47 protein-coding genes are annotated in these 52,858 nt (G+C 30.6%); 11 read left to right on the forward strand and 36 right to left on the reverse strand.

Features of this window, described 5'->3' with window-relative positions; translation table 11 throughout:
* The first annotated feature begins 14 nt into the window (after positions 1–14).
* Positions 15–698, forward strand: coding sequence for a LiaF transmembrane domain-containing protein (locus tag RWN11_RS01345; protein ID WP_314160000.1), 684 nt, complete (start codon positions 15–17; stop codon positions 696–698).
* A gap of 18 nt (positions 699–716) precedes the next feature.
* On the opposite strand, the gene RWN11_RS01350 is transcribed toward RWN11_RS01345, so the two are convergent.
* The 15 genes from RWN11_RS01350 to RWN11_RS01420 form a co-directional block, all read right to left on the reverse strand.
* A complete protein-coding gene (locus tag RWN11_RS01350; RefSeq protein ID WP_314160001.1) occupies positions 717–1,316 on the reverse strand; it encodes a TVP38/TMEM64 family protein in 600 nt (199 codons plus the stop codon).
* Positions 1,317–1,326: 10 nt separating this feature from the next.
* Positions 1,327–2,817, reverse strand: coding sequence for a TIGR04282 family arsenosugar biosynthesis glycosyltransferase (locus RWN11_RS01355; RefSeq protein WP_314160002.1), 1,491 nt, complete (start codon positions 2,815–2,817; stop codon positions 1,327–1,329).
* 359 nt (positions 2,818–3,176) lie between these two features.
* Positions 3,177–3,932, reverse strand: a complete 756-nt coding sequence (locus tag RWN11_RS01360) for a rhodanese-like domain-containing protein (RefSeq protein ID WP_314160003.1) — start codon at positions 3,930–3,932, stop codon at positions 3,177–3,179.
* A 221-nt stretch (positions 3,933–4,153) separates the two neighbouring features.
* Positions 4,154–4,885, reverse strand: a complete 732-nt coding sequence (locus RWN11_RS01365; protein WP_314160004.1) for a rhodanese-like domain-containing protein — start codon at positions 4,883–4,885, stop codon at positions 4,154–4,156.
* Positions 4,886–5,107: 222 nt separating this feature from the next.
* Positions 5,108–5,821 carry an HAD family hydrolase gene (locus RWN11_RS01370; RefSeq protein ID WP_314160005.1) on the reverse strand — a complete coding sequence of 238 codons (714 nt, stop codon included), beginning with the start codon at positions 5,819–5,821 and terminating at the stop codon, positions 5,108–5,110.
* 376 nt (positions 5,822–6,197) lie between these two features.
* A complete protein-coding gene (cysE, locus tag RWN11_RS01375) occupies positions 6,198–6,737 on the reverse strand; it encodes a serine O-acetyltransferase (protein WP_314160006.1) in 540 nt (179 codons plus the stop codon).
* The gene (locus RWN11_RS01380; RefSeq protein ID WP_314160007.1) at positions 6,737–7,645 is read right to left on the reverse strand and encodes a cysteine synthase family protein; all 909 of its coding nucleotides are present in this window, start codon (positions 7,643–7,645) and stop codon (positions 6,737–6,739) included. Before RWN11_RS01380 ends, cysE begins: the two co-directional genes overlap by 1 nt.
* A gap of 684 nt (positions 7,646–8,329) precedes the next feature.
* Positions 8,330–9,793, reverse strand: coding sequence for an IMP dehydrogenase (gene guaB, locus RWN11_RS01385; RefSeq protein ID WP_314160008.1), 1,464 nt, complete (start codon positions 9,791–9,793; stop codon positions 8,330–8,332).
* 17 nt (positions 9,794–9,810) lie between these two features.
* Positions 9,811–10,401, reverse strand: a complete 591-nt coding sequence (locus tag RWN11_RS01390) for a xanthine phosphoribosyltransferase (protein ID WP_314160009.1) — start codon at positions 10,399–10,401, stop codon at positions 9,811–9,813.
* Between the two features lie 108 nt (positions 10,402–10,509).
* A complete protein-coding gene (hslO, locus tag RWN11_RS01395; RefSeq protein ID WP_314160010.1) occupies positions 10,510–11,385 on the reverse strand; it encodes an Hsp33 family molecular chaperone HslO in 876 nt (291 codons plus the stop codon).
* A gap of 201 nt (positions 11,386–11,586) precedes the next feature.
* The gene (locus tag RWN11_RS01400) at positions 11,587–12,132 is read right to left on the reverse strand and encodes a TIGR00730 family Rossman fold protein (protein ID WP_314160011.1); all 546 of its coding nucleotides are present in this window, start codon (positions 12,130–12,132) and stop codon (positions 11,587–11,589) included.
* A gap of 115 nt (positions 12,133–12,247) precedes the next feature.
* Positions 12,248–13,021, reverse strand: coding sequence for a type III pantothenate kinase (locus RWN11_RS01405; RefSeq protein WP_314160012.1), 774 nt, complete (start codon positions 13,019–13,021; stop codon positions 12,248–12,250).
* Positions 13,022–13,186: 165 nt separating this feature from the next.
* The gene (locus RWN11_RS01410) at positions 13,187–14,365 is read right to left on the reverse strand and encodes an AraC family transcriptional regulator (RefSeq protein ID WP_314160013.1); all 1,179 of its coding nucleotides are present in this window, start codon (positions 14,363–14,365) and stop codon (positions 13,187–13,189) included.
* A 28-nt stretch (positions 14,366–14,393) separates the two neighbouring features.
* Entirely contained in the window at positions 14,394–15,215 is an 822-nt protein-coding gene (locus RWN11_RS01415) for an ABC transporter permease subunit (RefSeq protein WP_314160014.1), read from the reverse strand.
* Entirely contained in the window at positions 15,215–16,432 is a 1,218-nt protein-coding gene (locus RWN11_RS01420) for an ABC transporter ATP-binding protein (protein WP_314160015.1), read from the reverse strand. Before RWN11_RS01420 ends, RWN11_RS01415 begins: the two co-directional genes overlap by 1 nt.
* A gap of 496 nt (positions 16,433–16,928) precedes the next feature.
* On the opposite strand from RWN11_RS01420, the gene RWN11_RS01425 reads away from it, so the two are divergent.
* Together RWN11_RS01425 and RWN11_RS01430 are read left to right on the forward strand one after the other, a co-directional pair.
* Complete coding sequence (locus RWN11_RS01425; protein ID WP_314160016.1) at positions 16,929–17,495, forward strand: 5-formyltetrahydrofolate cyclo-ligase; 567 nt, start codon at positions 16,929–16,931, stop codon at positions 17,493–17,495.
* Positions 17,470–18,246 (forward strand): class I SAM-dependent methyltransferase, encoded by a 777-nt coding sequence (locus tag RWN11_RS01430; RefSeq protein ID WP_314160017.1) that lies wholly within the window; start codon positions 17,470–17,472, stop codon positions 18,244–18,246. Before RWN11_RS01425 ends, RWN11_RS01430 begins: the two co-directional genes overlap by 26 nt.
* On the opposite strand, the gene RWN11_RS01435 is transcribed toward RWN11_RS01430, so the two are convergent.
* The 3 genes from RWN11_RS01435 to RWN11_RS01445 form a co-directional block, all read right to left on the reverse strand.
* Positions 18,243–18,509, reverse strand: a complete 267-nt coding sequence (locus RWN11_RS01435) for a UPF0223 family protein (RefSeq protein WP_314160018.1) — start codon at positions 18,507–18,509, stop codon at positions 18,243–18,245. The genes RWN11_RS01430 and RWN11_RS01435 overlap by 4 nt on opposite strands.
* A gap of 7 nt (positions 18,510–18,516) precedes the next feature.
* The gene (locus tag RWN11_RS01440; protein WP_314160019.1) at positions 18,517–19,191 is read right to left on the reverse strand and encodes a response regulator transcription factor; all 675 of its coding nucleotides are present in this window, start codon (positions 19,189–19,191) and stop codon (positions 18,517–18,519) included.
* Positions 19,192–19,288: 97 nt separating this feature from the next.
* A complete protein-coding gene (locus RWN11_RS01445) occupies positions 19,289–19,633 on the reverse strand; it encodes a VanZ family protein (protein ID WP_314160020.1) in 345 nt (114 codons plus the stop codon).
* On the opposite strand from RWN11_RS01445, the gene RWN11_RS01450 reads away from it, so the two are divergent.
* The gene (locus RWN11_RS01450) at positions 19,569–19,706 is read left to right on the forward strand and encodes a hypothetical protein (RefSeq protein WP_314160046.1); all 138 of its coding nucleotides are present in this window, start codon (positions 19,569–19,571) and stop codon (positions 19,704–19,706) included. The genes RWN11_RS01445 and RWN11_RS01450 overlap by 65 nt on opposite strands.
* A gap of 408 nt (positions 19,707–20,114) precedes the next feature.
* Here RWN11_RS01450 and RWN11_RS01455 read toward each other — a convergent pair whose 3' ends face one another.
* Positions 20,115–25,913, reverse strand: a complete 5,799-nt coding sequence (locus RWN11_RS01455; protein WP_314160021.1) for a putative Ig domain-containing protein — start codon at positions 25,911–25,913, stop codon at positions 20,115–20,117.
* A 727-nt stretch (positions 25,914–26,640) separates the two neighbouring features.
* On the opposite strand from RWN11_RS01455, the gene RWN11_RS01460 reads away from it, so the two are divergent.
* Positions 26,641–26,958, forward strand: coding sequence for a DUF1904 family protein (locus RWN11_RS01460; protein ID WP_048803358.1), 318 nt, complete (start codon positions 26,641–26,643; stop codon positions 26,956–26,958).
* 69 nt (positions 26,959–27,027) lie between these two features.
* Here RWN11_RS01460 and RWN11_RS01465 read toward each other — a convergent pair whose 3' ends face one another.
* The 3 genes from RWN11_RS01465 to RWN11_RS01475 form a co-directional block, all read right to left on the reverse strand.
* Positions 27,028–28,761 (reverse strand): ABC transporter ATP-binding protein, encoded by a 1,734-nt coding sequence (locus tag RWN11_RS01465; RefSeq protein WP_314160022.1) that lies wholly within the window; start codon positions 28,759–28,761, stop codon positions 27,028–27,030.
* A complete protein-coding gene (locus tag RWN11_RS01470) occupies positions 28,748–30,511 on the reverse strand; it encodes an ABC transporter ATP-binding protein (protein WP_314160023.1) in 1,764 nt (587 codons plus the stop codon). The genes RWN11_RS01465 and RWN11_RS01470 overlap by 14 nt, the downstream gene beginning before the upstream one ends.
* 390 nt (positions 30,512–30,901) lie before the next feature.
* Positions 30,902–31,510 carry a ribonuclease H family protein gene (locus RWN11_RS01475; RefSeq protein WP_314160024.1) on the reverse strand — a complete coding sequence of 203 codons (609 nt, stop codon included), beginning with the start codon at positions 31,508–31,510 and terminating at the stop codon, positions 30,902–30,904.
* A gap of 347 nt (positions 31,511–31,857) precedes the next feature.
* Here RWN11_RS01475 and murC point away from each other — a divergent pair, with 347 nt between their 5' ends.
* On the forward strand, positions 31,858–33,162 hold the full coding sequence (gene murC, locus RWN11_RS01480; RefSeq protein WP_314160025.1) for a UDP-N-acetylmuramate--L-alanine ligase: 1,305 nt from the start codon (positions 31,858–31,860) through the stop codon (positions 33,160–33,162).
* A gap of 66 nt (positions 33,163–33,228) precedes the next feature.
* On the forward strand, positions 33,229–33,747 hold the full coding sequence (locus tag RWN11_RS01485) for a DUF948 domain-containing protein (protein WP_314160026.1): 519 nt from the start codon (positions 33,229–33,231) through the stop codon (positions 33,745–33,747).
* A 159-nt stretch (positions 33,748–33,906) separates the two neighbouring features.
* On the opposite strand, the gene RWN11_RS01490 is transcribed toward RWN11_RS01485, so the two are convergent.
* Both RWN11_RS01490 and RWN11_RS01495 read right to left on the reverse strand, forming a co-directional pair.
* Complete coding sequence (locus RWN11_RS01490) at positions 33,907–34,350, reverse strand: DUF3021 family protein (RefSeq protein ID WP_314160027.1); 444 nt, start codon at positions 34,348–34,350, stop codon at positions 33,907–33,909.
* An 11-nt stretch (positions 34,351–34,361) separates the two neighbouring features.
* The gene (locus RWN11_RS01495) at positions 34,362–34,796 is read right to left on the reverse strand and encodes a LytTR family DNA-binding domain-containing protein (RefSeq protein WP_314160028.1); all 435 of its coding nucleotides are present in this window, start codon (positions 34,794–34,796) and stop codon (positions 34,362–34,364) included.
* 470 nt (positions 34,797–35,266) lie between these two features.
* On the opposite strand from RWN11_RS01495, the gene mscL reads away from it, so the two are divergent.
* Positions 35,267–35,635, forward strand: a complete 369-nt coding sequence (mscL, locus tag RWN11_RS01500; protein WP_314160029.1) for a large conductance mechanosensitive channel protein MscL — start codon at positions 35,267–35,269, stop codon at positions 35,633–35,635.
* 270 nt (positions 35,636–35,905) lie between these two features.
* On the opposite strand, the gene RWN11_RS01505 is transcribed toward mscL, so the two are convergent.
* The 3 genes from RWN11_RS01505 to RWN11_RS01515 form a co-directional block, all read right to left on the reverse strand.
* On the reverse strand, positions 35,906–36,904 hold the full coding sequence (locus RWN11_RS01505) for a D-2-hydroxyacid dehydrogenase (RefSeq protein WP_314160030.1): 999 nt from the start codon (positions 36,902–36,904) through the stop codon (positions 35,906–35,908).
* A gap of 111 nt (positions 36,905–37,015) precedes the next feature.
* Positions 37,016–37,735: an HAD-IA family hydrolase gene (locus tag RWN11_RS01510; RefSeq protein WP_314160031.1), complete on the reverse strand. Its 720-nt coding sequence runs from the start codon at positions 37,733–37,735 to the stop codon at positions 37,016–37,018.
* Positions 37,725–38,420, reverse strand: a complete 696-nt coding sequence (locus RWN11_RS01515) for an HAD family phosphatase (RefSeq protein WP_314160032.1) — start codon at positions 38,418–38,420, stop codon at positions 37,725–37,727. The genes RWN11_RS01510 and RWN11_RS01515 overlap by 11 nt, the downstream gene beginning before the upstream one ends.
* Positions 38,421–38,737: 317 nt before the next feature.
* On the opposite strand from RWN11_RS01515, the gene RWN11_RS01520 reads away from it, so the two are divergent.
* A complete protein-coding gene (locus RWN11_RS01520; RefSeq protein ID WP_314160033.1) occupies positions 38,738–39,574 on the forward strand; it encodes a DegV family protein in 837 nt (278 codons plus the stop codon).
* Between the two features lie 195 nt (positions 39,575–39,769).
* On the opposite strand, the gene RWN11_RS01525 is transcribed toward RWN11_RS01520, so the two are convergent.
* The 9 genes from RWN11_RS01525 to RWN11_RS01565 all read right to left on the reverse strand — a co-directional run bounded on the left by RWN11_RS01525 (position 39,770) and on the right by RWN11_RS01565 (position 50,643).
* Complete coding sequence (locus tag RWN11_RS01525; protein ID WP_314160034.1) at positions 39,770–39,964, reverse strand: heavy metal-associated domain-containing protein; 195 nt, start codon at positions 39,962–39,964, stop codon at positions 39,770–39,772.
* A gap of 31 nt (positions 39,965–39,995) precedes the next feature.
* A complete protein-coding gene (locus RWN11_RS01530) occupies positions 39,996–42,449 on the reverse strand; it encodes a heavy metal translocating P-type ATPase (RefSeq protein WP_314160035.1) in 2,454 nt (817 codons plus the stop codon).
* A 381-nt stretch (positions 42,450–42,830) separates the two neighbouring features.
* Positions 42,831–43,478, reverse strand: a complete 648-nt coding sequence (locus RWN11_RS01535) for an RDD family protein (RefSeq protein WP_314160036.1) — start codon at positions 43,476–43,478, stop codon at positions 42,831–42,833.
* Positions 43,479–43,491: 13 nt separating this feature from the next.
* A complete protein-coding gene (gene sppA / locus RWN11_RS01540) occupies positions 43,492–44,469 on the reverse strand; it encodes a signal peptide peptidase SppA (RefSeq protein ID WP_314160037.1) in 978 nt (325 codons plus the stop codon).
* Positions 44,470–44,556: 87 nt separating this feature from the next.
* On the reverse strand, positions 44,557–45,828 hold the full coding sequence (locus RWN11_RS01545) for a DUF4767 domain-containing protein (protein WP_314160039.1): 1,272 nt from the start codon (positions 45,826–45,828) through the stop codon (positions 44,557–44,559).
* Positions 45,829–45,839: 11 nt separating this feature from the next.
* Positions 45,840–47,201, reverse strand: coding sequence for a replicative DNA helicase (gene dnaB / locus RWN11_RS01550; RefSeq protein ID WP_314160040.1), 1,362 nt, complete (start codon positions 47,199–47,201; stop codon positions 45,840–45,842).
* Positions 47,202–47,223: 22 nt separating this feature from the next.
* Positions 47,224–47,667 carry a 50S ribosomal protein L9 gene (gene rplI / locus RWN11_RS01555; RefSeq protein WP_314160041.1) on the reverse strand — a complete coding sequence of 148 codons (444 nt, stop codon included), beginning with the start codon at positions 47,665–47,667 and terminating at the stop codon, positions 47,224–47,226.
* A gap of 31 nt (positions 47,668–47,698) precedes the next feature.
* Positions 47,699–49,645 carry a DHH family phosphoesterase gene (locus RWN11_RS01560; RefSeq protein ID WP_314160042.1) on the reverse strand — a complete coding sequence of 649 codons (1,947 nt, stop codon included), beginning with the start codon at positions 49,643–49,645 and terminating at the stop codon, positions 47,699–47,701.
* A 2-nt stretch (positions 49,646–49,647) separates the two neighbouring features.
* Positions 49,648–50,643 carry a DUF2232 domain-containing protein gene (locus tag RWN11_RS01565; RefSeq protein WP_314160043.1) on the reverse strand — a complete coding sequence of 332 codons (996 nt, stop codon included), beginning with the start codon at positions 50,641–50,643 and terminating at the stop codon, positions 49,648–49,650.
* A 319-nt stretch (positions 50,644–50,962) separates the two neighbouring features.
* Here RWN11_RS01565 and RWN11_RS01570 point away from each other — a divergent pair, with 319 nt between their 5' ends.
* Both RWN11_RS01570 and RWN11_RS01575 read left to right on the forward strand, forming a co-directional pair.
* Positions 50,963–51,727 carry a D-alanyl-D-alanine carboxypeptidase family protein gene (locus RWN11_RS01570; RefSeq protein WP_314160044.1) on the forward strand — a complete coding sequence of 255 codons (765 nt, stop codon included), beginning with the start codon at positions 50,963–50,965 and terminating at the stop codon, positions 51,725–51,727.
* Positions 51,728–51,753: 26 nt separating this feature from the next.
* Positions 51,754–52,689, forward strand: a complete 936-nt coding sequence (locus tag RWN11_RS01575) for a hypothetical protein (RefSeq protein ID WP_314160045.1) — start codon at positions 51,754–51,756, stop codon at positions 52,687–52,689.
* Positions 52,690–52,858 lie beyond the last annotated feature (169 nt).

Below are 52,858 nucleotides of genomic sequence, written 5' to 3' on the forward strand. Positions count from 1 at the left end.
TGAGGTAAAAATAAATGAGAAGAAGTTTTATTGGATTATTTTTTATAATCCTTGCAGTAACTACTCTACTTGATGGATTTAATATTTTCCCAACCGGATCAATCTTTCTGGCTATATGTACTGTTGTACTAGGATTTTTCGCTATTCGAGGTTTAATAGATTTTGATTCATTTGGAACTATCTTTCCTCTAGCATTATTATTCTATGTGTACAATAAAAATTATCACTTTGCTGATATATCAGGTGGAAAAATATTCTTTATCGCTGTTTTCCTTAGCTTAGGTATTTCTATGTTTGTCCCTAGAAAATATAAATATAGAGAATTTAAAAGTTTTTACAAAGGAAAAAAACATCAAAAGATAAAAAATGGTGATGATTTTTCTGATGTAACATTCGGAGAAAATGTTCAGTATATAGACATAACTAAATCTGATTCATTCTCTGCTTCTACAACATTCGGAACTACTACTATCTACTTTGAGAAATTAGATACTTATCCTATTAAAAACTTTGACCTTAATGTTTCGATTTCTTTCGGAAATCTAAAAGTGTATGTTCCAAAAGAATGGGCAATCGAAAACAATACAAATAACTTCTTAGGAAAAGTTCAAAAAAACTCTCATAGCATCGGTAAAGATGTTAAAATTATCCTAAATGGTTCGGTAACATTTGGAGAAGTTGAAATAATTCATATATAAAAAATAACTCTCAAGACATTAAAGCTCTTGAGAGTTTTCTTTATTATTTTCTTCTTTCTTTTGCTGTTCTCTTTTTTCTACTAACTTAGATAAATAGATTGAACCTACAGTTAATAAAATTACTAATAATGATGCGATTAAAAATTCTTTACTGAAGATATTTGTACTAGTAGCTCCGAAGTTTAAGAATACTACTGTTCCAGGGATAATACCAAGTACACTCGCTATCATATATTTTGATAAACTGATATTAGTTAGACCATATCCGTAGTTTATCATATTATACGGTACTAAAGGTATTAGTCTCAGTATTACTAAACTCATCATTAGTTTTTCATCACTAACATTAAAAATTCTATCGTGTTGCTTAGGTGTCATTTTTTTCTTAAGGTAGTTTTTCACCCATTCACGACCGAAACGACGTGATATTACAAACATAATATAGCAATTCAATGAAGCTCCAACGAAGGTTAGTAAACTTCCTTCTACAAAACCAAATGCTACTCCTCCAGCAACAGCAAGTATCGGAACCGGAAAGAAAAATACCGGTAAGAACATAAACATTAATACATAAATTATCGGTGCTAAGACACCAAAACTTTGAATAAACTCAGTCATTACTCTCCTCCTATTTAAAGTATGCTGATACTTTCTCTAAAAACTCTAATTCGGTATATGAAGCGATTTTCTTAAATGTAGTATCATCCATCAGCATTTTATCATTTTCACTATACTGTCTAAATGCCATACTACACCAAGTAACTCCTCTTAGACAATTAAATATTAAATACCTCTCAAATCTCTTTCTATCAAAATTTCTATAATTACCATATTCTTCTAAAAACTCATTAATTTCATTTTCTGATAAAATAATATCAGTTTTCCAAAATGTCGTTGTCGGTGCTAGAAAATGGGCTAAATCTTGTTCACATTCACCTATTAATGCCTTCTCCCAATCAATAACATAGCTGTCTTCTTTTCCTTCACCTATTAAGAAATTTCCTGAATTTAGTTCAGTATTTATAATACATGGATTAGCAATACTATACTTTTCAGGTATAAGTGTCAGACACTTTTCTAAGAATCTATTAATATAAGAACTAACTTTCTCATCAGCTTTATCCCAAGCTAAATACTCACCTGCCATCTGTTTACATTCATCAAACATAAGTTGGAATGGGTTGGCTGCATTGATTAATTTATTGTCTCCATATGGTGTATTATGAACCTTACTTAATAAATAAGCTGCAATATACATATCTGTTTTGTAATTAAGTGGTCTTCCTTTTAAGAATTCCATTGTTAAATATTTATACGGTAATAAATTCGTCTCTGTTACTAAATCATAAGGTTTTGGTGTAACTCTACTGTCTTTCAACAATTGCAGCGTTTCGTATTCATATTCTATTTGATTTTCAAGATTCATCTGGCTCTTCATATTTATTCTGAGAACCTTTTTCAAATCTCCTTCCTCAAAGGTAAAATTAATATTATATTCTCCAGCACCTAACAACTTAATATTATTATAACCTGTCTCTGCTAATAAAAGGTCTTCTTTAGTATCGATGTCTAAGCCAGCTTCTCCTAAATAATAACTTAACTTCTGCTCATCACAAACAGTAAGTAAATTCTCTAAAACGCTATTATCTCCATAACTTGGAAGATTAAAAACTTCTTTAATAGCTTTTTTCATACCTATTAAAAAATAACCACCATCAACACTTGGATTTATAACAACATCATACTCATCTAATTTTTCAAATGCAGCATGAATCATATTTTCTTTAAGATTATAGATGTCTGAGCCTAATAAAATCACCTTGTCACTAGACTGTAACTCCTCATCAATTGCGTTATACATTTTATCACCAAGTGTTTCACCTACTTGATAAGAAAATTCTCTATTTTCTAGAATATCCACCATCACACTATCATCAATACTTTGACCATCATGATAGACTGCTATCTCTTCTCCACACTCTTTTAAAACATTATAGTTTTTTTTCATTAATTTCTTTTGAATTTCTACAGCAGTATCCGGAGATACAAAGTCATATAACCTTGTTTTTGTTGTACCTACCTTCGGCACTCTTGTAAAAAATATTATTCTGTTTTTCATCTCTGAAATTTTCCTTTTATATAAAAAATATTTAAGGGAGTGACTCAAAAATCGTGATTTCCAATAAACAAGATTTTGTCGAGTAGCTTCCCACGATAGTTAATTAAATATCTAAACAGCTTTTATAAAGTAAATTTAGATATCAATAAATCCCTACTCTATGAGTTCTCATATGAACTTTGTTAATTTTTAGGACTTTTGGGTAATCACCTATACAAAAAAGGGAAACTCAACTACAAAATTTCTAATTGAAATTACTATTTTGAGTCACCCTTTTACTTTATATATTAATGTTTGTGTCCAGCATGATCATCTTTCTTTTCTGCAGAATGATCATGTCCTTTGTGCTCATCATGTCCTTAATGTTTCTCTGCACCTTTTACTGCGTCACTTGGATCTTTACAGCAATCTGCAATTTCAAATTTATAACTGTGTTCTTTAGTTCCATCAATTGCATTACATACATTTTTGTATCCTAAATCAATAAGTTTTTGAGCAACTACTGAAGAACTATTTCCTGTAGAACTATATACATATATTGGTAATTCTTTATTTTCCGGTAAAATTGATTTTAAATCATCTAATTTTTTAACATCGATATTTTTTGCTCCAGCTGCGTGACCTTTTTCAAAATCAGCTTTATCTCTTACATCTAAGAGCACATTGTTTGCAGCTGTGTCTAATAATGCATCTTGGAATTTACTGCTACTTAATGATGAATATTTTACAAGATCATAGTTATAATCTTTTACATTTTGAGCTCCAGATACATCTTTAAACCCTTGTTTTGTAAGTTTATCTATAGCATCCTTTGTCTTATCTGATTTATCACTATAAACTACTACTTTCTTCTCTCTCCAAGTACGAATTTCTTCAATACTCTTATCTATTTTTGATAATGGAATATTAATGGCGTGCTTAAGGTGACCTTCTTTATAAGCCGCTTCATCTCTAATATCTATAACAAGATAGTTTTCTTTTTCCTTATCATCTTTTTGAATTTTGTTTAACTCCTCACCTTTTAATTCTTTTGCAGATGAAGTAGTTGAACATCCTACTAAAGTTAATGATAACACTGCTGACATACTTACAGCTAAAAATTTATTATATTTCATTTATTTTTCTTCCTCTCCTTATTTAATAAGAGACAAGGTGGTACTTAAATATTTAATACATTTAGGTATGCCCCCGTCTCTTATTAGTATAACTTAAAAATAGTTTCTTTTCTAATAAATAATATTATTTTTACTCATTTTTTATAATATTTTTACTTTTTTCTAAGTGTATCTTCCTCTTTGACTTCTTAATAAAACGCACTTTAGAAATTTACAATTTTTTAAAATTTATATTCATGCTCTTTTGTTCCATCCCAAGCATTATAAACATTTGTATATCCTAGCTCAACAGCTTTTTGAGCAGCTTTAGATGAACGATTTCCACTGTAACAATATGTATAAACTGGTGCATTTTTATCGGCTGGTAACAATGCCGCTAAGTCTTTATCAATATTTTTAACATCAATATTTTTAGCTCCTGCTACATGACCTTTTTCATAATCTTTTGCTTCACGAACATCTATGAAAGTTCCTGCTTTTTTATCGATTGCAGCTTGGAATTCATGAGCAAGCAATGTAGTAAACTTAACGATTTCATAATCCTTATAGTCTTTTACACCTTGAGCATTAGAAACTTTTTTGAATCCTGCTTTTACAAGTTTATCAGCAGCTTCTTTACTTTTCTTACCAGTGTTGCAGATTGTTACTACTTCTTTATCTTTCCATGCACTTAAGTGCTCTGCATGTTTCTCAATATCAGCTAATGGAATATTGATAGCGTGTTTTACGTGTCCTTCTTTATATTCTTTAGCATCTCTCACGTCGATAACAAGGTATTTTTCTTTTTCTTTGTCATCTTTTTCAATTTTATTTAACTCTTCCCCTTTAAGTTCCTTTACCGCAACAGTCCCATTACTGCTACTAGAAGTACTATTAGAAGCTGAAGAACACCCTGCTAATGATAATGATAATACCGCTGCCATACTGACAACTAATAATTTATTGGTTTTCATAAATTTATCTCCTTTGTAATAGTTTTCATAAATAGTATAACAAATTAAATAAATTCAATCAACAGCACTTCCCAAGATACCGAATAATTATTTTACTTTTTACCTAGAATTTCAATTTACATAAAAGTACAATAAAAGCTATAATCTAATGTGACTATAGCTTTTATTATACACCTTATTTTTTTCATACTTTTGTTATATTCAGAAAAATAATAATATTTTTTACAATTTCTTAGCTTCTAATTCCTTGAAAAACTGAATAATGTTTTTTACTTTATAACCCGTATAATTTTCTAACTTATCATCAAAATGCCATTTTCTTTCTACTAAACAAGTTTTAAAACCTAATTTTTTTGCCGGATTTATATCATGATACAGAGAATCTCCAATCATCATAGTTTCGCTTGCCAATATATTTTCTTTTTCCAAAACATTGATAAAAGCTTGTTCTTTTGGTTTACTTATATGCGTTTCTCCTGAAATGTACAATTTAAAGATATTATCTAAACCAAGTTTCTCAATTTTACTTCTTTGTTCACAAGATTTCCCATTTGTTAATAATATCATTTTATATTTCTTTGAAAATAGACTTAACCAGTGATTTACTTCTTCGTTAGGTTTAATTGATTCCAAGATAAAATCAAACTGCCTCTCATAATAATTGTTACAATCCTCTTTCGTTAAGATAATTCCAAATTTCTCTAAAGTCAGCTTTAATCTTTTATCCCTAATATCTTTCAGCTTCACATTACCCTTTAAAACCTCATCTACTAGCATATTGTTGATAGCTTTATAGTGCTTGAAAAACTCTTCATAACTTGCTATTTTATCGTATTTTAAATATTCATATACCTGTTTGTTAGACTTTTCCCATATGATACTAAAATCATATAAAGTATTATCTAAATCAAAAATAAGGTTCTTTATCTTAGTCATCAATCTCACCTCCCTTATAAAATTCATTTTAATTATTAATGCGTTCTCAACATTATTATAACATATAAAAAATAAAGGAGCTAATATCTAAAATTATGATTTCAAAAAATCAATTTATTGAATAACTCCTTTATTCTTCTATAAATATTTAATTGTTTAATTCTTATAATTTAAAAGTAAGAGGGTGACTCGACAAAATCGTGATTTCTTAAGAAACAAGATTTTGTCGAGTCAGCCCCGCACAGTTTATTAGATATCTAAAAAGCTTTTATAAAACATATTTAGATATCAATAAACCACTGCGTCTATCAGTTATAATATAAACTTTTTTAAAATCTAAAACTTTCGGTTTGGCTCAACCACTTACTTTTTTATTTTAAATCTTAGTTTTCTCAGATTCTAAATACTTTACTACAGGTTTCGCTTCATAAACTATTGTTCCTGCAGGAATACTATGTTTTACAACTGCATTGGCTCCTATTTTCGAATTTTTTCCAATTGTAATATTCCCTAAAACTTTTGCTCCAGCACCTATCATTACATTATCTTCTATCGTGGGATGTCTTTTAATTGGATCTAATGTTGTGCCACCTAATGTTGTGCCATGATACATCGTGACATTATCTCCTACTACGGCTGTTTCTCCTATAACTACACCCATACCATGATCAATGAATAGTCCTTTGCCTATTTTTGCTCCTGGGTGTATTTCTATACCAGTCTTACGACGTGCTCTTTTTGATAATAATCTAGCTGTAGTATGCCATCCTTTTTTATATAGTTTATGAGCAAAAAAATGATAATTAAGAGCCTTTATATGTGGATACGTAAGATACACCATAAGTTTTGACTCCGCTGCAGGATCATCTTTCAAAACTCTGTTTAGATTATAATTTAAATTTTCAAAATAGCTCATTACACTTCTACATGTGTAACATCTTCGAAATCAAGTACTGATAAATATTTATCCACTCCATCCGGTAGGATTGTTACGATATTTTTACCTGGATATTTCTCAGCAGCCTTTTTAGCTCCAACTATCGCAGCCCCTGAAGAAATACCTATACCTATACCTGTTGAACGTAAGAAGTTCTTAGTCTCTTCGATTGCTTCTTCACTTGTTACAGTGTATACATCATCCATGTACTCTTTTCGGAAGTTTTCTGGAATAAATCCTGTTCCAATACCTTGGATTTTATGAGCACCTCCACGCCCTTCACTAATTGCTGGTGATTCCGCTGGTTCTACTGCAATCGTTACAACTTCTGGTTTTTGTTCTTTCAGATATCTTGCTACACCAGTGAATGTTCCTCCAGTACCAACTCCTGCAACAAAGACATCAATATTTGGAACTTGTTCTAAAATTTCACGTCCTGTTGTTTTGTGGTGATATGCAGGGTTAGCAGGGTTATCAAATTGACTTAGAGAAATTGCATTGCTGTATTTTTCACGAATTGCAGCAGCTTTTTCGATTGACCCTTTAATACCTAATTCTTTAGGAGTTAAAATTAATTGTGCCCCATAGGCTTTAATAATATTACGTCTTTCAATACTCATACTTTCAGGCATAATTATAACAGCTTTTAAACCTAAAACTGAAGCTAAAATAGCCACAGCTATACCAGTATTCCCACTAGTCGGTTCTACTATAATAGTATCTTTATTAATAGCACCTTGAGACATAGCTTCTTCTAACATACCTAATACAGCTCTGTCTTTTACACTTCCTCCTAAGTTGTATTTTTCTAGTTTCACAAAAATATTTGTGTTATCTAATTGATATACGGGTGTGTTACCCACGAATTTTAATGATGTTGAAATCATAAAATCCCTCCTCTTCTGACTTATTAAAATAACTTTATTATTTGATTTTGATTATATCACATTTTCTTACTGAAAATAAAGTAATTAAACTAAAATTCTTCAACGTTTTCATCAGCTATATTTTAATTTTTCCTCAAAAAATCGAATAAGATTACTATGAAATATCAAAATATAAAACACGATAAGTTAACAAGTGAGAAATATAAATCTAAACAGTACTTGCAGTAATGAATTTACTAAAATCTAATTTTTATCAAATTACTCATATTAACTCTTATATAAATTTATAAAAAAATGTAAAAAAGTTCAAATTTTTTTTATAATTTTATCTAGAAAGTAAATAAAAATATCTATATCTATAGCGAATAAGCCAAAATTAAAAATAAATCTAAACGATAAAATACTCTCTACATTCTTTGTGTGATTCTTTCACTACCTATTACCTTATTAAAAAAACATTCCTGGTGACACGTATTTAGACTAAAAGCAAAAAAGGGAGTGACTCAAAAATCGTGATTTCATAGAAATCGATTTTGTCGAGTCACCCCCGCACAGTTTATTAGATATCTAAAAAGCTTTTATAAAGCGCATTTAGATATCAATAAACCACTGCGTCTATGAGTTATAATATACACTTTTTTAAAATTTAGGGCTTTTGGGTCAGCCATTTTCTTATGCATTCTTTTATTTAGAGTAGTTTGGACTTTCTTTTGTAATTTGAACATCGTGTGGATGAGATTCGATTAATCCTGCACCTGTCATACGAACAAATTGTGAATTTTCACGAAGTGCACGTAAATCATGTGAACCTGTGTAACCCATACCAGCACGTAATCCTCCGATGATTTGGTAAATTGTTTCAGAAACAGCACCTTTATAAGGTGTACGTCCTTCAATTCCTTCTGGAACTAATTTTTTACCATCTTCTTGGAAGTAACGGTCTTTAGATCCTTTTTCCATTGCAGAAATTGATCCCATTCCACGGTATGCTTTAAATGTTCTACCTTGGAAAATTTCTAATTCACCTGGTGACTCTTCACAACCTGCAAGCATAGATCCTAACATTACAGCATGTCCACCAGCTGCGATAGCTTTTACTACGTCACCAGTATATTTAATTCCACCATCAGCGATAATTGTTTTTCCTAATTCACGAGCTACTGTCGCACAGTCATAAATAGCAGTTATTTGTGGTACCCCTACTCCTGCAACTACACGAGTAGTACAGATCGACCCAGGTCCGATACCAACTTTAACAACGTCTGCTCCTGCTTCGAATAAATCACGAGCAGCTTCTCCAGTTGCAACGTTACCTGCAATGATATCTAAAGTAGGATAGTTAGTTCTTAATGTTTTAACAGCATCTAATACACCTTTAGAGTGTCCGTGAGCTGTATCTACTACGATAGCATCTACACCAGCAGCTACTAAAGCATCTACACGTTCAACTGTATCGTTTGTAATTCCAACAGATCCAGCTACTAATAAACGTCCTTTAGCATCTTTTGCTGAGTTAGGGTATTTAGCTAATTTTTCAATGTCTTTAATTGTAATTAATCCTGTTAATTTTCCTTCTTCATTAGTTAAGATTAATTTCTCAATTTTATGGCTACGTAAAATTTCACTAGCTTCTTCTAAAGTAGTTTTCTCTGGAGCAGTAATAAGGTGCTCTTTAGTCATTACTTCACTAATTTTAATATCGAAATCAGTTAAAAATCTCATATCACGGTTAGTAATGATTCCTACTACTTTCATATCATTTTCATTGTTTACAATAGGTACACCTGAAATTCTGTATTGTTGCATTAACTCTTCTGCTTCATATACTAAGCTATCTGGTGTAAGGAAGAAAGGATCAGTTATTACTCCACTTTCTGAACGTTTAACTTTTCTTACTTCTTCAGCTTGTTCTTCAATGCTCATATTTTTGTGAATAACACCAAGACCACCTTCACGTGCCATCGCTATTGCCATTTTGTGTTCTGTTACTGTATCCATTGCAGCAGAAATAACAGGTACTGATAATTTGATTTTCTCCGTTAAACTAACTTTTAAATCAACCTTCTTAGGTAAGATATCACTTTTTGCTGGTACTAATAGTACGTCATCAAATGTTAAACCTTCTTTTTGAAATTTATTTTCCCACATTTTATTAAAATCCTTTCTTATTTTTCATCATCAGATATATTAAATTTAACTTCATTATTCTCTAGAGAAGCAATTCTACATAAAGAACAAACATTTACATTTCTCTTGTCTAATAATTTTCTACCATCTTGGAAACTTTTCTCAACTAGAATACCGACACCTACAGTTTTAGCCCCAGCTTGTTCTACTATTTCCATAAGTCCTAGAGTAGCTTGCCCATTAGCAAGGAAATCATCGACTATAAGAACTTTATCATCTTTATTAATGAATTTTTCAGAAACTACTATAGTATTAGTTATATTTTTAGTATAGCTATGAACTTCTGCAGTATACACATCGTTATTTTTCAAAGTAGATGGCTTACTCTTTTTAGCAAACACCATCGGTACTTTAAATAAATTAGCAACCATAATAGCTGGTGCAATACCACTTGCCTCAATTGTCAAAATCTTCGTTATTTTCTCTTTTTTAAAATACTCGTAAAAAGATTCTGCCATTTTCATCATTAAACCAGCATCGATTTGATGGTTTAAAAATGAATCAACTTTAAGGACATTATTATCATAAACTTTACCATCGGTAATAACCATTTCTCTTAGTAATTCCATAACTCCTCCTATATAAACTTTGAGTAATTTTATTTATGATACCAAACTTTCATTGAAAATTCAAGAGCCTAATGAAATGTTAATCATTAAGGCTCTTTATTCATAATATTATTTTAAATTGTCTAATAAGTCAGTTATTTCATTTTGAGAAAAATGATATTTTTCTTTACAAAATGCACAAACTAATTCTGTTGTCTCTTGTTTAGCGATATCTTCCAACTCTTCTTTACCTAATGTTACCAAAGCATCAGCATAGCGCTCTTTAGAACATGTACATTTGAACTCAACGTCATTCTTATGTAAGATACGGTAGTTTTCTTCTCCACCAAAGATAATATTCGCAATTTCTTCAGGCGTTTTCCCTTCATGAATAAGCGTAGAAATAGGCTTAATATTGCTAATTGCTTTTTCAATCTTAGTTATAGTTTCGTTAGTGGCATTCGGAAGTACTTGTAGAATAAATCCACCTGCAGCTATTACAGAATTGTCAGTTTCTACTAATACCCCTAAAGATACTGCTGAAGGCACTTGCTCACTAGCAGCAAAGTAGTATGTGAAGTCTTCTGCAATTTCTCCTGATACTATCGGTGAGGTAGTTGTATACTTTTCATTTAATCCTAAATCACGCACTACTGTGATATTCCCACTACCTACTACTCCTTTTACATCAAGTTTTCCTTGTGCATTACTCGGAATATGAACTTGCATGTTTTTCGCGTATGCTGTAGTTTCCCCAAGTTCATTTGATGAAGCGTATATAGTTCCTACAGGTCCATCTCCACGTACAGCTACATCAATTCTATCTCCACTCTTAAGCATAGCTCCCATCATAGTAGTAACCGTAGCAGTACGTCCTACTGCTGCAATTGCCGTTGGATACGCATCGTGTCTTTGTCTAATTTCTTCTACTAAATCTGTAGTTTTTGTCACAAAAAATCTAATTTCATCATTAAAGGCTAATCCTCTAATTAAATAATCTTTCATTAAAATTAATTCCTTTCAAATTCTTATACTTCTATAAATTTCTTACGATTTTCTATTATACATTTAATTTCTATTATTGTCTATTTATTTCATAGAAGCGACTCAAAAATCGTGATTTCTTAAAAAACAAGATTTTGTTGAGTCACTTTTTTAAAATTTACTACTTTTGGGTCAACCTCGCTAACTTAACTACATCTTCTCTTATTTATTATTATAATTTCTAATAAACTCATTCATCTCAGCTACACTATCAGTAAATAATGTTCTTTCTCTATCTTCTTTAGTTAAAAATCCTTCTTCAACCATCTTATCAAAGTATTGTTCCAGAAAATCATAATATCCATCAACATTCATTAAAATACACGGGGCATCTTTTTTTCCTACTCGAACCCATGAAATTACCTGTGAGATTTCTTCTAATGTTCCAGGACCTCCTGGCAGAGCAACAAATATATCACCTAAATCAACAAGCTTATCCTTCCTTACAGACATATCATCAACAATAATAAACTCATTAATACCAGTGTGACTAATTTCTCTATCTACTAAAAATTGAGGCATTATACCAATAACTTCACTATTATTTTCTAATACAGTATCAGCTATAACACCCATCAAACCTACTTTACCACCACCGTAAACTAGCGTGTAGTTGTTATCAGCAATCCATTTACCCAGTTCAATAGCATTTTCTTTATATGCTTCATTTCTACCATTATTAGCTCCACAAAAAACAGTAATTTTCATTATTACTAGCCTCCTTTTAAATATCTGATGAGTTATCTTTATTTATTTCATGTAAAAGATTTACCTTCCAAAACAAAGTGGTAAATCCTTAATATATAGAAAGTATTAATAATTATTATTTTTCTTTATTCATTTTATATAATTCAATAATACCTTTTAGCGTTAACTCTTCATCAACTACGTCAACTACATCACTATATTTGGCTATAAATTTAGATAAACCACCTGTTAACACTACTTTATAATCTTTATCTAAATCTTGTTTCAGATGCTTAATAATATTTTCAAATTGACCCAAGAAACCATAGAATAATCCCGCTTGCATCTGACTAGTTGTATCTAAGCCTAAAGAAGAATTTACAGCTTCAAATTCTACTCTTGGTAACTTAGCAGCTCTTGAATACAATGCTTCAGCACTAATATTCATTCCTGGACAAATAATTCCACCACGGTAATTCATATCTTCATCTACACAATCAAAAGTCGTCGCCGTTCCAAAATCAACTACAATAGCAGGCAAATACGAACTAACTTTCGCACCAACGATATCAACAACACGATCCGCCCCTAGCTTACTACTATAAGGTTCCGGAACTTTTATTCCGGTATTAATTTCCGCTGAAACAATAACCGGTTCTTTTTCAAAATATTTTTTACTCAGTAGTTCTAGAGCAAACATCATCTTTGGAACAACACTTGAGATAACTACGCCATCAAAATCTTCAAACTTTATCCCTTTATCAATGAAGAAATTTCGAATAATAACATAAAGTTCATCTTCAGTTTTGGTATTATCTGTGGCGATGCGCCAAGAATGAAGCATCTTATAATTACTACCAAATACTCCCAGTACAATATTCGTATTTCCAACATCTAATGCAAAAATCATCTACAATCTCCTATGATTAACTTATTTTAAGAATGATTATATTATACCACAATTATTCTAATGCAAATAGTAAAATACAAATATATTAGAGTCAATAAATTAAACTACTGGCAAAATTAAAAAAAGATTGTTGACTACCCTTTTAGCCAACAATCTTTTTTTCTATTATCTTCTTGATAACGATTCTCTATATTTAAGTGGTGTCATTTTCACTAGAGTTTTGAATATTCTAATGAAGTAACTTGTATCAAAATATCCAATATAATCAGCTACTTCTGAAATTGAAAAATCAGTATTCGCTAATAAATAACAAGCGTTAGAAATACGTTTATCATGAATATAATCTACAATACTAATCCCCATATCTTTGTTAAAAATTGAAGATAGATAACTCTTATTCACACCTAGATAATCACTTACATTATCTAAACTGATTTTTTCTGAAATACGGTCATTAATATATGCTATACAGTTACGCACTACAGCCTGTTTGTCTTTGTATTTATTTCTATCTACAAGTAAGCAATAGCTTCTAATAACGTCTTCTGATAAATCGTAGTTATCAAGTTTATTTTTAATCTTAACCCATAATTCTTCAATACCTAAATAATCATCATTATGTTGTTCTAAAGCATAGCGTAATAAATCATTCATATTATATGATTTTCTACGACGAACATTAACACCTTGTTCAATATGATTTTCTTCTACTCCGTGATTTCTTTGACGAAGATCGAACAGCATATTTACACGAGAAATATTCCCATCTACTACAGCTTCTAAGATTTCATGTTTAAACTTAACCTCACTCTCTAAAATTCCGTTTAAATATGTATTTTTTCTAGAAGCCGTTCTTCTTACATTTTTTACACTTGAATCTTCTATTAAGACAATTGCATCTAAGAAGTCTACATCTTCACTTTCTACTAATAATTCTATTAAATAGTTGAATTTCTTTCTTGGTGTGATTGGCAATGAAAAATATACATCACGAATTAATTCACTAATACTTGCACCATATTTAGTTAATGATTCTTGGAATAGTTTCGTCGGTATTAAATACTCTAAAAATGGAGTGATTAAATAGAATTCTTCTTCATTTTCACTTGGTATAAATAAACATGAAATCCCCAATCCACTTTGACATTTTACCAATTTACCTGAATGTAATCCTTCTTTAATTTTTGGTAAATTTCTCTTAATAAATCTACTGAAAATACTACTTAATTGCTCTTCTCCTAAGTTAAAGCGGATTTCTTCATCAGTATATTTATAAGTCAATACATCTCCATTTAAATCTAAAATATCCTTAATTCTCTCAATTTTTTTAAATGAACTTCTCATTTTACCTACCTCCTAACAACTTTTAATTTTAATCTATTGTAATATCTCGTCTTGCATTTACAATATATGAAATTGTAAAGAATACAACACTATATGCTACTAGCATGATAATTAATGCATTCGCATTATCAAACTTAAATACTTCCCTTACAGCATTTCGAGCTGCTTCATCTTTATAGTAATCACTAAATAATGGAACATCAAACATGTGGTATTTAGCCCATGAATACTTTGTAACAGCAAAGACTGTTAGACCTTGTATTAATCCAGTTCCTAAAAGTGACAGCATTACTAATACTAGTGATAAAATTTGTGTTTTAAATACCACACAAACTAATACAACCATAGCAACAAAGAAGATAAACACCGCTAAATCTGCTAAATTCGTAATGATTAGTTGTTTAGCAACTGTTCTACCAAAATACCCTTCTTCTATAGTATCCTTCAAGTGGTTTAAACCTACTTTTCTATCAAAAAACACATAGTATTTTGTTAAAAAGTCAAATACTGTTCCTACTACTAAGAAAATAATGTAGTTGATAAATGCTAAAACTATTTTCGCAGTAAGTATTGCAGAACGTGATTTTGGTTTTGTGTATAAGAATTTAATAGTTCCTTTTGAATACTCTTGAGATAGATTATTAGCTAACATAATTAGTGAGAATACCAAAGCAAGTGCAGCTGAAACTACTGTTATTCCACTTAATATTTTCACCGCATCAATACCATCTTCAAACTGTCTTTTTGTAAAGTAACTATTTAGTAAAATAATCCCAAATGATAGTAAGAAATATAGCCACGTAGTTTTCTTTTTATAATCTTTTATAAATTCATTTATTAGTAATTTCATTATTTTCTCTCCCCTCCTGTAATTTGTAGGAATCGATCCTCTAATGATGTATGTAATTCACGAATTGTATCTAATTCTACATTATTATTAACTAGATATGTAATAATACGAGCTTTTCCCTCACGGTCAAGATTTTCAAATACAAAGCCATCCTTAGTTAACTCATATTTAACACCTAGTTCTCTTACTAATCTTTCCGTTTTTTCTACATCGTAAGTTGTTATTAATGTTTTAATAATCTCATCTGCTACAAGATTTTCTAATTTGTCATCTGCTATGATTTTACCTTTTTCTATTACGATAACTCTATCACAAACTTTTTCGATTTCATCCAATAAGTGAGATGAAATTAATATTGAAACTCCTGTTGCTGCAATTTCTTTAAGTTTATTACGGAAGTCTTGCACTCCTTGCGGATCTAAACCATTTACTGGTTCATCAAGGATTAAAATTTTAGGATCATTAAGTAACGCTTGAGCTAATCCTAATCGTTGGCGCATACCTAGAGAATAAGTTTTAACTTTTTTTCTTATAACTTTTTTCAGTCCAACGAACTCTACTAACTCTTTCATTCGTGCTCTTGTTACTTTTTTACCACAAACGCGAGCACTTTGTTTTAAGTTAGACCATCCCGACATATAGTTATAAAACTCAGGTGTTTCAATCATCGCTCCAACTTCTTTAAGCATAGTGGTCTTACCTAAACCTAAAGGTTTCTCAAAGCAATAAATATCTCCTTTTGACACTTTAGTTAATCCAACCATCATTCTCATTATTGTAGTCTTACCACTACCGTTAGGACCTAATAATCCAATAATTTCACCTTCGTGCATGTCAAAAGTGATATCCTCAACAATTGTTTTTAAGCCAATACGCTTTTTCAATCCTAAAACTTCAAGAACTACTGGATTTTCTTCCACTTCTTCTTTTTTTACTTCTCTTACTTGTTCTTTTTCAACAGCATGCACTAGCTCATTTCTATCTAATACTACCGTTTCTGCATAAACATCTACTTCTTCTTTAACTGAAGGCATTATTACCGTCTCTTCATGATTTTTCTGCACATCACTTGTCTTTCTAGTGTAAGTAGAAGAATTTTCTATATCTACTTGTTTTCTAATTTTTTCAAGTAAACTTGCGTAATCCTCAGATTTTTTACTATTTCTTCCCAATTCATCACTACTTAATATGTCTTTATTTTTTTCTGAATTTGTCATTATTTGTAGAAGATTCCTTTCTCATAAATTTTCTTTTATATTATATCATATTTATACTATTATTTCCATTAAATAATGAATAATTATTTTTTATTTTACTACTTTCTTTCTTTACATATTACAAACCAGAATTTAAGATTTTTCTATTTATATAATTCCCTTTTTCTTATGAAAATTTGAAATCCCTATATAACAATATCAATAACATTTTCATTTATTTATATTTTCTTAAAATTTTGATTATACTTGTACATACATTATTATAAAAATTCTAAAAATTAATATATAACATTTGCAACCTTGTTATAAGTTTAATTATCGCTAAAATCTATATTTGTTTTTATATTAACTTTCTGAAATGCTAAACTATAAAATTTATTATTACAGATATAATGTACTTTTTTTCATTTACATAACCTTATTAATAACCTATACTATAATCAAATCTAAATTACATTTAAATTTATGATATAATATAAATTGAGGTGAAATTATTATGAAAAAAGAACTTAGAAAAAAATTTATTATAGAACGAAATAAGCTAACAGAGAAATATAGAAGTGATGCATCATCTAAAATTTTTTCAAATCTTGAAAAAAATCAATTATTCGAATCTGCTGAGAAAGTATTTGTCTTCGTTGGTTTCGGCAGCGAAATCGCAACCTTACCATTTATAAAAAAATGGATAAATAAAAAACAGATTTTTGTACCAAAAATTGATAACAAAACAATGAATCTAGTACACTTAACAACAATCAAAGACTTAGAGCCAGGTCATTTTGGAATACTAGAACCTACTAGTACTACTTACTACAACGAGGAGGTTGATTTAGTAATTACGCCTTCTATAGTGTTTGACAAAAAGGGGTATCGACTTGGTTACGGTAAAGGTTATTATGATAAATATTTTGCGACAAACAAGCATAAAACTAGCATCGGTTTATCTTATGATAAACTACTCCAAGAAAAAATCCCTACTGAGCAATATGATGAAAAAGTGGATATTATAATAACAGAGGAGAAAACTTTAATAATCAATGAAAGATATAATAATAACAACTAGTGTAAAAAACACCTTAGAATTAAATAACCAAGCACAAAAACTAGCTAATGAATTAAATTTAAACTATATCAAAAGAAATAAAACAACTATCAAACAGTTACTAGCAACCGTAAGAGGTGTAATAGTTGTTTATAAAAACAAACTTAGTTATTTCGAAAATAATTCAGAATTTTTCTTTCATTTAGATACAACTGCATTAAAAATAAAAAATTCGGACAATGAACCTTTAGTTGAGATAATTAGTAAGGAAAAACAAAGTGTTCTAGATTGTACGATGGGGCTTGCAGGTGACAGCATTCTACTAAGTTATTATGGACACAATGTTACTTCTATTGAAAAAAATAAGATTATACACCTAATAACAAGTACCGGACTTAAAAATTATATATCTCCTGATGAAGAAATAAACAAAGCTATGAGAAAAATTACAACCTTTAACTGCAATTGTATAGATTATTTAAAAAGAACTCCTGATAATACATTCGATATAATATACTTTGATCCAATGTTTTCACATGATATAACTGAATCTAATAATCTAGACGGGATAACACCCCTTGCCGATACAACCTTCCCTTACGAAGAATTCTTGCAAGAAGCCACTCGTGTCGGAAAAGACAAAATAATTATTAAAGCTCACTTCAAAGACAACATATTTGAAAAATATAATTTCACTAGAATCGTAAGAAAAAACACTAAATTCCATTTTGGATTCCTAAATATAGACAAAAAACCAAAAATCAAGCATTAAAGCTTAATTTTTGGTTTTTCATTTTTCATTTCTTTTACCGCCTGATAACCATCATATCCAGTAATTTCTTTAAAATCACGATATAATGAATTTTCCTCAGATTTAGCGCGAACTACACTCTTAAAGTCTTTGTATGTAGCTTTAAACTCTGCTAATTCCACTCCTGATAAATAACATTCTTCTATTAAATCTAAAAATTTAATAATAATAGTTATCTCATCTGTATTATATAATATATAATCTATTGGATAGTTAAATTCCATACGCTACCTACTCAAATGTATATCCAACACCTCGAACTGTTCTTAAGTTCTTATCATAACCAATTTTTCGTAGTTCTTTTCTTAATCCTGAAATATAAACTTCGATAGCGTTTATAGTTGTTTCTGAATCAACACCCCACACTCGATCAAATATTTCTTCTTTTTCAAGTACGATGTTATTATTAATTACAAAGAATGATAATAGTTCAAGGTATTTCCCTTTAATTGTATCAAGCGTCCCTTCGCTAGAAGACACCAATTCATTTTTAAGATCTAGTACTAAATCATTATAAGTGATTTCATTTTCACCTTTTAAATTGCTTTCACGTTGAAGTAAATTTGACATAGTCGTCAGCAAAAGAGAAGCATCTGCTACACGTGGTAGATATTCTGTTACTCTATGCTTCATAACTCTAGCCTTTTCGTCAGTTGATTCTGCTATAGTTATTACAATCACTGGTGTTTTCAGCTCTTTTTCTTCACGAATATAATCCAGTAAATCAATTCCACCCATTCCAGGTAAAATACTATCAGCTATTACAAAATCATATCTATTTTCATCAACAAGTTTTTGTCCATCTAATCCATTATAACAAACGTCCGCATCAAATTTTTCTGCAATCGCAGCCTTTAATGACGCAGCTAATAATTTGTCATCTTCTACAATAAGTGCTCTAAGCATCAGTAACTCCTCCTTATATTTTTCTATTTAATCTATCTAGCTTCTTATTTTATAACTTTTCAAAAAAAAATACAACTAAAAACTACAATATTTTTTACTATTTTTTTATTATAAGAGAATATACAATACTAGACAATAATATTCCTACTAAAGCACCGCTACTATCTATTAATACATCAACGATATTTCCATCTCTTCCTACCACAAAAGTTTGATGAAATTCATCGCTTGAGGCATAAAGAACAGAAAATAAAAAACTAAATATAACAGTTTTTTTGAAATCTCTCATCTTATTTTTCTCTATGAATAAATTCGATAAATAGCAAAACAAGAAAAATCCTAAAACCATATATTCGCTAAAATGACCTAACTTTCTTATGATTAAATCATTAGAAATCTTCGATGATTCCGCACCAGCTTGGCTAGAGAATAAAAATATCACTGTACAAACTAAAATTAATATTATTAATGAAAAGTATTTCTTATATAAAAGTTTAATAATAATTTCTCCTTAGTATTTATTTTAATATTTTTTTCCTACTTTCTATAATACCACATTATTCAAATTAATGGTAATATTTGTAAGTAAAATAAGCGAAAAATTACTTTTATTTTTTTTCCAAACAGCTAAAAAACATAATATTTTCTCTAAATTACTCATATGATGAAAATTATTATTTTTTATTATAAATGGAAATTTAATTTCATAGAATGTAAGAAATTTCATCAATACCTCTATTATAATTTTATCTATTATGCGAAAAGATAGAGGACGATTCTTTAAATATGATTTCGAAAAAATCAATTTAACAGAGTCGCCCCCCTAATAACTTAGTAATATGTTTGCGAAATACTACAACCTAGTAGCGAACCTTACTAAATCTGATTAATAAATATCAATTATATTCCACTAACAAGTTATTTTAATTTTCTTTTCTTCTAAGTAAGTAAAATGCAAGTAACACCGTACTTCCTATGAAGACTGAAGTATCGGTTTCCCCTTCACCTGTCTTAGCTAACATTCCTTTACTACCATCCACTTTAATACCGTCTATAGTAGGTAATAATTGTTCTGGAGTTTTCATTGGAATTTGAGGTGTCACACTTGGAACTTGAGGTTTGTCGCCTTTTGGTTCTTCCAGTTTATCTTCACGTGGTGTTTCTGGTCTATCACCTTTCGGGTCTTCCGGTTTATCCTCACGTGGTGTTTCTGGTTTATCACCTTTCGGTTTTTCCGGTTTGTCCTCGTGTGGCGGCACTGGTTTATCACTACAAGTACAATTACCATCTTTTCCGTCGCGACCGTCTTTTCCGTTCTTCACTACGAATTCTTGCTTAGTTCCGTCTGAATTTGTGATTACTAACATATGCGTTCCGTCTGAATTCTCTTTCACCTCAACCGTAGCCGACTTACCATCGATTCCGTCTTTTCCGTCGCGTCCGTCTTTTCCATTCTTCACTACGAATTCCTGTTTCGTTCCATCTGGATTTGTAATAACAATAGCGCGACTTCCATCGGTATTTTCTTTTGTTTCAATTGTTGGAGATTTTCCATCTTGTCCATTTTTCACAATGATTTCTCGTTTTGTTCCATCTGGATTTATAATAGTGATTGTATATGTTCCACCTTGATTTTCTTTTGTTTCAATTGTAGCTGATTTACCATCAATACCATCTCGTCCATCTACTCCATTATAGATAGTCTCTTCACTAATTAAAGTATCTCCAGTAGTATATGTTAAGCTATTATCATTGTCATAATAAACAGTAATATGAACCCCAATTGGTTTAGCTGTTGGTTGCAATGTTGGAGTAGAATCCACACTTCTTGCTCTTCTTGCACTTCTAGGTTGTGCTGGATAAATTGGTTTTAATTCAACTCTTGGTGCTCGACCATCTTTTCCGTTTTCTCCATTTTTGACAGTTGTTGTAATTGGTTCTTTTCCATCTGGCTGAGTAATTGAAATTGTATGACTTCCATCTGAATTTGTTACAATACTAACTGTCGGTGTGAATCCGTCTTTTCCATTGTCTCCTTTGTCACCTTTCGGTCCAGCGGCTCCTGTTTCTCCTTTGTCGCCTTTAACCCCTTTAAGGTTTCCTGCTGGTTTCCATTCTCCATCTTTCTTAACAAGTACATCTCCTGTTGTTGTATTGATGAATGTATCCCCATCTTTTCCATCTTGTGCTTCTGGTGTACTTGTTCCATTTAGAATATCTTTTCCATCACGTCCGGCTGCTCCAGCGTCACCCTTGTCACCTTTAGCTCCAACTGCTCCGTCTTGACCATCTTTAATTACAGATGTTCCTAGAACTGTATCTGTTCCTTCGTCAAACTGGTTATTTGCATTCTTATCACTATAGAACGTTAATGTCGTTTCTTTCTTAGTTTCATCGCGATCTACTTTGACTTTTGGAGTTTCTCCATCTTTACCATTTTTGATAATTGTTTCGACAGGTTGTCCATTCGGTTGTGAAATCGTAATTGTATGAGTTCCATCATTGTTTTCTTCCACTGTTACTGTCGGCGTTGGTGGCGTTAAGTCTACAACATCGATTGTAATGTCTTTTGTAATTGACTTAGTTTTACCCGCATTTGTCACTGTTACCGGGATATCAAATGCTCCAGCTACTGTCGGTGTTCCTGAAATAGTCTTACTTGCTTCATCATACGTTACACCCTCTGGAAGTTTGGTCTTATCAACCATTAATGTAGCATCTGCTGGTATTCCAAACGTAATCTGTCGAATTGTTTTTCCTAGCGCAATCATTTGACGATCATTTTTGATATCTAATGACACTGGGTCATCTACTACTTTTAGAATAATAGTTGCTTCTGCACTATCATTTGAAGTTCCTTTACCTAACAATTCAGAATCTAGCGTTGCTTTCAAGCGAATTATATATGTTCCAGGCTTGGTTGGAGTTCCTGTAATTGTATGCGTTGCAGCATTATAATTCAATCCTGCTGTTGATTCAAGGTAAGAGTTTATATCTCTTTCTGGTAAATCCACACTTAGATAACGAGCACCTAAATCTGAATGTTCACTGTGCGAAACAACCATACTTTTAATAGTCTCACCAAGTCGAATAGTTTGCTCATTTTCTGTAACATTAATAGTTACAGGAAGTGGACGAACATTAATTTTAATATGTCCCCCATCTACTGGAGACTCTGCCATTTCTGGGAAAGTAGCCTTATATGGAATTAAGTATTCTCCAATTTTAGATGGTGTTCCAGAAATTGTTCTACTTGCAACATCATAAGTAACTCCCGGCGGTAATTGACTTGTATCAACATCTAATCTTGCTTTAGCATCTGAAGAAGTTAAAACTACATTGTCTATAGCAGTTAGAACTGTCTTCTCTTGTTCCTTATTCTTAACATCAACACTTAAATCACGTGACGTTACATTTATCGTTAATGTTGCGCTCGCTGTTGAATTTCCACTAATCGTTGGACTTGTTGCTGTAAATGTTGCCGTATAAGTCCCTACTTTTGTTGGTGTTCCTGAAACAGTTTTTGTCTCAGCATCATAGTTTACACCTGGAGGAAGCTCCCCAGAAGTAATTGTTAACAATGCTCCATCAGCTTGTAACTTAATAGGAGGAAGTTCATCTAAAGCTTTCACTTCTTTTCTATTATCAGGAATAGAAAAGTTTAATGGTATACTTTTTACTGTGATGTTCACATACGCATATGTCGATTGATTTGTACCACCTGCAGTGGTTCTATTAACATAGCCATACACTTGGAAAGTCCCTACTTGAGTCGGAGTACCTGTGATTGTTTTTCTGTCAGCAGACCAACTTAAACCATTTGGTAACCATCCTCCGACTGAACTTACAGTCGTATTTGCAGGTAGTTTAAGAGTAATCGGTGGAATTGGTTCTCCTGCCGTATAAGTGTAATTAGCTGTTGGAACATTAAAACTTCCTGGAGTTACTGTAAGGTCTACTATCTTAGTGATTGACTTATTATCTTTAGTAGCCGTTACCGGTATAAAATAACGTCCTTCATACTGCCCAGTTCCTGATAAAGTCTTACTATTTCCGTCATATTTTATTCCTTCCGGCAACTTAGTAGAATCAACTGTGACTGTAGCCCCTTCTGTAGCTGTTATCACCATATCAGCAAATTTAGTTCCTTCTGATACCGTTTGTTTATCATTAGAAATCTCTAAAGATAAATCCGTTACTGGTGAAGCATTTACCTCATAAGTAAACTTCGTCTTAATCTGACGACTTTCACCTGCATTATTCATATACGTAGCAGTAACATAAGCTGTTTGAGGTTTATCTGTTTTCTTTAAAGCGTATCCTACTATCCCTGTATTATCCGCATTAGGGCTTAGCTGGATATAGTCTCCCTCTGATTCAACCGTTAAATTCGTAATCTTACTTCCATTTATCATTGAAACAGGAATATTTGGAATTGTTTGACCTTCGGTCCAAGTCTGATCACCAATGGCATTTAGTCCATCCATTACTTCGAAAGTAAATTCTCGTACTGGAGCATCTTCTCCATAATGTCCATCCTTAGCTTTCGCTGTAATCTTATGAACACCGACAGGTAAGATTACCCCATTTTCTTTTGTAATCTTGTATTTAGTTGGGTCATCTGTTCTTCTTGTAATTGTAATTCCTTCGGGAGCCGTTATATTTATTAACTCTGCATTTTCTTTATTTAATATTAAGTCACCAAGCTCTTGAGTTTCTGATTTTTTTTCAACTGCGACTGGAATAGGATTTTCAACTTGATAAAGTTTATCTGCTTTAAGTAGTACATCTGCATGAGTCAAGTAATAATTCAATCTATCACTCATATTATTAGCTACCGCACGTTCCTGAGTTCTAACAGGCACCGTGAATATTTTTTCAGTTCCAAAACTATCCGTCGTTTTAAACTTAATTATAAAGTTTTCTTGCTGTTTAGGAAGTTTTGTAAATCTTACTCGATAAGGATTTTCACCTATCTCAGAAGAACGAGCATCCCAATTATGAGATTCAAATTTAGAAATATCAACTAGTTCATATGCTACATCAGGATTTTTATCTAATCGTTCAAACTTATCAATCCTAACCTTATCCCGAGGAACAGAACTATCCATAAAACGCAATCCAAATTCAGTATAATAATGAAGAGTATCTTTTTTAGCATCCTTAATTGTTCTTCTAGCGTATGAATCTCTTAAATAATTGTGGTATTCAAAATAAGAATTATAGATTTTAGAATCATAATGATCGACATTTTCACTATCATAACCTATAGCATAACCAAAGGTTGTTGTAGGAATAACCAAATTACCTCCTGAAGCATCTGCAGCACTAGGAGATAAAACATAAGGAGAGCTCCTGTATGTATTTATTTCAAAAGTTCCAGGATTTCTAATAGTTAGAGGTATACTCTTTTCATATTGACCGTCTTTAGAAACTAAACCAATATTATAAGTCCCTTCCTTAACAGTCTTATCTAGAGTTATTTTCCCTGAAATTCTTTGATTGGTAGAATCGTAAGTTAACCCTAGATCTTTAGCCCCTTGAGTTAGTTCAACTCCTTCTTTAGGATCTATACGGCTAGTTCCAGTTTTATAACTTAGTGTTATTTCACGACCATCTTTGGTAACAGTACGATAACCAGACTCATTTTCGACAGTGATATAAGGTAATTCATTAACCGATTTCACTACTAGTTCTGTTGTATACTCTTTACCTTTAAATATAAAACCAGGGTGATAAGTACCGGGTTCTATAGTATTGCTTATTTCAGCTATAAAATTAGGATAATAGTCATAAACCCTTTTAAAACCTAATTTTTGAGCATCCTCATTCAGTGCAAACTCTCGAACAACATCATAATCACTGTAATATTGATTCTCATCTTTCAGTGAATTAACAAATTCTCTTGATACTGAGAATTCTACATTAGTAGATTCATTAGCTAAATATGAATATATTGTTTTAGACATTGGATTAAATGCTGTCGGCGTTGAAGTCGTCTCCGCATCCAACCTATAACTAACTTTCCCTGAATGCCCTGCTCGTCTAAGCTCTAAATATAATACCTCAAGAGCCTCTTCTAAAGTTCGCACACCATTATTTAATTCTTCTAGAGTCGCTTTATCTTTTGTTAAAAGTTGTTGTACTTTATTTTCTTCCTGCTTAGAATTTTCTAAATTTTTTGTCAGCTTAGCTCTAACTTCTGCACTAACATCTTTTCCAGCTAAATATTTTTCAGTTTCTTGGCTAACTGCCTTAGATTCCAAAAGTCTATTCGATAAAGTATCCTTAGCTTCTTGAACTTCTTTTGTTTCTAAAGATTTTTTATCTTCTTTTTCTTTCTTTTCTGAAGACTTCTCAATCTCTTTTTCTTTTATTTCTGTAGATTTTTCAGCCTCTTTTTCTTTTGGTAATGTTTTTCCAATATTTGTCGAAGCGGTATTTTCTACTACTTTTTTCGTTCTAGTAGAAACTGCATTCTCAGCAGTCGGCAAACTTCCCTCTTGCTCCTTATTTTTCGGTAAATCTATATCCAAAGGTTTAACATCAACAACAGGTGGATTAAGAGACTCTTTGCTAGCCACTTCGGTCCCCGTTACTTCCCCAGCTTGCACTTCAGGAACATCAGATACACTACCTACATAAAACTGTGCAGCAAGAACCGATGCCACACCGACACTAAGTTTACGAATTGCATATTTCTGTCTTTTTTCTAACTTCATATTAATAAACAATCTCCTTCTATAAATATATTTCTTTAATTCTTCTTACATATAGATAATAACAAATAAAAACTTAAAAAGCTCTGAAGATTTATTAGACCTTAAAGATAAATTCTTTAGTCTTTTTACTTCACTCCTCATCAAACAATTAATAATACAAAATAATCATACTGAGTTTAATTTTAGAAAACTTATAAAATTATTTTACCCTATTATTCAACTTGTTACTATAAACTCAATAAAAAGCGATTAAATTTTCGATATTCATTATCTCTAATATACATAGACAATACTCCAAAAGTATACCACGAATTATGATTCTAAGTAAATATTTTTAATATAATTTTAATACAAATTTAATATGATTTAATATTTGGTTTTAAATTATTATAATCTTACTAAGTGCTAATTAGAGAGTTTTTTTCTTTGCTTTTTATTTGAAATCTTCCACTAAATAACTTTAGAAAATAAAAGTATAATAATTTAGGTTAATATGATAAAAATAATTTTTAATTGTACTTTATTTTAATAAATTTATTTCATATATTTATTATTAATACTAATATATCTATTTTTAATTTTATATATTAAATGATTTTAATATCGAAATTCTCTTTAAATCTTATTTTTCTATTGCTTTAAAATTTCTTTTAATCTATTTTCCAACAAAAATACACTATATTATGATATAATATAAGAAAACGAATTCAAATAATGGAGGTCTGTTATGCCACGTATAGTTGCTAGAGGATTTAAAAAAGAAGATTTAAAAAAAGTTAGTGCTGAACTTTTCGATACTATTGCTGAAATAATCGAAAGACCACGTGAAGCATTCACATTAGATTTAATTGAAAGTGTTGCTATTCTTGATGGAGAAGAAATCAGCAGAGCAAACTTAGAAATTGGATGGGTTCACCGTCCTGTAGAAGTTTGCGAAAAAGTTGCTAATGCTGTTAATGAACTTTTCAAACCACTTGGTTACGAAACAGTAATGATTTCATTTAAAGATATCGATTTAGCATACGAATTTGTATTCAAAAAATAATTATTAAAAAAGGAGTAATTCGAAAATCAAGATTTAATTCAATCTGATTTTTCGAATTACTCCAATTTTTTACCCTTTTACTTGAGTTTCATACATTTTCTTATAACTTCCATCTAGGTGCAACAACTCTTCATGCGTTCCACTTTCTATGACTTTCCCTTTTCTAAGGACATAAATCATATCTGCATTTTTTATAGTTGATAACCTATGAGCTATTATAAGCGTTGTTCGTCCTTGTTTTAATTCTTCTATAGCACGACTGACATTTTGTTCTGTTTCACTATCAATATTCGCCGTCGATTCATCAAGAATTAAAATCTTAGGATCTTTAGCTAAGGCTCTTGCTAGACAAATAAGTTGCTTCTCCCCTGTTGAAAAGTTATTTCCACCTACTTCTACTTTTGAGTCCAACGAGCGATTTTCTAATATGAAATCTCCTCCAACTCTAGATAAGGCCTCTCTGGCAATTTTCTCATCATTTGAAGTAGTAATATTTTCAAGTAAGGTACCTTCAAATAAAAATGAATCCTGAAGTACTATCGCCGTTTTTTCTCTTAGATACTCCTTACTATAATCATTTATATTTCTACCATTAATTAGGACATTACCTTTAGTCGCACTGTAGAACTTAACAATCAAGTTCATAATAGTACTCTTACCGCTTCCCGTATGTCCTACAAAAGCTACAGTTTGATTTTCTTTAATTTCAAGATTCAAATCACGAAGCACATAAAAATCATCTTTATAAGAAAAATACACATCTTCAAATTTAATATTTCCTCGGAAATCATCCTCGGTAATATCGTTATGATTGTCTTCCTCGATTTCTAGCTTAAGTATCTCTTGAATATTTATAGCCGCACCTTGCGCTCTGATATAATTAGAAATCCCCATCGTAAAGTCTGCGATTCTATAAATTATATCGGTAGTATAATTTATAAATAGATATACCATTCCCAATGTAATGCCATAAACATTATTAAAATGTGAATACGAATAGTAATAAACAATACCTATGAAAATCACAATTCTAAATACTCCAGTTATATTATGAAGTAACAGACTATCTACTAGATTTAATTTTTTCCAATATTTATAGCGTTCTTCATTATGCTTATTCCAGTCTTCAATACTTTCTTTCTCTTTATTGAAAGCTTTGATGATTTCTAAATTTTGATAATTCTCATTTATAATCCCATTACTTTGAGAAAATTTACGTCGATACCCTTTAATACTATCTATAGATAACTTGTTGTAAATTTTTAATACTATAAACATTACCGGAAATAACGCTAGCATAAATAATCCAAAACGTACATCTACATAAAATAATACAATATAAGAAAAAATAATCTTTAGCACGATTATTAATATCTGCACAAATGTCGAAACGAAAAATGTTCTAATTTGGTTAACATCACTCGTTATCCTAGATACTACAGAACCAGCTGGCATATTATCGAAATACTTAATCGGTAGGTTTTGTATATGATCATATACCTGCATCTGAATTCTAACGTAAACCTCATTAGCTCCTTTTACTAAGTAAATGTTCCTAATATAATTAGAAATCCCTGAACATAATAGTATAAGTCCATAGCCAGCTATTACTACCAATGATTTTAGAATTATCTGACGTGTTAAATCTCCAGTTATACCATCAAAAACTTTCGACAACACATATACACCAGCAACACCTAATCCCACATTTAGTAGCGAAAAGACAAAACCTATTATATAAGATTTCTTTGCTTCTTTCATATAAGGAAGAAATTGAAATAACGGATTTTTATTCTTCATCATCTTCTACCTCCTTATTTTGATACTCATCTAGTTGTTTATACCAAGGACATTTTTCAAGAAGCTCATCATGCGTTCCGAAATTTAATATTTTACCATTATCTAATACAACTATTTTATCAGCATGCCTTACTGCAGAAATTCTATGGGCTACTATTATATTAGTCTTACCTTCTCGAGTTTTCTTAATATTTTCAATAATAGTTTTTTCAGTATTAGAATCTACAGCACTCAAACTGTCATCAAGTATTAATATTTCAGGATTAGATAACAATGCTCTCGCTATACCTAGACGTTGTTTTTGACCACCCGATAGAGATAAACCATTTTCTCCTACAAGAGTATCAATACCATCTTTAAATCTACTAATATCCTTTTTAATATCAGCTTGTTCCAATACTTCGTCTAACCTATCCTCTAAATCATATCTATAAAACAACACATTTTCTTTTATAGATTTTGAGAACAACTGATATTCTTGTGGTGCGTACCCTATTTTTTCTCTAACAGAATAATCATAATATCGCTCCATTCCCTTGCCGTCAAGAAGTAGCGTATTTTTCTCTATCGGATATAATCGAAGTAATTGCTTGATAAATGTCGTTTTCCCACTACCAGTTTTTCCTACTACACCTATAGTTTCACCTTTATTAATTGTAAAATTAATATCTTCTAGTATATGATTATTATCCTCATAACTAAAATTAAATTCTTTAAATTCAATACTATTATTAAACTCAAAATTACTTTCAGCTAAGTCATTATTAACATCTGCTTTTTTATCAGAGATTTCTAGGACTCTTTTTGTAGCTTGACGCACTTCTATAATCATAATAACTAACTCAGATAAAGCAATATACGGCCACTGAATCATACCTATAACTACACAGACTGAGATTAACTCTCCTAATGTCATCATCCCTAAATTAATAAAGTAAAATCCAAAAGCTACAGCTATAATATAACTTGTCGCTAACGATACTGTATTAAGTGGTTGATAGACAAGAGTTTTCTTCATGTATTCTTCATTACTTCTAGCATAGCTTCTAAGTTTTCCTACAAAACTATTTCTCACTCTATCTAGCAAGCTATAAGCTCTAATTACACGAATACCTTTAACATTTTCTAAAGTCTCTTCTGTAATTTCATCCATAGTTTTCGCCATCTCATTATAGTATTTTTCCTGCACATTACGTCTTCTAACTAAATAAATAGTCTGAAGAATCAAAGGTATATGAATCAGTAATAAATAAATTAAGCTAGATTTGTTAAATATAAGAACACTTATAAATAAATTGTAAATTATCCCATCAAAAATTAATAAAATACCATAACCAAAAAGTGGTGCAATATAATTCGTAATATCATTCGTTGATCTACTAATAACTTCTCCAATACTAAATTTATTAAAAAATACCGGAGTATGTCTATAAATATCATATTGAATATCATAGGTCATATCTTTAATAACTTTATCATATCCTATAAATGTATAGTATTCTTTAAAGAAATAAACAATATATAGTGCTATTCCAGCTAAAACAATTCTTAGAATTTCATTAACTACACCATCAAAATCAATATTTCCTCCTGCTATACCATCAACTATATAACTTAACCTATCAGTTGGGTATAACGTAAAATAATAAGATGCAATAGAAACTATTAGTGCAATTATTATGCGTTTTTTATCTCTATAAATAAGACTTGCTATTTTATTAAATATTTGCTTATTATTTATCGTTTTGTCCATTTTTCACCCTCCTTTTTTCATTTATTAAACTATATTTTAATAATTATAACATATTTAAACACTTAATTTTATTAAAAAGTAAATAAAACAGGAATAACTAAAAAATTCTTATTTCCCAGTTATTCCTATTCATTTTTTGAATATATATGATTAGAGCATATAATTAATTTCGACTTAAGCTACTCATTATAGGGAGTGACTCAAAAATCGCAATTTCGAAGAAACAAGATTTTGTTAAGTCACTTCCGCACAGTTTATTAGATATCTAAAAAACTTTTATAAAGCGAATTTAGATATCAATAAACCACTGCATCTATGAGTTTTCATATGAACCTTGTTAAATTTTAAGACTTTTGGAGCAACACCAAATCCAAAATAGCAACTTCTTAGTTATTTTTCTTTTTTAAACTCCGCTATTGCATCCTTAGCAAGTTTATCAACAACCTCATTAAGTTCAACACCTGTATGTGCCTTCACTTTTACAAAATTAACCTGCACTACTGTTCTTACCTTATTATAAAATTTCACATAATCCTGTGTATAAGGTAAATTCGCTTGCCAATCTCCAATTGCCCAAGATTCTATTCCTTGATAATCATAAAATAAAGTGATTTCTTTAATTTTTTTATCTACTGCGTACCACATAACATATTTGGCCGCCTCTAATTCTCCAGCAACATTGTGTAATTGAGCATAATCTTCTCTATTTCCAGCATGTTTGAACTCATATTTCTTATCACCATCTACTATAACTACACCAGAACCATAGATACCTTGTACTCTATCAAAACTTCCATCTATATATGCATACACTCCATCAACTGCTTCCACATTCTCTATCTTTTCTTCATTACCTTTTACAAACTCTTCTGCTTCTTCTATAGTTTTAAAACTTTTGTATATCGCACCCTTAAAACCTGTAACCTGCTCTTTACACTCATCCCATGTTGAAAATATTCCAGTTTTTTTACCTTTTCTTACCGCATAAAATTTAGTCATCATATTCTCCTTACAAAAAATATTTACTTTAAAATTATACTACATAGAAAATATTTAGTAAAATTTAAACTGTATCAACTGTCCTCTAACACAAAACATTATAGTTTATAATTTAGGTTTCCAAAATCAAACTCAACTGCAACATTTATTCTGCCACTACTACTAAAAAATTATACATTATTTAAATCTTTTTTTATGAAAAACAAAGAAAATTTTTGAAAATACAATAGAAGAAAAAACTCCTATTGATTGAATTTTTATGTATTTTGTTGTAAAATTGAATTGCTTATGAAAAAAATATTAAAGAAATTTTTTTATTTTATAAAGACAATTTAGGAGACATGATAATGAGTAAATATCATTTTATAGGTATTAAAGGATCCGGTATGAGCTCACTTGCTCAAATCGTTTACGATATGGGACATCAAGTACAAGGTTCAGACGAGGAAACATACTTTTTTACACAAGAAAAATTAGAACAAAGAAACATTCCTATGTTTAACTATGGAGTAGAGAATATAAAAGAAGGATACGAAATAATTTTAGGTAACGCCTTTAACGAGACTCATATCGAATATAGACGTGCTAAAGAACTAGGCTTAAAAACTTACACATACGCTCAATTTCTTGGTAAACTGCTTTCTGATATTCCTTCAATAGCAATTACTGGAGCACATGGGAAAACAACCACAACAACAATGGCAAGTAATATCTTTAAACACAGTCACGTTACCTCTTACCTAATCGGTGATGGTACTGGTCACGGAGAAAAAAATTCTAAATTTATGATAGCTGAAGCTTGCGAATACTATAGACACTTCCTTGCATATCATCCAGATTATGCTATAGTTACAAATATTGACTTCGATCACCCTGATTATTTCAATGATGAACACGACATGTTTGATGCATTCCAAAGCTTTGTGAATCAAGTTAAAAATACAGTAGTAATCTGCGGTGATGATCGCTTAGCTTCACAACTTAAACCAACTACTGCAAAAACAATTAAGTATGGATTTAATGATGGGAATGATTATCAAATCAAAAATGTTCAAACTACACCAGAACACAGTAAATTCGACATTTATAAAAATTCTGAGCTATTAGGAACATTTACAATGGCAGTCTTTGGATTACATGATATTTCTAACGCTACCTCAGCAATCGCTTTAGCTGATTTAGTTGGTATCAGTATTGAAAAAATTCAAGAGTCACTTGATTTATATAAACCTGCTGAAAGAAGATTTAGCGAACACAAAATTGGAAACAATGTTATTGTTGACGACTATGCTCACCATCCGAGTGAGATTAAAGCAACTATCGACAGCGCACGTAGAAAATACGCAGGCAAAGAAGTTATCGCTATTTTCCAACCTCATACGTATACACGTACAGCTAAATTCCTAAATGAATTTGCTGAAAGCTTAGAAACAGCAGATAAAGTATTCCTTTGTCCAATCTTCGCTTCAGTACGTGAGAAGGAAAAAATTGTTGGAATTGAAGATTTACAAAAAGTAACTAAAGGTGCTCAAATAATAAATAGTGAAAATGATTTTGATAAACTTAACTTTGACAATAGTGTATTCCTTTTTATGGGAGCTGGTAACATTAATAAACTTTGTCATAAATTTATCGAACACAAATCAAAATAATTTAGTTGTATTATAATCAATATTAAAATATAATTGATTATAAGGGCTTATAAAGGAGGAAACATTATGTTAGATATAAACTGGTTAATTTTAGCTTATGCTGGAATCTTTTTAGCAGGGGTAGGAGTATTAATCTTATGCATAAGCACTGCGATTACACTTGGAACTGTTAGAAAATCTATTACTATTGCTACTGAATGTGTAGAAGATGTAACAAATATTGCAGAAGATGCTCTTAATCTTGCTAAAGACCTAAATCAAACAGTTAAAAAGGTTGAAGGTAACCTAGAACCAATCATGGCAGAAACTAATATTTTATTACAAAACACAAACATCTTAGCAGAAGACTTACAAGTTAAATCTGAAAAGCTAGATCCGCTGTTCAATTCAGCAGAAGGGTTAGCAACATCTATCAACGGATTACAATCTTCAGTAGATAATATGAAATCTAATGTTACAGGATTTAAGAAAAATACTGATGAAAAAATCGAAAATCTTTCTGAAAAAGTAGAAGAAAATAAAGCTAAAGCTTCTAATTTACTTAACAAATTCTTAAAGAAAGATAAAGTTGAAGAAGAAAAATAATATTTAAATTGAAACAAAATAATAATTCAAAATAACAAAAATTAAAAAATATTTTATATCAAGTATTCTTTAAAAAGTATTTTATAATCTGTTATAAAATTTAGAGGAGCAACACAAAATCATTAATTTGTGTTGCTCCTCCTTTGTACTAGCAAAATCTTATCTATTATCTCTTAATTTTATATTTATCTCACTTATACTATTTTTAATACTAAAATATCGAACTGTTCCTATTAAAATATAAACCACAGTAGCTGTAATCAGCATTAAAATTAAAGTAGTAAGACTACTAAACCATTTCAAATAGTAGCCCGCTAACACAAGTGGTAACATAATAAGAAAATAATGTGATACAAATACTATTACTATATTATCATTTAACTTACTTTGAAATACTTTACCAGCTAATCCTTGTAATATACCTAAAATAGCGTATACTAAGGTTTGAATTAATATTGCCATATTTAAATTATCAAAACACTGGATATACAATGGCATACCAGGATAAAACTGACCACACAAAATACCGAATATCAGATTAATAACATTCCCTGCTCCTATCCCTAATAACATAAATATTACAATTTTTTGAAATAATTTCATTTTAATACCTCCTATAATCCTAATTTCATCTTAAATTCTTTTAACATCCTACGTGATACATAACTTATATCCGAATTTTTATAATTTATAACTATTGTTCCTCTCAATCCTAAATCTAAGCTATGAATATATTTAACATTAGCTATTTCACTTTGAGATATTTTTATAAAATCCTTAGTTAATATATTCTGCACTTCATATAATTTTTTTCTAACAATAAATCTACCTTCAACTGTAACTACATATACTTTTCTATCTTCAACATATACCCTTATAATATTCTCCGTATTTAATAAACGTACTTTCCCATCTAAAACTCCTATAAAGTAATCTTCCTTATTTTCTATATAATTCACTAAATTTTGAATCTCATCATTCACTTTATTTGCTGATATAGTAACTAGTATTTCTTCAAGTTTCTTATCTATATTTAATTCAACTTTCATATCTTTAGCTCCTTTCATAATTATATTTTATATAATAAATATTTAAAAATCTATAGATAATGCATATTCGGTTAGTTTTCTTGTTTATTCGGTAATTTATATCTAATTACAAATGCAGTATATTCTACTTAACAAATGAGAGTGACTCAAAAATCACGATTTCTTAAGAAACAAGATTTTGTCGAATCTCTTTACGCAGTAGTTTATTAGATATCTAAAAAGCTTTTATAAAGGCGCATTTAGATATCAATAAATCTCTACGTCTATGCGCTATAATATACACTTTTTTAAAATCTAGGGCTTTTGAATTAACCACAATAATTTATAAAAATATATTTAACTAATATGGTAATTAAGATTAGAATGCGTTTCCTTTTATTTTTTTTATAAATTTGAGTCTTTCTTCTTGATTTTATTTATATTTTAATATAATATACTTTAGTATTAAATTTTAAAAGGAGATATTTTTTATGTTAAATGAATTTAAAAAATTTGCATTTAAAGGAAATGTATTAGATCTAGCTATCGGGGTTATCATGGGGGCTGCTTTCGGAAAAATCGTTAGTTCATTAGTAACTGATATTATGATGCCATTAATTGGATTACTTTTCCCTGCTAAACCAGACTTCACTAACTTAGCTTGGAATAATATCAAATACGGTAACTTCATTCAAATTACAATCGACTTCTTAATTACAGCAATCGCAATCTTCATTTTTGTTAAAGCTATCAACACAGCTAAAGATAAAATGTCTAAAGAAGAAGCTGAAGAAAAAGCACCAGAAGTTGATGCTAAAGAAGAACTTCTTAAAGAAATCCGTGATTTACTAAAAAAATAATAAATTAAAATTTCAAGGTCTGACAATGTCAGACCTTTTTCCTATATAAAATTAAAACTCAATGGTAGATTTCTAATTATACAATTTAAAAACGGGAGTGACTCAAAAATCTTGATTTCGAAGAAACAAGATTTTATCGAGTCACCCCCGCACAGTTTATTAGATGTCTAAAAAACTTTTATAAAGCGAATTTAGATATCAATAAACTACTATGTCTATGAGTTATCATATACGCTTTTTTAAAATTTAGGAATTTTGAATCAAACCCTTTTATTTATTTACAACATTTGCAGATGTTCCAGTTGTAATAACCTCTACAGCCGCTTCTAATCCACCTTCTACAAGGTTTTGGATTGCTGTTTCTGTGTAAAACGCTGTGTGAGGTGTATAAATTACATCATCACGATCTATTAGAGTTTGTAATAGTTTATCATCAAACTCTTTCCCTTCAAAGTTTTTAGGAACATATTTACCTTCATTTTCATAAACATCTAACCCTGCTCCAAGAAGTTTCCCGCTATCTAAAGCTCGTAAAACAGCCTTAGTATCTACTAGCATACCACGAGCAGCATTTAATAAGATTGAATTATTTTTCATCTTAGCAAGAAATTCATCATTTACCATATGATTATATTCTTTAATAGCTGGCATATGAATAGTAATAATATCTGAATTCGCTATTAAATCATCTAAATTCTCAACATAGTCTAGAACTTCTTTTGCCGCTTCATTTTGATACACATCATAACCTAAAACTTTAGATCCTAAAGCACTGAATAATCGAGCAGCTTGAGTACCGATTCTTCCAGTACCTATAACACCTACTGTTAAAGTTCTAAGTTCACGTGATAATATTCCTGGATTCCAAGAAAAATTATGTTTTTCTAAATTGCGTTGAATTTTATTTGTATTTCTACTAATACGTAATGCAGAAGTTAGTACATGCTCAGCAATAGCATTTGGTGAGTATGATGGTACATTCGTCATTTTAATTCCAAACTCAGACATTAACTCTAAATCATAAATATCAAAACCAGCTGAACGAGTCGCAAAAACTTTGACTCCTTGTTCTTTAGCATATTCATATACATCACGTTCAAAAGGTTTGTTTTGAGCTAGAACTACACCTTCTTTACCTTCTAGTAAATGTTTGTTGGCTGATGTAAGTTCCTCTGCATAAACATCAATCTCAACTTCAGAATGAGCATTTCTCCAATTTTCTAATGCACTTTTTTCATCTTCTCTTAAATTAAAAAATACTAATTTCATCTCTTTTCCTCCTTATACAAAGTACTAGTTCAACTGTATTCTAGTAAACTTCTAATAAAATCAATATAACTAATTTTACCATAAAAATTAATTTACTAAAACTATTTTATTTCATTTTTCAAAAATTTTCTTGAAAATTTCAAATAATTCGATATTATTTTCCGCTATTTTATAAATTTTAACATTCCCTGGTGATTTTCGCTTATAACGATTTATCCAAATTGCTTTCCAGCCTGCATTATCCGCTCCAACTATATCATTTTCCAACGAATCTCCTATATAGTATAGAGAATCATTAGGAAGCTGTAGTTTTTCTTGCATAATTTCAAATATCCTAACATCTGGTTTATTTATACTATAATCACCTGAGACAATGATATTCTCTTTATCAATCCATCTTTCAACACCTAATGTTTTTATCTTAGACCATTGATGTTCACTTGGTCCATTAGTAATAATTCCTAGCTTTACATTATTTTCTTTCACTAGTTCTAAAATACTTATAGTTATATTAGACATTTGTAATTTTTGTTGATTTTTTTTATATTCTTTTTGCATATTTAATGCCTGCTCATCAGTTAGAAAGACGCCTAAGTCTCTCGCCGCTTCTTGAATTCTATAAATGTGATATTCATCCATAGTCATCTCACCATTTCGAGAAGCTTCAAATTTCACATCACTATAATGTCGACTCAAAAGATAAAATCGTTCCATATCAATATCCATATCGAATAGACTCTTATACGCATTCTCAAATGGAACTATCTGTTCATACAACGTATCATCCACATCAAAAACAAGACCAATCATTTTATTCTCTTTACTCACCATTTTCTAATAATTTAATAACCTCTCCTAAATTCTCAACTATTTTATAAGCTTTTTCTTTACAAATTTCATCAGGTTCAAACATATCTGGAACCATAATAACTTTGGCGCCTGCTGTACTTCCTGCAATTACACCAGCCTTAGAATCTTCCAAAACTAAGCATTCTTCAGGTTTTACTCCTAAACGCTCTGCCGCTAATAAAAACACATCTGGTGCTGGTTTACCATTTTTTACTTCTGCACCACTAGCAAGCTTATCTATATATTTTACAAGACCTGTTTTTTCCATATTGTTTGTTATGTGATTCATATTAGAAGATGAAGCTACCGCAACTTTGTAATTATTATCTTTTAGATATATTAACAATTCCTCTATAAACAGCATTTTTTTAGGACCTATCGTAAACAATATATCCTCTATATATTTATAATGATCATCAACTAATTGCTTTCCACTAACATTAGAATCCTTAAAATAATTTTCCCAAAATTCATAAATACTCTTTGTAGTAAAACCTAATACCAAGAGAGTCTCTTCTCTAGTCATCTCATATCCTTGCTTTTTCGCACTATGAATAAATGCTTCTGTTGCCAAACTTTCGGTATCTACCATTAATCCATCCATATCAAATAACACTGCTTTTATACTCATGTTTATCCCCTTCGCTTTTTCTTTTATATCTTTCATCTAAATTTTTACTTTATAACCTTTAAATTATTATATCATACTTAGTATTTCATGGAAAAATGTTTCTTTACCAGTATTATCAGTCCAAGATAATAAAAATATAATTGTCGATATTCAATATCCACGTTAATAAATATTAAAACACTACATTACCTTTAAATTCAATATATTAAACGTATTAAATTTTAAAAACAACGATAATAGTTTACTTTTTATTTCACTTTTTATTTGAAAAAATTTTATTTTTAGTGTATTATATAAAAACGTAGTAAAGCTACAATAATTTTGAATATAATATTAAACATGAGGTTAAATTTATGAAAACAGCTTTTGTGTGCGATTCAGCATTACAAATTAATAAAAATTTTGCAAATAACAATCCAATTACAGTTATTCCGGTAGAGGTTCGTCTTGATGATGAGATTTTCGAGGATAACGTAACTATAACTCCTAATGAATTTTACGAAAGAATACACAACGGACAAAAACCTAGCACAAGCCAACCTGCAGTAGGTAAAATTTTAAGCGTTTATGAAGATTTAAAACAACAAGGAATAGAGCGTATCGTTGCCTTTAGCGTTTCTTCTAAACTGTCTGGAACATATTCTTCTTTCGTTCAAGCTAAGGAACTTATCGATGGTGTAGAAATCAAGATAATCGATACTCTTCAAATAGCAAGAATGGTAGGAATAGCTATCGAAAAAATTATTAAAGAATTCGAGACAGGAAGTCTACCATTCGAAAATATAGAAAATAGATACTTAGAGCTTTCACAGCAACACAATGTTCTTGTAACAGTTGAAACTATGCAATATTTATATGCAGGAGGAAGACTTACTAAAGCTCAGTTCGTTCTATCAAACCTACTAAATATTCTTCCTATTATCACTATTAAAGATGGTCTCCTTGCAGTAAGTGGTAAACATAGAGGAATGAATAAAGTTCTTTCAAAAATGTGTGAAGAAATAAAAGAAAGAAATCCAAAGAGTTTATTTGTTCTTTATACAACAGATGAATTATTAGAAAAAGCAATGACATCTATCAAGAAAACTTTTGGCAATATCGAAGTTGAAACAGAAATCGTTTCTCCCGTAATTGGATCTCATGCAGGACCTAAAGCCATCGCAATAGGATATTTATGTTATGATAAATAAAAAACAAAAATGGGAGTGACTCAAAAATCGTGATTTCTTAAGAAACAAGATTTTGTTGAGTCACCCCCGCACAGTTTATTAGATATCTAAAAAGCTTTTATACAGCGTATTTAGATATCAATAAACCACTGCGTCTATGAGTTTTCATAGACACTTTTTTTAAATTTAGAGCTTTTGGGTCATCCACATTTTTTATTAAACTATTTTAAAATTTGTATCTACTAATGCAACTTGAAGTTCTTCTTTTGAAGCATTTCCTTCTACTACAATATTTTTATCTTGGATATTAACTTCAACATTGTCTACATTATCTAGTTTTGATAATCTTTCTTTAACAGCAGCGGCACAACCACCACATTTTACTCCTTCGATACTATATTCATTTTTCATTATTAATCCTTCTTTCATTTTAATGATTTTATTAATTTAATTTTACTCTTTTTAATCTTAAGGCATTTAGAACTACAGATATAGAACTAAAGCTCATTGCAGCTCCTGCTAGCATTGGATTTAACAATGGTCCACCGAATATGTAGAATACTCCCATTGCAAAAGGAATACCTATAATATTGTAGAAAAATGCCCAGAATAGATTTTCTTTAATATTTGTTATAGTTTTTTTACTTAAAACTATAGCATTAACAACAGAATTTAAGTCAGGTTTCATCAATACTATATCTGCCGCATCGATTGCTACATCAGTTCCTGTTCCTACTGCTATTCCGACTTCTGCTTGTACTAATGCTGGTGCATCATTAATACCATCACCGACCATTGCTACCTTTTTACCTTGAGCTTGAAGTTTTTTGATTTCATTTGCTTTATCTTCTGGCAGAACTTCACTCACTACTTTATCTATTGATAATTGTTCTGCAATTACCTCAGCAGTTTTTTTATTGTCACCAGTCAACATAACTACCTCTAACCCTAAGCTATGTAATTTTTCAACAGTTTCTAGACTACTTGCTTTTATTTGATCGGCAACAGCTATAATTCCAGCTAGTTCAGAGTCTACAGATATGAATAATGGTGTTTTCCCTTCTGAAGCATATTTCTCTGCTTTTTCAACTGAATCTTTTGTAACAATATTATTTTCCAACATTAGTTTTTCATTACCGATAAGTACTGACTTTCCATCAACCATTGATGAAATACCTAATCCTGTTAATGAACTAAAATCTTTAACTTCTAACAACTCTAAATTTCTATTTTTAGCTTCATCTACTATAGCTAGACCTAATGGGTGTTCTGAAAGATATTCTACACTCGCTGCATGTTGCAAGAGAACTTCTTCAGATAAATTATTAAATGTCATTATATCAGTTACTGAAATTTTACCTTCTGTCAATGTTCCAGTTTTATCAAAAACAACAGTATCAACTTCTTTAGCTAACTGCAAAGCTTCTGAACTTTTTATTAAAATACCGTGTTCTGCACCCTTACCTGTACCTACCATTATAGCTGTCGGTGTAGCTAAACCTAAGGCACAAGGACAAGCAATAACAAGCACTGCAATAATAATTTTTAGAGAAAAACTCCAAGATGCATCTCCAACAAAGTACCATAAAATTCCAGCTATTAGTGCTAAAACAATAACAATAGGAACAAATACACCTGAAATTTTATCAACAAGTTTTGCAATCGGAGCTTTAGAATTTTGAGCATCTTCAACAAGTTTAATAATCTGTGATAAAGTAGTGTCTTTTCCGACTTTAGTAACTTTCATTTTGAAAACACCTGTTTTATTGATACTAGCTCCAACAACCTTACTATTTATGTCTTTTTCTACAGGGATACTTTCACCTGTTAACATCGATTCATCTACAGTCGAACGACCTTCAATCACAACTCCATCAAGAGGTACTTTTTCACCAGGACGAACAAGAAGTATATCGCCTGTAGATATTTCATCTACGGCTACTACGTGTTCTTCTCCATTTTTTATTAAATTAGCTGTTTTTGGCACTAACCCAACCAACTTACTAATAGCATTTGTAGTACGACTTTTCGATACTCCTTCAAAGTATTTACCTAGTGTAATCAATGTTAAGATTACCGCTGCAGATTCATAGTACAAATTCATAGCTGCATGTTCATCACCTAAATATACCAATACCGTTGAATAAACACTATATAAGAATGCTGCCCCTGCTCCTAACGCTACTAAAGAATCCATATTAGGTTTTCTTCTAAGAATAGCTCTAATTCCTACACTAAAGAATTTTCTACCAAAATACAAAACAGGTAACACCAGAATAAACTGTACAGTTGAAAATAATTTTGGATTTCCCACTGGGCTTAAACTTTCCAACATAGGTAATCCTACCATCTCAGCCATCGCTATGTACAACGCAGGCACTGTAAATATAGCTGAATAAATAAATCTTTTCCAAATACCATCAATTTCTTTTTGTTTTTTCTCAGCTTGGTCATCTACCGAATTATCTATCTCTAATCTTGCTTTATAGCCCGCTTCTTCTACTTTTCTCTCAATCTCAGCTACACTTAATTTTTCTTTATCAAATTTTACAACCATTTTTTCAGTAGCAAAATTAACGACTGCTTTTTCAGTTCCATCTAAAGATGAAATCGCATCTTCTATATTTTTCGCGCACGTTGCACAACTCATTCCTTCTAATATGAAAGTTCTCTCTTCAATACTAGAAACATAAGTAAGCTTATACCCCGATTTTTCTACAATCTTTTCTACTTCAGTTCTATCTATTCCTTCTCCTCTAGAAAGAGTAAGTTTACTTGTCGCAAGATTCACATTAACATCCGATAAATTATCGACTTGTTTTAAACCCTCTTCAATATGCGTTGCACAAGAAGCACAGCTCATCCCTTCAATTAAATATGTTTCATTTTTTACCATATATTAATCACACCTATCTTTTAAATATTTTTATTCGTCTACAATTGTAGTCTTTGTTGTAAATTAATTATACTACCACCTAAAAGTATTGTCAACAATATTTTAAATAATCAATAACAGCTATCATTATGATATAGGGAGTGACTCAAAAATTGTGATTTCGTAGAAATCGATTTTGTCGAGTCACCCCCGCACAGTTTATTAGATATCTAAAAAGCTTTTATAAAGCGAATTTAGATATCAATAAACCACTGCGTCTATGAGTTATCATATGAACTTTGTCAAATTTTAGGACCTTTTTATCAATCCCAGCTGATTTTCTAGGATTTAATTTAAAATTTAAAGCTGTAGATTTATTAAAACCTACAGCTTTTTACAATATTAATTTTTACTCTCTAACTTTTCATTCATCTGACGACGTAGTTTAGAGAAATCTTCTTTAACTACTACAGTATCAGCAATAAAGTCATGAAGTCCTTTTTTCTTATTTGTGAAAACTACTGCTAAATACGGTAGGTAAACTAAGAATATCGTTAATAATCTACCTACTAGCTCACGATAAACTACATCTACGAAACTTAACTTTTCCCCTTTATTAGTCTCTACCTTTATCTTCATAATCATCTTACCTAAGGTTTGAGAGAAGAAGTAAGTCATAGCTATAAAGTAAGTAAACATAACAATAACATAACTCAGAGATTCTTCTCCTAAGATAGGAAAATCTAATTGCTTATTCAAAAGTCCAAAACTAAAAGTATTTAATAAACTAGATATAGCATAAATAACTATCATATCAATTACATATGCAACAAATCTAATCCAAAAGCCTGCATAGAAATTTTTAGAAAGTACTAAATAATCTTCTAATGAAGTTGGCAACGAAAAATCTTTTTCTAATTTTTCTTGTGTTTCTTTAGCATCTTCATACTCCTTAACAAGTTCTTCATTTTGTGCAATTTCATTCAGTACTACTCCCCCATTAAGAAACGGGTCATATGAAGGTGTATTATTATTTAAATCGTTGTTCATTTAAATTCCCTCCCTATCCTAAGTAGCTACGCTCAACTTTGTTTGAATTTACTTCGCTATTTAATTCAGAGATGAAACTTTTTGTTGTTGCTTTTACAAATCTAGAAATTAAACTTTCTGCAGTTTTATCAGCTCTTAACTCGATCATAGTTGGATTAGATAACCCTTTTTCTTCTTTTATTAAATCAATAAGTTCATCTTCAGTACCTACTTTATCAGCTAATTTGTTCGCTACTGCTTGAGTACCAGTGTAAGTTCTACCATCAGCAAGTTTCTTAACCTCATCTTCACTTAAGTGTCTACCTTCTGCTATAGCTTTTACAAATCTTTCATATGCTTCTTTATTTTGTTCTTGTAATATTTTTCTAGTTGATTCTGGTAAGTCTTCTGTTAAGCCACCCACTGCTTTTTGCTCTCCAGAACGGATAGTTTCTTGTTTAATTCCGTGATCGTTTAAAAATTTTTGAGCAGAAACATAACTCATGATTACTCCTAAAGAACCAGTGGTTGTTTCAGTATTCACAAAGATTTTCTTAGCTGGCGTAGATACATAATATCCACCCGAAGCAGCTATTTTCTTCATTGAGACATAAACATCTTTACCACTATTTTTTAAAGCATTATATAATTCAGCAGTTTCATAAACTCCCCCACCTGGTGAGTTTACTGATAATAGTATAGCTTTAACATTAGGATTATTTTTAGCTTCTTTGATTTGATTTAACACAGATCCTCTTGAATAAGTGTTCGTCATCTCAGCATTAATTTCACCATCTATAGAAATTTTCTGAATAATTTCACTACTATCACCTTTTTTCAAAGTTAATTTAGTAACACTTTGTTCTTGTAAAAACTCTGTTAAATATCCATTTAATTCTGCATCGTCTTTTTTACTGTTGTTACTTGATGTGATAGTTCCTTTAATTAACGAAAATACTACTAAGACCACAACAATAACTGTTGATATCAATCTTTTATTCTTAAAATTCATAATTTTTTCCTCCAAAACTTTATTATATTTTTTTTGTAAAAAGCCAGTGACAAATAACCCTTTAGCCATCTGTCCCTAGCTTTTAATCTACTCACCTTTAACTATTTTTTCAAACTCTTCTTGTAGATAAACATTCGCTGTTCTCTTGAAATATAAGTACGCTTTATCATTACCTTGATTTTGTTCAGTTACCAAGACAATCGGTTCTCCATTCAAGATTGTAAAGTAATATAAATGCGACGCTGGACCTCTAACATTCTCAATATCAGAATATACAGCAACTATATTATAGACATCTTTCTGATTCCCTTCTGGCGACCACTTCATATTAATCAGTTTATCACCTTCAAGCACTAAACGTGATTTCCCGACTTTTTCCGTATCTCCTGGAAGATGTAATCCATAGTAATTAACTTTATTATCAATAGTATATTCCTTATAATTTTGATCTAAAGTTTTTTCCCATTCTTTTACATATTGATAAAGTTTATTTCCTTTTTCTTTATTCCAAAGAGTATTACTTGTAGATTTTTTCTCTTCTTTTTTAGGATTATTTTCTTCTGATAAGCCAGTTACTGTAAGAGTACGTTTAAAGCTACCAGTAAGTTTTAAACCTTTCTTTTCAGCTTCCTCTTTATTAAGAGTTATCTCTACATCAACTTTACTTCCATTTCCCAAATTTTCTTTTGGCGAATATTTAACCTCAGGTTTTCTTAAGAATTTCTTGATGTTTTCGTCGATATCTTTAACTTCTGGAATTCCCGTAATATTAACATCAACCTTACCATTTCTATTAGTTCCATAAGCAGCTAGTTCAACTTTATACTGATCAATGTGAACTACTTTTAAATCTTTATTGTAGAATTTAAAATAATAGATACCTGCGGCAATTATACATATTAAAAGTAATACTACTAGGTAACTCAGTTTAGATTTTTTCTTTTTAGATTCTTCTTCAATGCAATTTTTAGCATTTCTAACACTATTATCAATAGAATTACCATTATAATTATTTCCTGGACCAGTAAACGAAACAAAGTTTCCACCTTTATTGTATTGCCCGTTATTGACATTATTACTTGAATAACTATTATCTTCTACATAATTACCATCTTGATCATAATACCCCGTTACTATAAAGAAACCATTTGTATCATAATACCCAGCTGGAGTTAGGTCGTTATTAGGAGTATAATAGTCCTCAGGTATAAAATTTCCATCTTGATCATAATATCCACCAGATATAAAATTTCCATCTTGGTCATAATATCCACCTTGGATAAAATTTCTATTTTCATCATAATAACCATTTTGATTGTTATTCATTTCATTATTTTGATTATTATTTCTATTTTTCACAACTCCCTCTCCTATTCTCCATAAGTTTTAGATACGAACTTATTATATCGTTTCATAAATGCAAGTTCTGCCGTTCCTGTTTGTCCGTGCCTATTTTTAGCAATAATTACCTCAATAGTAGAGACATCACTTGTTTCTTGAACTTCACTTTCATCGGCATCTTCACTTCTATAATAGTCACCACGGTATAAGAATGAAACAATATCAGCATCTTGCTCAATACTTCCCGATTCCCTAAGGTCACTCATCATAGGTCGTTTATCTTGCCTAGATTCAACACTACGCGATAACTGAGATAACGCAATTACAGGACACTCTAATTCCCTTGCCATCTGTTTTAAACTACGAGATATTTCAGATACCTCTTGTTGTCTATTATCGGTTCTCTTACTTCCTTGCAGAAGTTGTAAATAATCGATAACCACTAAATCTAAACCATGTTCTGCTTTTAATAACTTACATTTCGCTTTTACTTCATTTACTTTAATAAACGCACTATCCTCAATAAAGACATTTTTTTGATTTAAGAAATGAACTGCTGTTTCTAATTTCATAAGATCATCATTATCAAGAGTCCCTCGTTTAATTTTTTCAGAATCTATCATTCCTTCACTACAGATCATCCTAGAAACAAGCTGATCTGCACCCATCTCTAACGAGAATAAGGCAACTGTTCTTTTTTCTTCTTCCGAACGCGGATTCTTCCCAGCAATATTAAGAGCAATATTAAGCGCAAAAGCTGTTTTCCCCATCGCAGGACGTGCTGCAAGGATAATTAAATCTCCCTTACCAAAACCTACAAGCTTATCTAAAGCTCCGTACCCAGTAGGTACAGCTACATTTTCTCCTTCTCCTGCCATACGCGCTAAAATTTCTTTAAAAACTTCCTCAGTAACATCTTTCATATTCTTAAACTGAGATGTCTTAGCACGTTCCATGGCACGTTCTACTTGATCGAATAAAGTTGCAGTTAACGAATCAATATCAGCATTTCCTTGATTCATCTCCTCAGTACTATTTAACAATGCAGCACGAATTTCTCTGTAAATAGAATACCTTTTTACTAAATTTGCATAATGCATTATATTACGAGAACTTGGTGTAACATCATATAAATCCACTATATATAATGAGGCATCCACATTTCTGAATGCCCCACTATTATTTATTTCTTCAAAAATTGTAGTGGTGTCAGGTATTATTTCCATTTCGTCTAAACGTAAAATAGCACTGTAAATATCTTTATTTCGTTCATCATAGAAGTCTTCAACATCAACCGTCGCCTTGACTTCTACTAACTTTTCAGGCTCTTGCATTAGAGCCCCTAATAACGATTGTTCCGCCATAACGACAGAATCTATATGATATTTCATATTATCACCTTCAACTTATTTACTATTGTTCCACCACGTGAACTTTAATTGTTCCTTCTACTTGAGAGTGTAGTTTAATTTTAACATTTGTATAACCTAATGATTGAATACCATGTGGTAAATCAATTTTTTTCTTATCAACTTTTAGGTCATGTTGTTTTTTTAGCTCTTCAACAATTTGTTTAGAAGATACTGAACCGAAAAGTCTTCCGCCTTCTCCAGATTTAACTTTAATAGTTACTTCTAAACCTTCTAATTGTTTCGCAAGTAAGTTAGCTTGAACTAATTCTTCTTGTTTATCTTTTTCAACACGTTTTTGTTGTCCTTTTAGTGTCGCCATATTAGCGTTTGTTGCTGCTACAGCTTTCTTGTTAGTTATTAAGAATTTTGCATATCCGTCAGCAATCTCCTTAACATCTCCTTTTTTACCTTTTCCTTTTACATCTTCTATAAATATAACTTTCATTTCAGTTTCTCCTTTTTTCTATGATTTATTTTTAAGATATTATTTTATCAATAGCATCATTTAAACGTTCCAACGCTTCGTCTAAATTAACCCCTTCGATTTGTGTTGCTGCATTAGCAAGATGACCTCCGCCACCAAGTTCTTCCATAATAAGTTGAACATTTACTTTTCCTAGAGATCTTGCCGAAATACCGACCTTACCTTCTTCTAAGTATCCTATAGCAAAACTACATTCAATACCTTTAAGAGTAAGAAGTAAATCCGCACTCTGAGCAAGCATAACATTAGTATAATATTTATCCTCTGGGGCTTTTGCCATGATGATCTCCGGTGATTTTTGAATAGAATTATTAATAATTTCTACTCTATTCATAAAATTCTCAAACGGTTCTTTTAAAATTGTTTTGACTTTTGTAGGATCAGCACCATTACTACGTAAATACGCTGCTGCATCAAAAGTTCTAGAACCTGTTCTTATTGAGAAGTTTTGTGTATCGACTACTATCCCTCCAAGCATAACCGTTGCAGCAATAGGGGAAATTTTCTCTATCTTAGTTTGATACTCAATTAACTCAGCGATTAATTCCGATGCCGATGAAGCATAAGGTTCAATGTAAGTTAACAATGGATTTGTAATTATATCTTCACCACGTCTATGGTGATCGATTATAACTTTCTTATTAGCTTTTGATAAAATCGCCGCATCTATTACACGAGAAGCATCAGATGTATCAACAATAATTAGAGTTGTTTGCGGTGTCATAAGTTCCCAAGCTTCATCACTGTTTACAAAAACACGTGACAGCTGTTCATCTAGACTGTCAATCTCAAACATTACTTTCTGAATTGTTTCATCTCGATCACTATCATTTAAGATAATATAGCACTCTTTACCTAAAAACTTAGCAAAAGTATAAATACCTACACAAGCTCCGACTGCATCGAAATCTGGACGTTTATGCCCCATTACGATAATCTTATCGCTATCATTTACGATATCAGCCAATGCATTAGAAACAACACGAGCCTTAATTCTAGTACGTTTTTCCTGTGGATTAGTTTTACCACCATAAAATCTAATCGTACCATCAACATCCTTCATGGCAACCTGATCTCCACCACGACCTAAAGCTAGGTCTAATGAACTCTTCGCAAGTTCTCCTAATTCCGGCAAAAAGTCAGTTCCCATTCCAACACCTATACTTAAAGTAATAGGTGCATCAAACTCCTCTTTTAGATTTCTAATAGTATCTAAAATTTGGAATTTTTCTTTTTCAATTTTCTTTAAGTCTTTTACATTTAATAATCCGATAAATCTATCTTCATCTATTCTTTTCAGATAAATACTATTTTTCTTAGCCCAATCTGTTAATGTAATAACAATAGTAGCATCCAATCTACTTGCCACTTCGTCATCTAAAGAATCAGATACATCTTCATAATTATCAATACTCAAATTAAGAATAATCGGACGAGTATCTCTAAATCGTTGCATTACAACTTTACTTTCTGTAATATCAAAGAAATAAATATATCCGCTATCTTTTTGATAGTTTACTTTAAAATGCTTACCAAAAATTTCAAACTGATTATCAACTGGCGTTTCCAAATCAAACAACTCTTTAATCTCAGGCATAAGCTCTAAAATATTTAGACCCTTTATCTCTTCGACTTTAATGTTTTTATAAATAAAGTTATTTGCCCATTCAATATTTTTATTTTCATCAATTACTACTATTCCTATAGGGAACTTATTGATCCCTCTTTCTGAAGAATCTTTAATTCTATTAGTCAATTTGCTAACATATCTTTCCATTTGTTCGCTAGACTTTTTCTTTTGCTTAGTATAAAGAAAGAAAATAAGTAAGCCCATCAATATATAAATAACTAAGCTATAGATATTAAATATCCCACTTAGAATTGCGCCAATTAGAAAAATAGTAAAAATAATCAATTCATATTTTTTCTTATCATTCACACTTATCTCCCCCTCTTCATAACAATATATCCTTCTCTTAACTTAAATATACTATCAACAAATCCAAGTAATTCGAAAATAGGACTAAAAATCAACATTAATGTAAACACCACTGTCTTCCCAATATTTGATTTTGATTTTTGTTCTACAAAGAAGAATGCAGTAAACAATCCATTTAAAATAAACGCCAGCGAGAACACTCCTGTAATATTTTGGAATAAAATATTCCAAAAACTATAAGTATTACTTCCCGCTTCCATCTCTACAAGAAAAGTTATCAATGAAACTCCTATGTATATATATCCACTTCTAGGGCTCAACATTATGTGACTAAACTTAGGAAACACTGGAATAATCACATACTCTCTAGCTAATAACGATAATGTATACTGAACCAAAGCCAAACTATATACAAATAACATTACAAACAACGTCACAGGAAATGTCTTTTGTAAATTTGAAAAACTTTCTAATACCAAATTTTTATCAACATTTTGATTCATTTCTGCCATCGAATTCACATAAGAATTAATAAACTCTAATATCTGATTACTATCTATAGTCAACATACCCATCTTAATAGATAAGAATACATATAAAGCTACAGCTAAGAATAGTAAAACATTAACCGTAACAACTAATAGTATCTTATTCACACGTATAGATATTGCTCTATATACTAAATAAGAGATAATCGCATGCATTCCAAACCAGAAAATCATACCAGGTGAGGCAAATAACAATAATATTCCTCCACCTATAATAATCAATGGAATACAGTATTTGAATCCTTTCGCACCTAAGACATAAGCAAGTGGAAAAACAGAAATAAATGCTGCCATAAATCCAATATTCAATAATGTTCCTAATAATATCAACAATAAATAACTCACTGAATATGCTAAGATCTTTGAATTACTAGGCATTCTAAAGAAAAATTTATTCTTCATTAATTCTTTAATTTCTTTATCCAAAAGTTCTGAAATGTTATTATCCAAATTAACACTCCTTTATTATTTTAATAATACCTCCTCATAGCATTCATAACTATGTAGGTATCTTTATTATTATACCAAATTCCGACGTTTTTTTAAAGAAAAATAAAAAAACACAAATATCAAACTAGAATAAAACAAAAAAATAAAATCCACTTTAAAAACAAGATTTCTCAATAATTTTTTCATGTTAAATACTTTTTATAATTGACAAAAAACATTATAAAATTTATGATATTTAGTAGAGGATACAACTAATTTTACATTTATTACTAATGTATTAATTTTTATATTTATTAAATTTATAGAAAGGGATATTTTCATGAAAAAATATATTATTACCATTATTACAGTTACTCTAGTAGTTTTAGTATTTGCATTGGGTGGATATTATTATTTAACTAAAGATGATAAAACTACAACATCTAATCAAACTATCCAAGAAGACAATAAGAAATCTACTACTAAAGAAAATACCAAATCTGATAACAATAATGAAAACACTCCGTCTACTAACGGAAAAACTCCAGAAACAGTTAATCAACCAACAATCATTAACGGTATTGTGTTAGCTAACAAAAAACACCCACTCCCTGCTAACTACAACCCAGGTGAGAATCCTACAGCACGCCAAAAAGTAAATAAATTAATCAGCGATGCACAAGCTTTAGGATTAAATGTATCTAATCAGGTTTCTGGTTTTAGAGCATACGAAACACAAGCTGGACTTTACAATAACTACGTTGCTTCGCACGGAAAACAAGAAGCCGACAGATTCTCAGCTCGACCGGGTTATAGCGAACACCAAACAGGACTAGTTTTCGACCTTATCGACAACCAAGGTCAACTTTTAGGTGCAGAAGGCACTAGTGAAAGCAGTAAAAAAGCAGCAGAATGGTTAGATAAAAATGCACATAAATACGGTTTTATCGTTAGATACAAACCTCAGTTCGTTGAAAAAACTGGTTACATGGAAGAAAGTTGGCACATTCGCTATGTTGGTGAGGATGTAGCTAAAACAATTTATGAAAAGAATATTTCACTAGAAGAGTACCTTAACGCTCCGGGTGGAGACTATGCAAACTAAAATATTATTAATAACAGGAGAAATCAATGAATAGAAATAATCAAAATCCAAATAATCAAAATTTTGACAATCAGAATTACAATAACCAAAATTTTGACAATTCACAATATAACAATCAAAGTTATGACCCTAACTTTACCAATCCTCAACATAACGAAGGGTATGATCAACAATATCAAAATGCGCAATATCAAAATTTTAATCAACAACAAAATTACAATGATCAACAACAAAATTTTAACAACCAACCAAACTATAACGTTCCTCCAATGTACATGGAAGAACCCAAAGAGAAGAAAAAAAGTATCCTACCTGTTGTCTTAACAGCAATCGTTACTTTAGTTGTTCTAGTAGTAGCATTATACTTTGGATATAATAAATTCCTTAAGAAAGAAAATGTTATTGACCTAGCTACTTACGAAGTTAACTTCGTCGCATACGGAGCTGAAGGAGAAGGGAAACCTGAAGCTGATATCAAAAAAGTTCCTGAGGTTGCAAATTCTAATGCTGAAATCTCTAACTTATTATCAAATCCAGATATTTCATTCAATAAACAAAGCAACTTAAAAAATGGTGACAAAGTTGAAGTTACTATTACACTAAATAAAAATACTTTAAATAAATTAAAACTAAAAACAACAGGAGAATTCAAACGTACATTCACTGTTAACGGACTAAATGAAAAAGCTAAAGAAAAAGAAACTATTATTGTAAAAGAAGGTTCTTCTGGTTCTTCTGGTTCATCTAAACGTCGCAGCGACGAACGTACTGTCTACGTTAAACCTTCTGCAGGTGTAAACTTAAGAAGTTCTTCAAACGATTCAAGTAATGTCATCACTTCAATCAAAGTTGGAAGTTCTGTATATCAACACTATATTGAAGTAAACTCAGATGGAGAAGCTTGGGCTTATGTTTCTTATGGTAGCCGTGATGGTTGGATAAGAGCAGATTTAATTGGATAAAAAAAAAACGACTCGAAATTTTGATTTCTAAGAAATCAGTTTCGAGTCGTTTCTTTTTGTACTTTTGTTAAAAATCTTCTTTAATAAATTTTAGACATTTAACCAGCAACCTTAATTATTATTTATTTCTTCTGCGTTGTCTTGCTACTGTCAATAATCCACCGAACAC

The organism is uncultured Gemella sp., assembly GCF_963519265.1.
GTDB lineage: Bacteria > Bacillota > Bacilli > Staphylococcales > Gemellaceae > Gemella.

Bases quoted from the DNA above. Each gene is read 5' to 3' on its own strand.
- RWN11_RS01495 (WP_314160028.1), bottom strand. From the start codon at position 34,796: ATGAAAGTTGAATTAAATATAGATAAGAAACTTGAAGAAATACTAGTT.
- murC (WP_314160025.1), top strand. From the start codon at position 31,858: ATGAGTAAATATCATTTTATAGGTATTAAAGGATCCGGTATGAGCTCA.
- guaB (WP_314160008.1), bottom strand. From the start codon at position 9,793: ATGTGGGAAAATAAATTTCAAAAAGAAGGTTTAACATTTGATGACGTA.
- RWN11_RS01400 (WP_314160011.1), bottom strand. From the start codon at position 12,132: ATGAAAATTACTGTTTTTTGTGGAGCTAATAATGGTAGAAATGAAGCA.
- RWN11_RS01415 (WP_314160014.1), bottom strand. From the start codon at position 15,215: ATGAAATTACTAATAAATGAATTTATAAAAGATTATAAAAAGAAAACT.
- RWN11_RS01410 (WP_314160013.1), bottom strand. From the start codon at position 14,365: ATGAGAAGTTCATTTAAAAAAATTGAGAGAATTAAGGATATTTTAGAT.
- RWN11_RS01440 (WP_314160019.1), bottom strand. From the start codon at position 19,191: ATGCTTAGAGCACTTATTGTAGAAGATGACAAATTATTAGCTGCGTCA.
- sppA (WP_314160037.1), bottom strand. From the start codon at position 44,469: ATGAATTTTAAGAATAAAAGATTGATATCAACAGTTATTGTTGTGGTC.
- RWN11_RS01505 (WP_314160030.1), bottom strand. From the start codon at position 36,904: ATGAAATTAGTATTTTTTAATTTAAGAGAAGATGAAAAAAGTGCATTA.
- RWN11_RS01435 (WP_314160018.1), bottom strand. From the start codon at position 18,509: ATGGAATTTAACTATCCAATAGATTATATATTATATAATACAGATGAG.
- RWN11_RS01430 (WP_314160017.1), top strand. From the start codon at position 17,470: ATGAAAGATATAATAATAACAACTAGTGTAAAAAACACCTTAGAATTA.
- dnaB (WP_314160040.1), bottom strand. From the start codon at position 47,201: ATGAAATATCATATAGATTCTGTCGTTATGGCGGAACAATCGTTATTA.
- RWN11_RS01525 (WP_314160034.1), bottom strand. From the start codon at position 39,964: ATGAAAAATGAATATAGTATCGAAGGAGTAAAATGTGGTGGTTGTGCC.
- RWN11_RS01370 (WP_314160005.1), bottom strand. From the start codon at position 5,821: ATGACTAAGATAAAGAACCTTATTTTTGATTTAGATAATACTTTATAT.
- RWN11_RS01420 (WP_314160015.1), bottom strand. From the start codon at position 16,432: ATGACAAATTCAGAAAAAAATAAAGACATATTAAGTAGTGATGAATTG.
- RWN11_RS01475 (WP_314160024.1), bottom strand. From the start codon at position 31,510: ATGACTAAATTTTATGCGGTAAGAAAAGGTAAAAAAACTGGAATATTT.
- RWN11_RS01455 (WP_314160021.1), bottom strand. From the start codon at position 25,913: ATGAAGTTAGAAAAAAGACAGAAATATGCAATTCGTAAACTTAGTGTC.
- hslO (WP_314160010.1), bottom strand. From the start codon at position 11,385: ATGAAAGATTATTTAATTAGAGGATTAGCCTTTAATGATGAAATTAGA.
- RWN11_RS01405 (WP_314160012.1), bottom strand. From the start codon at position 13,021: ATGATTTTTGCATTAGATGTTGGAAATACGAATATTGTACTGGGAGTA.
- RWN11_RS01520 (WP_314160033.1), top strand. From the start codon at position 38,738: ATGAAAACAGCTTTTGTGTGCGATTCAGCATTACAAATTAATAAAAAT.
- RWN11_RS01470 (WP_314160023.1), bottom strand. From the start codon at position 30,511: ATGGACAAAACGATAAATAATAAGCAAATATTTAATAAAATAGCAAGT.
- RWN11_RS01360 (WP_314160003.1), bottom strand. From the start codon at position 3,932: ATGAAATATAATAAATTTTTAGCTGTAAGTATGTCAGCAGTGTTATCA.
- RWN11_RS01465 (WP_314160022.1), bottom strand. From the start codon at position 28,761: ATGATGAAGAATAAAAATCCGTTATTTCAATTTCTTCCTTATATGAAA.
- RWN11_RS01515 (WP_314160032.1), bottom strand. From the start codon at position 38,420: ATGAAAGATATAAAAGAAAAAGCGAAGGGGATAAACATGAGTATAAAA.
- RWN11_RS01530 (WP_314160035.1), bottom strand. From the start codon at position 42,449: ATGGTAAAAAATGAAACATATTTAATTGAAGGGATGAGCTGTGCTTCT.
- RWN11_RS01575 (WP_314160045.1), top strand. From the start codon at position 51,754: ATGAATAGAAATAATCAAAATCCAAATAATCAAAATTTTGACAATCAG.
- mscL (WP_314160029.1), top strand. From the start codon at position 35,267: ATGTTAAATGAATTTAAAAAATTTGCATTTAAAGGAAATGTATTAGAT.
- RWN11_RS01490 (WP_314160027.1), bottom strand. From the start codon at position 34,350: ATGAAATTATTTCAAAAAATTGTAATATTTATGTTATTAGGGATAGGA.
- RWN11_RS01570 (WP_314160044.1), top strand. From the start codon at position 50,963: ATGAAAAAATATATTATTACCATTATTACAGTTACTCTAGTAGTTTTA.
- RWN11_RS01380 (WP_314160007.1), bottom strand. From the start codon at position 7,645: ATGATTTCAACATCATTAAAATTCGTGGGTAACACACCCGTATATCAA.
- RWN11_RS01345 (WP_314160000.1), top strand. From the start codon at position 15: ATGAGAAGAAGTTTTATTGGATTATTTTTTATAATCCTTGCAGTAACT.
- RWN11_RS01355 (WP_314160002.1), bottom strand. From the start codon at position 2,817: ATGAAAAACAGAATAATATTTTTTACAAGAGTGCCGAAGGTAGGTACA.
- RWN11_RS01535 (WP_314160036.1), bottom strand. From the start codon at position 43,478: ATGAACAACGATTTAAATAATAATACACCTTCATATGACCCGTTTCTT.
- rplI (WP_314160041.1), bottom strand. From the start codon at position 47,667: ATGAAAGTTATATTTATAGAAGATGTAAAAGGAAAAGGTAAAAAAGGA.
- cysE (WP_314160006.1), bottom strand. From the start codon at position 6,737: ATGAGCTATTTTGAAAATTTAAATTATAATCTAAACAGAGTTTTGAAA.
- RWN11_RS01350 (WP_314160001.1), bottom strand. From the start codon at position 1,316: ATGACTGAGTTTATTCAAAGTTTTGGTGTCTTAGCACCGATAATTTAT.
- RWN11_RS01450 (WP_314160046.1), top strand. From the start codon at position 19,569: ATGATTAAATCATTAGAAATCTTCGATGATTCCGCACCAGCTTGGCTA.
- RWN11_RS01460 (WP_048803358.1), top strand. From the start codon at position 26,641: ATGCCACGTATAGTTGCTAGAGGATTTAAAAAAGAAGATTTAAAAAAA.
- RWN11_RS01390 (WP_314160009.1), bottom strand. From the start codon at position 10,401: ATGGAATTACTAAGAGAAATGGTTATTACCGATGGTAAAGTTTATGAT.
- RWN11_RS01485 (WP_314160026.1), top strand. From the start codon at position 33,229: ATGTTAGATATAAACTGGTTAATTTTAGCTTATGCTGGAATCTTTTTA.
- RWN11_RS01510 (WP_314160031.1), bottom strand. From the start codon at position 37,735: ATGGTGAGTAAAGAGAATAAAATGATTGGTCTTGTTTTTGATGTGGAT.
- RWN11_RS01425 (WP_314160016.1), top strand. From the start codon at position 16,929: ATGAAAAAAGAACTTAGAAAAAAATTTATTATAGAACGAAATAAGCTA.
- RWN11_RS01365 (WP_314160004.1), bottom strand. From the start codon at position 4,885: ATGAAAACCAATAAATTATTAGTTGTCAGTATGGCAGCGGTATTATCA.